The following is a 55,466-nucleotide window of genomic DNA, read 5'->3' on the forward strand; positions in this document are numbered from 1 at the left end:
CGGATCAACGTGCTGTTCGCCATGCTCCGCGACGGCACCTTCTACGAACCCCGAACCCCACGCCTCGCTTGACGAAAGACATAGAGGCACCCCCCCCCCAGGAGGAGCCCCACGCCATGCCAGTCAACCACCGGATGGACGGCCCCTCCACCTTCCCCTTCCCCTTCCCCACCATGGGCGGCTCCTGGGCCGAACACTTCGACCTGCTCACGACGTACTGACCACCGTCAGAAATGCACACAGCAAAGGAAGATCCCATGCCGAAGGACCCGGCACCCGCACCCGCATCCGCGCCGGCGGCCACGGACAAGTACGACGACCACGCGTACGACGACCACGACGAGTACGAGGACGATGACGACGGCTACGAGGAGAAGCCCGTCGTCGAGAACGCCGTCGAGGAGAACGGGTTCGGCACGATAGCCGTGCGGCTCGACATGAACGTCGGCGAGGTCACCGTCGAGGGAGAGTCGGTGCCCCGGATCGAACTGCTCCGCGCGGAGGGGACCGAGGCCGAGGACCACATCCCGATCGGCACCCGGGACGGCGGCCTGCTCACACTCACCGTGGACGGCGAGGAGGCCGTCATCGACCCCGCGAAGGGCCGGCTGACCCGCCACTCGTACCGGGTCGACGTCCGCCACGCGGACCACACCTGGCACCTGGTGCCCGACTCCATCCCGGGCAGCCGTCTGCTGCGGGACGAGGAGCACATCGGCGACTTCTCCTCCGACGGCGACGGACGCGTCCTCGCCGAGTGGCGCGAGGGCACCGAGCCGGAGGCCCTGGACGTGGCCCTCGGCTACGCGCTGGCCGCCGCCTTCGGCACGGGCGCCCAGCCCATGTGGATGCTCGCGGTGGAAGCGGCCGGCGAGATGCTCCCCGGCTGACCGCCCCACTTCCTGTCACCCCGCCCGGCACGGCTCCCGTGAACGCGCGAGGGCCCGGAGGTTCGACCGAACCTCCGGGCCCCACACACAACTGACTGCGCGTCAGTCCGTCTGCTTCCGCTTGGGCGGCCGCCACACCACCAGCGCACTGGTCTGCTGCACTTCCTGATACGGCACCAGATCACGCCGGTAGGACGCGTGCACCGCCGCCTCCCGCTGCTGCATCGCCACGGCGGCACCCTCGACGGCGGCCTGGAGTTCGGCCACCCTCGACTGCAGCGCGGCGACCTGGTTCTCCAGCTCGATGATGCGCTTGATGCCGGCCAGGTTGATGCCCTCGTCCTGCGACAACGCCTGCACCTGACGGAGCAGTTCGATGTCACGGGCCGAGTAGCGGCGCCCACGGCCGGCCGTGCGGTCCGGGGAGACCAGGCCGAGGCGGTCGTACTGGCGCAGTGTCTGCGGGTGCAGGCCGGAGAGCTGGGCCGCCACCGAGATGACGTAGACCGGGGTCTCCTCGGTCAGTTCATACGGATTGCGTCGACGGCCGTCCATCTCCATCAAGCTCCCTTCGCGGCCTGGAACAGCTCCGCCCGCGGATCCTCACCCGCGGTCGCCTCGCGATACGCCTCAAGCGCGTCACGAGCCTTCCCCGTCACGTCCTTCGGGACACTCACCTCGACGGTGACCAGCAGGTCTCCGCGGGTGCCGTCCTTGCGGACCGCGCCCTTGCCCCGCGCCCGCATGGTGCGGCCGTTGGGTGTGCCGGGCGGCAGTTTCAGGGTGACCGGCGGTCCGCCCAGGGTGGGAACCCTGACCTCGCCGCCGAGGGCCGCCTCCGTGAAGGTCACGGGGACGGTCACCGTGAGGTTGTCCTCCTTGCGGCCGAACACCGGGTGCGCGTCGACGTGCACGGTGACGTACAGGTCGCCGGACGGGCCGCCGCGCTCACCGGGCGCCCCCTTGCCGCGCAGCCGGATCCGCTGCCCGTCCGACACCCCGGCCGGGATGCGCACCTGCATCGTCCGGGACGACTTCGCCCGGCCGCTGCCCTTGCACTCCATGCACGGGTGCTCGGCGATCAGGCCGCGCCCCTTGCAGTCCGGGCACGGGTCGGTCAGCGAGAAGCCGCCGCCCGAACCCCGGGCCACCTGGCCGGTGCCGACGCAGGTCGGGCACACCCTCGGCGTGCCGTTCTTGTCGCCGGTGCCGGCGCAGGCCTTGCAGGGCGACTGCGAGGACATCCGCAGCGGGACCGTGGCCCCCTCGATCGCCTCGGTGAAGCTGAGGGTGACCTCGGTGTCGATGTCCTGGCCCCGGCGCGGCTGGGTACGGGTCGCGCCCGTGCCGCCCCGGTTGAACAGGCCCCCGAAGACGTCACCGAGTCCGCCGCCGAAGCCGCCGGCTCCCCCCTGGCCCTGGGCGCCGCCTCCGAAGAGGTCGCCCAGGTCGAAGTTGAAGGAACCGCCGCCCGCGCCGCCCGGCCCCGGACGGAAGCCGCCGTTGCCGAAGAGGGCGCGCGCCTCGTCGTACTCCTTGCGCTTCTTGGGGTCGCCGAGGACGTCGTTCGCCTCGGAGATCTCCTTGAAGCGCTCCTCCGCCCTGGCGTTGCCCTTGTTGGCGTCCGGGTGGTTCTCGCGGGCGAGCTTCCGGTACGCCTTCTTGATCTCGGCCTCGGTGGCGTCCTTGGGGACGCCGAGGACCTTGTAGAAGTCCTTCTCGATGAAGTCCTTGGTGCTCATCCTCGACGTCCCTCCTCTCTTGTCGTCAGGTCAACGTCAGCCCTCGTCCGGGCCACCGCTCTCCTTGTCGTCGGCGGCCGCGGCGCTCTCCTCGGACCCTTCGCCCTTGACCGCCTGCGCGCCCGGCTGGGGCTCGGCGACGGCCACCCGCGCGGGGCGGATGGTGCGCTCGCCGATGCGATACCCCGGCTGGAGGATCGCGACGCAGGTCGTCTCGGTGACGTCCGGCGCGTAGCTGTGCATCAGCGCCTCGTGGATCGTCGGGTCGAAGGGCTCGCCCTCCTTGCCGAACTGCTGCAGACCCATCTTCGCGGCGACGGTCTCCAGCGACTCCGCGACGGACTTGAATCCGCCGACGAGTTCGCCGTGCTCCCGCGCGCGGCCGATGTCGTCGAGCACGGGCAGGAGCTCGGTCAGGAGGTTCGCGATGGCGATCTCCTTGACCGTGATCCGGTCGCGCTCGACCCGGCGGCGATAGTTCTGGAACTCGGCCTGGAGCCGCTGGAGGTCCGCGGTGCGCTCTTCCAGTGCCTTGCGCACCTGGTCCAGCTGGGCCGTCAGACCGGCGATCTGTACTGATGCGTCCCCGGCCGGGGCCGCCCCCTCCTGGGGAGCGGCCGCCGACTCGGCGTCTTCAGGGGTGGCGCCGGAGGGGACGTCAGGCTTCTCGTCGAAGCCCGGGGTCTCCTCCGTCACGCGGCACCGTCCTTGCGCTCGTCGTCCACGATCTCGGCGTCGACGACGTCGTCGTCGGCTGCCTTGGCGCCACCGTCGGCGGCACCCTCGGGACCACCCGCGGCCTGACCGGCCTGGGCGTCGGCGTACATGGCCTGACCGACCTTCTGCGAGACGGCCGCGACCTTCTCGGTCGCGGTGCGGATCTCCGCGGTGTCCTCGCCCTTGAGCGCGGTCTTCAGCTCCTCGACGGCGGCCTCGACCTCGGTCTTGACCTCGCCGGGGACCTTGTCCTCGTTGTCCTTGAGGAACTTCTCCGTCTGGTAGACGAGCTGCTCGCCCTGGTTGCGGGTCTCGGCGGCCTCGCGGCGGCGGTGGTCCTCCTCCGCGTACTGCTCGGCCTCCTGGCGCATCCGGTCGACCTCGTCCTTCGGCAGCGAGGAGCCGCCGGTGACGGTCATCTTCTGCTCCTTGCCCGTGCCCAGGTCCTTCGCGGTCACGTGCATGATGCCGTTGGCGTCGATGTCGAAGGCGACCTCGATCTGCGGGACGCCACGCGGCGCCGGCGGCAGACCGGTCAGCTCGAACATCCCGAGCTTCTTGTTGTACGCCGCGATCTCGCGCTCGCCCTGGTAGACCTGGATCTGCACGGACGGCTGGTTGTCCTCGGCCGTCGTGAAGATCTCGGACCGCTTGGTCGGGATCGTGGTGTTGCGCTCGATGAGCTTGGTCATGATGCCGCCCTTGGTCTCGATACCGAGGGACAGCGGGGTCACGTCGAGGAGCAGGACGTCCTTGACCTCACCCTTGAGGACACCGGCCTGCAGGGCGGCGCCGATGGCGACGACCTCGTCCGGGTTGACGCCCTTGTTGGCGTCCTTGCCGCCGGTCAGCTCCTTGACGAGCTCGGCGACGGCGGGCATACGGGTCGAGCCACCGACGAGGACGACGTGGTCGATCTCGTTGATGGAGACGCCGGCGTCCTTCATGACGTTGAAGAACGGGGTCTTGCAGCGCTCCAGCAGGTCGGCCGTCAGCTGCTGGAACTGAGCCCGGGTGAGCTTCTCGTCCAGGTGCAGCGGGCCCTCGGCGGAGGCGGTGATGTAGGGCAGGTTGATCGAGGTCTCGGTGGAGGAGGACAGCTCGATCTTGGCCTTCTCGGCGGCCTCACGGAGGCGCTGGAGGGCCATCTTGTCCTTGCCCAGGTCCACGCCGTGGCCGGACTGGAACTGCTGGACCAGGTAGTCGACGACGCGCTGGTCCCAGTCGTCACCACCGAGGTGGTTGTCACCGTTGGTGGCCTTCACCTCGACGACGCCGTCGCCGATCTCCAGGAGGGACACGTCGAAGGTGCCGCCACCGAGGTCGAAGACGAGGATCGTCTGGTCGTCCTTGTCGAGGCCGTACGCGAGCGCGGCCGCGGTGGGCTCGTTGACGATACGCAGGACGTTCAGACCGGCGATCTCGCCGGCCTCCTTCGTCGCCTGGCGCTCGGAGTCGTTGAAGTACGCCGGGACGGTGATGACCGCGTCGGTCACCTTCTCGCCCAGGTAGGACTCGGCGTCCCGCTTCAGCTTCTGGAGGATGAACGCCGAGATCTGCTGCGGGTTGAAGGGCTTCCCGTCCAGCTCGATCTTCCAGTCGGTGCCCATGTGACGCTTCACCGAACGGATGGTCCGGTCCACGTTGGTCACCGCCTGGCGCTTGGCGACCTCGCCGACCAGCACCTCGCCGTTCTTCGCGAAGGCGACGACGGACGGCGTGGTCCTGGCACCCTCGGCGTTGGTGATGACGGTGGGCTCGCCGCCCTCCAGAACGCTGACGACGGAGTTAGTCGTGCCCAGGTCGATGCCGACCGCACGTGCCATGGTGAATTCCTCCAGCTGACTTGAGTGGAACGGACTCAAGTGTGCATGACGCCCCCCGCCCGGTCAACAGAGCTGAGTCGACCCCACTCAACTCTTATCCGTTCCTTACACGCAACTGACCCGTGACCTGCGTAGATGTGGCATGCGTCGCCGTCCCAAAGGGATCCCCCAAGGGAAAAGAGGGTTGACGCCGAGCCCCGTAGACCTTGATCCGAAGCAGTCCGAGTACGGCGATGAAGGCGGTCGCTCCCACCCAGTACACCCCGGACACGGCCATCCATCCCATGTGCACCAGGACGGCGACGAGCACCCCGGCGAAGGCCGCCACGCCGAGGAGGACCGTCACACCCGGCGGGGTGAGGCCGAGCCGGCGCATCCGGTGGGCGAGATGGTCGGGTCCGCCGCGCAGCAGCGGCCGTCCGGCCAGCCGGCGGGACAGCGCCACGAGGAGCAGGTCGGCGGTGGCGAGGGCGGTGAGCGCGTACAGCACGCCCGCACCCGACACCGGATCGCGTCCGGCCCGGCTCATCACGGCCGACGCCGCCAGCACGAACCCCACGAACAGGGACCCGCACGCCCCGAACCCGATCCGCGCGGGCGGCCAGTTGTGCATGAGGAACCCGGTCAGGGCGGCCGCCAGCACACTCAGCAGCACGGCCAGCGCGTCCATCACCTCGGCCGCCGCGAGCAGACCGACCCCGAAGGCGGTGACGACCCCGACGGTGCCGGCCAGCCCGTCCGCGTGGTCGAGCGACTTGAAGCCGAGGGTCACCAGAACGATGCAGCCGACGGCCGGCACCCCCAGCAGGAAGCCCGTCTCGCCGTACGGCACCACGCAGGCCGCCGCCACGGCCGTACCGCCGACCAGGAACCGCGCCTTCACCCGCCGTACGTCGGCGACCAGCCCGAGCAGGGCGACGGCGCCCGCGGCGATCAGCAGCCGTCTGATCTCCGGGCCCAGCGGGGCGATTCCCGCCCACTCCCAGCCGGCGACGACCAGGCAGGTCGTGAGGACGACACCCGCACCGCCCAGCAACGGCAGGGGCCGCTGCCGCCGACGGTCGATGACGCCGAGGCGCAGCGCGGGCAGCCGGAACAGCGCCGACAGGAAGGCGGCGATGAGGAGGGCGGCGGTGGCGGCGGCGATCCCGTACAACACGGAGCTAGGTTAGTGCCGTATATCCCATTTGGAGATGAATTACACGATCGGATCTTAAGGCAACCCTCAGCGACTCAGATCACTCCGCCCCTGGCTACAGTGCGACGGAGGATGCGGGTACTCTCAGAGGACTGCATTAAGTTACCGCTTAGTAATGTCGAGGATCCCCTCGCACCACCCCTCGCAGGCCCGAGGAGCCCCGAAATGCAACTCGCCGCGATCATCGTGTCGCTGGTGCTGACCGTGGTCGGCGTTGCGCTGCTCGCACGCGCCATCGGCCAGTTCGTCCGGTACTTCAAACTCGGCCAGCCGGTGCCGGCCGGCAGCCGGACCGACAACCCCTACGCGCGCAGCGTGACGCTGGTGCGGGAGTTCCTCGGCCACACCCGGATGAACCGGTGGGGCATCGTCGGCTTCGCGCACTGGTTCGTGGCCGTCGGCTTCCTGACGCTGCCGCCGACCATCATCACGGCGTACGGCCAGCTCTTCGAGGCCGACTGGACGCTGCCGGTCATCGGCGGCTTCCTGCCGTACGAGCTGTACATCGAGTTCATCGCCGCGATGACGACCATCGGCATCGTGATCCTGATGGCCATCCGCCTGCTGAGCCTGCCCTCGCGGGCGGGCCGCAAGTCGCGGTTCGCGGGCTCGAAGATGGGCCAGGCCTACTTCGTCGAGTACGTCATCTTCACCATCGGCCTCGCCATCTACGTGCTGCGCGGGCTTGAGGGCGCGCTGCACCACGTGGACCACTTCGAGGCCGCGTACTTCGCCTCGTACCCGCTGGTCCTCGCGTTCAAGGGCCTGAGCGTCGCCACGCTGCAGAACCTCGTCTACCTGTTCGCGATGATCAAGCTGAGCACGACGATGATCTGGATGATCACGGTCTCGCTCAACACCAACATGGGCGTGGCCTGGCACCGCTTCCTGGCCTTCCCGAACATCTGGTTCAAGCGCAACGCGACGGGCGAGACGGCCCTCGGCGCGCTCCAGCCCATGACGTCGGGCGGCAAGCCGATCGACTTCACCGACCCCGGTGACGACGACGTCTTCGGTGTCTCCCAGGTCGAGCAGTTCTCCTGGAAGGGCCTGCTGGACTTCTCCACCTGCACCGAGTGCGGCCGCTGCCAGTCGCAGTGCCCCGCCTGGAACACGGGCAAGCCCCTCTCCCCCAAGCTCCTGATCATGTCCCTGCGCGACCACGCGCACGCCAAGGCCCCGTATCTGCTGGCCGGCGGCGGCAAGACCATGGAGGGCGAGGAGAAGGCCTCCGAGGAGCAGCTCAAGGACGTCCCGGCGGCCGCCCTCGCGGAGGCCGAGCGTCCGCTGATCGGCACCGTGGAAGAGAACGGCGTCATCGACCCGGACGTCCTGTGGTCCTGCACCACCTGCGGCGCCTGTGTCGAGCAGTGCCCGGTCGACATCGAGCACATCGACCACATCGTCGACATGCGCCGCTACCAGGTGATGATCGAGTCCGCGTTCCCGTCCGAGGCGGGCACGATGCTCAAGAACCTGGAGAAGAAGGGCAACCCCTGGGGCCTGGCCAAGAAGCAGCGCCTGGAGTGGCTCAAGGAACTCGACTTCGAGGTCCCGGTCGTCGGCAAGGACATCGAGGACCTCACCGAGGTCGAGTACCTGTACTGGGTCGGCTGCGCCGGCGCCCTCGAAGACCGCGCCAAGAAGACCACCAAGGCCTTCGCCGAGCTGCTGCACATCGCGGGCGTCAAGTTCGCGATCATGGGCGGCGACGAGAAGTGCACCGGTGACTCCGCCCGCCGCCTGGGCAACGAGCCCCTCTTCCAGGAGCTCGGCATGGAGAACGTCATGGCACTGAACATGGCGTTCGGCGAGGAGATGGACGACGAGGGCAACGTCACGCCCGAGTCGAAGAAGCCCAAGTCGGCGAAGAAGATCGTCGCGACCTGCCCGCACTGCCTCAACACGATCGGCAACGAGTACCCGCAGATCGGCGGCGACTACGAGGTCATCCACCACACCCAGCTGCTCCAGCACCTGGTGGACGAGGGCAAGCTGGTCCCGGTGACCCCGGTCGAGGGCATCATCACCTACCACGACCCCTGCTACCTGGGCCGCCACAACAAGATCTACACGCCCCCGCGCGAGATCATCGCCAGCGTCCCGGGCATCCGCAACGAGGAGATGCACCGCCACAAGGAACGCGGCTTCTGCTGCGGCGCCGGCGGCGCGCGGATGTGGATGGAGGAGCGGATCGGCAAGCGCATCAACAACGAGCGCGTGGACGAGGCTCTTTCGACCAACCCCGACATCGTCTCCACCGCCTGCCCGTTCTGCCTCGTCATGCTGACCGACTCGGTCAACGGCAAGAAGAACGAAGGCAAGGCCAAGGAGTCCATCCAGGTCGTGGACGTCGCCCAGCTGCTGCTGGAGTCGGTCAAGACCCCGGTGGACCCGGAGGACACGGCCGAGACGGAGAGCGAGCCGGAGCCGGCCCCGGTGAAGTAACCGGCCCCGACAGCATTACGGCGCCCCCTGTTCCGTACGGGACAGGGGGCGCCGTGTTGCGGCAGGCTGTACGCAGGACTGATCGGAAAGGACCTACGGCGTGATCATCTTCGGCACCAAGGGCTACCTCTACCAGCTCGCGATACTCACGCTGGTGTGCGGCAGTTGCGGCAACCCCGCCGCGCACACGCTGCGCAAGCGCGTCACGAAGTTCACGTTGTTCTTCGTGCCGCTGTTCCCGGTCTCGACCAAGTACGCGACGCAGTGCACCTTCTGCGGCGCTGAGCAGAAGGTCACCGGGGAGCAGGCCGAGCAGCTGCAGGCGCAGGCCGCGGCCGGTGGGCACGGCGGTCAGCAGTCGTACGGGCAGCCGCAGCAGCCGTACCGGTCCTGACCGGGGCCTGCCCCCCGCGCGCTCGGCGGGAGGCTAGGGCTTCGGGTGCTTGGGGCCGTTCAGCGTGTCCGCCGCGTGCTTGGGGCCGGGCCGCGACGAGAACTGGCCGACAAGCTCGCGAAAGCAGACCAGGGCGGTGATCGGAGGAATCCCGACGATCACCATCGCCAGCAGGGAACCCGTCGACTGGCCGATGCACAGGGCCACCGCGGTGCCGGACGAGATGAACATGACCGCCCAGGACCGCCGGGCGGTCCGGCGCTGAACGGACGCCCGCAGGATGGACAGTCCCGCGAGCAGCCACGGCCCGTACACCGTCAGCGGCCACCAATGCGCCAGGTCCGGCGACACCACGAGCAGCGCGATGGCGCGCAGCTGATCGTACGAATACGAGATGGACCAGGTGAGCATCGTCACCGCACACAAGGTGATGAGTGTGACCAAGACCGAGACCGTGAGGATCCTCGGGTTTCCGGGGAGTCCGCGTGTGCCCGGCTGCGGCCGACGTCTGTGGACCGGGCGAGGCTGGGGCTTCGCGCGGACCGGCGAGGGCGGGGGTGGGGCAGGGTCCAGGCCCTGCGTCGTGCTCAGCATCTGGGCCAGTTCCTCGTCCAGGTCCCAGCCGCCCGTCGTCGACATCGGTGAGTCGGCGACCTGCCAGAGGTTCTGCATATCCAGCTGCTGAGTGTAATGAGGTTGATCGCCTAGCGCGTCATAGTCGGTCCTCATTTCTAAAACTTTTCCCCTTCCATCGACGCCCGGAGATATTCGTTCTCCACCCGGCTGATGGTTCTCAGGAAGTCCTCAAGCAGATCCGAGCAGTGGGTGATGCTTTCCGTAGTGGTCCGATCAGCTACCTGCAGGGAGCGGAGCTGATCAACCTCAACTGCGAGTCTTTCCTGCCAAGTCACGCCCACATCAACGAGTGCGACACGACGCAGGACATCTGGCATTCGGGGGAATATCCGTCAACGGTGATTATCAGGAATATCCAATGGCGGAGCTTCTCAGGTGAAATTCGTACGAGGTAAACATCACGGGATCAGGGAATCGGGGGATCAATAACCCGATCACCGCATCGGCCCGCTCACCGCGTCGGCCGGGCGGTCAGGGCCAGGATCGGGCCGATGGCCAGGAGCAGGGCGAGGGCCGCGTAGCCGTAGGTGAGGGTGGCCATGGACGCGACCGCGGCGACGAGCAGGGGGCCGCCCGCGTCGCCGAGTTCCCGGCCCAGTTCGGCGGAGCCCATCGTCTGGCCCAGGCGTTCCTCCGGGGTCGAGGTGGCCAGGGCGGCGAAGCCCAGGGGGGTGATCAGGCCGGTGCCCGTGCCGATCAGGGCCGCGGCGAGGAGAACGCCGGTCAGGCCGGGCAGCGTCGCGCAGGCCAGACCCGCCGCCGTGGTCAGCAGCCCGGCGGTGAGGCCGGTGCGGACGGTGAGGCGGCCGTCGTCCAGGGCCCGCCCGGCCCTCGGCTGTACGACGGCCGCGCAGGCCGCCAGCACCGAGACCGCGGCGCCGGTCGCCACCGTGCCGAGGCCGGCCGCGGCGCCCGACACCGGCAGGAAGCCGACACCGACGGAGAGGGCGGCGGTGGCCCCGGCCAGCGCGGCCGTGGGGCGCAGGAAGGACGGGTCGGCCAGGCGGCGGGCCAGGTCCAGCACCGTCTGGCGCTGCTTCGGAAGCGGGGGTACGTGCGGGACGGCGATCACGGCCCAGAGGGCGACCGCGACGCCCAGCACCGCCAGCACGACGAACAGCAGCCGCAGGCCCCCGGCCCACACCAGGACTCCGCCGAGCAGCGGGCCGAGGGTGTAGCCGATCGACTTGTAGAAGCCGTAACTGCCGAAGGCCCGCCCGTGTTTGGCGGCCGGGTTCAGGCGGGCGACCAGCGCGGACGCGGACGGCGAGAACGCGGAGGCGGCGGCGCCCTGACCGAGGCGGGCCGCCCAGAGCCAGCCGGGGCTGTCCGCGACGACGTAGGCGGCGGAGGCGAGCGCGAAGGCGACGAGGCCGCCGAGCAGCACCGGACGGGCGCCGATCCGGTCGGCGAGGGTGCCGAAGAGCGGCTTGAGGACGACCTCGGCGCCGTCGTACAGGGCGAGCAGGCCGCCGAGGACGAGCAGGGAGGTCACGGCGTCGTCGGAGTGCCCGCCGAGGTTCGCGGCGATGCCGTGGGCGCCGAAGGCGGTGGTGAACCCGGCGGCGTACAGGGGCCACATCTGGGCGGCGGGGGCGGCCTGCCGGGCCGACGTCGCGGTCATCGGCCGTCTCCCTCCTCCGGCGTCGGGTCCGGCGAGGTCCGGGGCTCCGGCACCTGATGCAGTGCGGCGAACACCCGCTCGGCGTAGTCCTCGCAGGCGGCCACGCACGCCTTGAGCCGCTCACCGGCCGCCGCGGCCTCGGGGGCGCCGAACACATCGCGTGCCGTCAGATCCCGGTGCCAGCGCCGCAGCCGCTCCAGCGACTGCTCCTCTTCCTCCAGTTCGGCCAGCGTGAACTTGGCGATACGGATCTCTTTTGCCAGCTCCTGCTCGAACTTGCCGCAGTCGGCCAGGAACTCGGCCCAGTCCGCGGACCGCGCCGCCGTGAACATCTCCCGCAGCCGCTGCCCGTCCTGCGCCCCGCGCCCGGTCGCCGCCAGCGACATCGCCTCGCCCCCGGCCCGCTCGGTCAGCTCCAGCGCCCGCGCGATCCCGTCGCCGAACACCGGCAGGTCCGGCACGGCCCACACGCCCTGCCCCAGCGACAGCGCGCCGAGCTTGCGCAGCTCACGCCAGACGGCGACCCGGTGCCGGGAGGGCTCGGCCGGGACCTTGACGACCAGGACCAGCCACCGGGCCTCGACGGCCTCGCTCCCGTTATCAGTCACATTCAGGAATGTAGCAGTTGTTACATCCGGACAGCTGTCACAGATGCGACCGCTGCCTTGTCCCTGTAGTCGTGGAATACATCCAGCGAACGGAGACAGTGATGAAGATCGTGGTCGTCGGCGGTACCGGGCTCATCGGCTCGCAGGTGATCGCGCTGCTGCGCGAGAGTGGCCACGAGGCCGTACCGGCCGCGCCCTCCACGGGCGTCGACACCCTCACCGGCGAGGGCCTGGCCGAAGTCCTCAAGGGCGCGGACGTGGTCGTGGACGTGTCGAACTCCCCCTCTTTCGACGCCGGACCAGCCCTGGACTTCTTCACGCGCTCGGCGCGCAACGTGATCGCGGCCGAGAAGGAGGCCGGTGTCCGCCACCACGTCACCCTCTCGATCGTCGGCGTCGACCAGGTGCCCGACTACGGCTACTACCTGGCCAAGGCCGCCCAGGAGCAGGCCGTCCGGGACGGTGGAGTGCCGTACAGCATCGTGCGGGCCACCCAGTTCTTCGAGTTCATCGCGCCGGTGATGGACATGGCCACCGAGGGTTCGCAGGTACGCCTGCCGTCCCTTCCGCTGCGCCCGATGGCCTCCGCCGACGTCGCCGCAGCGGTGGCCGAGGCCGCACAGGGCGAACCGTCGAACGGCGTACGCAACGTCGCCGGGCCCGAGATCCACGGCCTCGACCGGCTCGGCGAGATCACCCTGGCGGCGAAGCCGGACGGCCGTACGGTCGTCACCGACGAGTCGGCCAGCCTGTTCGCCGGCATGCCCGACGTCCTCACCGGCGACGACACCGTGCACGTCGCGGCCACCCGCTACGAGGACTGGCTCAAGCACTGAGGCAGATCTGAAGCAGAACCGCCCCATGGCGACCACGGCCTACGGGCGGCCGGTGAGCCGCTGTGCCGACCGCCCGTACGCCCGCAGCTTGTCCGGCGTCAGGATCCAGTGGAGCGCCTCGATGCCGTCCGGCCCCACGGTGGCGCTCACCAGGGCCACGGCCTCCCCGTCCTGGACGAGCAGCAGGCTGGGCAGGCCGTTGGCCTCGACGACGCTGTACCCGAAGCCGGGGAAGAACTTCTGGGCGAAGGCGCTGATCCGGGCCACCCGCCCGGCGCCCACGACCTCCAGCCGGGCCACGCCGCGCATGCCGTTGCCGTCGGCGTGGGCGACGACGTCGGCCGACAGGACGCTTTCGAGCGCGGCCACGTCACCGTGCTGCGCCGCCGCGACGAAGGCTTCGAGGAGCCGCCGGTGTTCCGCCGCGTCGACGCGGTCGCTGCGCTCGGCGGACAGCCGTTTGCGGGCCCGGCTGACGATCTGCCGGGTGTTGGCCTGGCTGAGCCGGAGCATGCCCGCGATGTCGTCGTACGGATAGTCGAAGGCCTCCCGCAGCACATACGCCGCCCGCTCCACGGGATTCAGCTTCTCCAGGACCAGCAGCACGGCCAGCTCCAGCGCCTCGCCACGCTCCGCGCCGACCTGCGGATCGATGCTGGTGTCCACGGGCTCGGGCAGCCAGGGCCCGACGTACGCCTCACGCCGTACCCGTGCCGACTTCGCCACGTTGACCGCGAGCCGGGTGGTGATCCTCGCCAGGAACGCCCCGGCGTCCAGCACCGCGCCCCGGTCGGCCCCCTGCCAGCGCACCCACACGTCCTGTACGACGTCCTCGGCCTCGAAGACGCTGCCCAGAATGCGGTAGGCGATGCCGAACAGCCGTGGCCGCAGCGTCTGGAACACGTCCGCCGCCTCGTCCAGCGAGGCACCGGTGAGGGGCTGTTGCTCGTCCATGGTGCGGTTGCCTCCGCGGGTCGGCCGACGCGCGGGCACGCCTCCCGGCGCGAGGCGGACCCGCTCGCCGGATCCTATGGCGGTCGCGATCCTGCGGCGATCGCGCCGGGAGGCTCATGACCCGGGGGTGGGTCCTGATGCGACGGGGGGTCAGTCCTGGCGGATGACGTCCGTGCCGGGGCCGCCCGAGAGGGTGTCGCGGCCGGGGCCGCCGTACAGCTTGTCGTTGCCGCTGTTGCCGTAGATCGTGTCGGCACCGCTGTTGCCGTACAGGACGTCGGCGCCGGGGCCGCCGTACAGGAAGTCGTCACCGGTGCCGCCGCGGACCGAGTCGTTGCCGTCGCCGCCGTTCAGGCGCTGCCGGCCCGCGCCGCCGTACAGCTTGTCGTTGCCCGTGCCGCCGTCCGCGTCGGCCTCGTCGCCGTTGGCGTAGATCGTGTCGGCGCCCTTCTGGCCGGTGGCTATGGCCCCCTCGTCCGTGTAGAGGGTGTCGTTGCCGTCCTGGCCGAAGGCCACCCCGGCCTTGCCCAGCCGGATGGTGTCGTCGCCCGGTCCGCCCGCGACGAAGTTGCCGTCGGCACCGCTGACCTGGGTCGACATGTCCTTGCCCGCGCCCAGGTCGATCGAGGCGTGGTAGTAGGTCTGGTCGGAGACGTTGTTGAGGGCGAGGGTGTCGTTGCCGTCGCCGAGGTTCATGAACAGCGTGCTGTACGGGTCCTGGCTGTCCAGACCCTTCTCCATGCAGGAGACCCTGGTGCGGTCCGCGCTGTCGGGGTACTTGCAGTCCTCCTTCATCTGGGCGATGTCGATCGGGACGACGTCGTCGATGACGTAGGTGAGGTACGGCAGGCCGTCGTTGCTGGACGTGATGGTGACGGTGGCCTTGTTGGTCTGGCCGGGCGCCGCGGTGTAGACGACGGACCGGCCGCCTTCGCCATCCGTCACGCGGGCCGCCGGTACCGCGGCACCGGCCACCGCGGGCAGCGCGATCGTCGCGGTCAGTCCGGTACCGAGGGCCAGGGTCAGGGCCGCCGCCGCGCTCAAGGCCTTGCGGCCGATGGTGAGAGAGGGCATTGCACAACCTCCTGTGGGGGCAAGTCTTTTGATCACCCCAGGTGACTCGCCACTCAGGCGGGGGGTTGTGTGCGGAGTTGTGCGGGGATGTGGCGTCGCCATCCGGGCGAAAGGGACGTCGCTGTCTCTGATCAGCGAAGATCAACCTGCCGTAGCGCGGTCGTACACCTGCCGGTCGGCCGTACTTCCACAGGAATTCACGGTGGGCCGAAACGACCGAAAGGGCTGAAAGGGCCGACCGGGCCGAGGGACCCGGGGGGGCGGGATCCGGGCCCGGTACCGTGGTGATCATGGCGGACTGGGCGATACGGCCGGCCTCGGCGTCGGACCTGGAGGCGGCGGCCGAACTGCGTGCCGTGGTGATGCGGCCGGATCTGGAGCGGCTCGGACGCTACGACGAGCAGCGGGTGCGGCAGCGGCTGCGGGACGCGTACGAGCCGGCCCACACCTGGGTGATCGAGGTCGGCGGCGCGTTCGCCGGCTGCGTGGCCCTGCGGCCGGCCGAGGACGCCCACTGGCTGGAGCACTTCTACCTCGATCCGCGCCTCCAGGGCGGCGGCACCGGTTCGGACGTCCTGCGCGAGCTGCTGGAGCGCTGCGACCGCGACGGCGTCCTCGTCCGGCTGAACGTGCTGCGAGGCAGTGCGGCCCGACGGCTGTACGAGCGGCACGGGTTCACCGTCGACACCGAGGATCCGGTGGACGTGTTCATGACCCGCCGCCCGCACACCGCCACCACCACAGCCAGCGCCAACGACTAGCCGCTGACCGTCGACCGCAGGCAGTCCTACGGCTTGCGCCCCACCCCGCCGAAGTCGTCCACCTCGGCCGGTGTCTGCTCACCGGCCTCGCTCGGGCGCCAGCGGGAGACGGAGACGAGGCCGGGCTCCAGCAGCTCCAGGCCGTCGAAGAACCGGGCGAGCTCCTGCGGGCTGCGGTTGATCCGGGGGTTGTCGCTCGCCTCGTTCCACTGCTCGATCATCTCGCGCATCTGCTGCGGGTTGAGCACCTCGGTGTCGTCGCAGAGCACGAGGTGGCTGCCGGAGGGCAGCGCGTCCATCAGGCGGCCGACGATGTCGTAGACGGTGTCGTCGGTGACGTGGGCGGTGATGCCGAGCAGGATCAGCGCGACCGGCTGGGTGAAGTCCAGGGTCTTGGCGGCCTGCTCCAGGATGGTCTCGGGGCGGCGCAGGTCGGCGTCGATGTAGTCGGTGACGCCTTCGGGGGTGCTGGTGAGCAGGGCCTCGGCGTGGGCCAGCACGACGGGGTCGTGGTCGACGTAGACGATCCTGGTCTCGGGGACGAGCCGCTGGGCGACCTCGTGGGTGTTGTTGGCGGTCGGCAGTCCGGTGCCGACGTCCAGGAACTGACGGATTCCGGCCTCGCGGACGAGGTACTCCACCGTCCGGACCAGGAACGCCCGCTGGGCCAGGGCGATGTCGAGGATCGCCGGGTTGGCGCCCGCGATCTGGTCGCCGACCTGCCGGTCTATCTCGTAGCAGTCCTTCCCGCCGAGCCAGTAGTTCCAGATCCGGGCGGAATGCGGCACGTTGCTGTTGATCAACGGGCGCTCAATTGGCATGGGAACTCCCCGAGTTGGCGGCCCGGCTGGCCGGATGTCACCGCATAACCTAGTCCCGCCGTCCGCGATTGCGTGCACAGGGCTGTCACCTCCTCTCGAACGCGTGCATCATTGCCCAGTTGTTGTCCCTGGTGCTGACGAGGTGAACGGTGCGCACGCGAAGAGCCGGGCTGTGTACGGCGGCCATGAGCACCGCCCTTCTGCTGGCGGCGGCCTGCGGCCCCACCCCGCACAAGGACGCCGAGTCGCCCGGGCACACCCCCGTCCGGATCGCCGACGCCCCCGCCCGGCTCCCCGTCCCGCAGGGGAAGGGCAGCAAGACCCCCGACGACTTCAACGGCGACGGCCACCGCGACCTCGTCCTCAACGACCTGGTCAAGGCCCAGGCGCACGCCGACGACGCGGGCATCGGCATCGTCTACGGCGGCGACCGCGGGCTCACCCCGGGCGCCCGGCAGCTGCTCAGCCCCCGGCGGCAGGCGGCCCCGACCAAGGGGCAGCAACCCGCGGTGTTCGACGCGGAGGCGACCTGCGACCTGGACGGCGACGGCTTCACGGACCTCGTCGTCTCCACCGACCCGCCCTACGACGGCCAGGGGCAGCCCCCGGTGCCGTTGCAGATCCTCTTCGGCTCGCCCAGGGGCCTGGCCGGCCAGGCGGTCAAGCTGGTGATCCCGCCGCGCGCCCGGGCCGGCAACGACTGGCCCGACCAGCCGGTGTGCGGCGACTTCGACGGCGACGACGCGCAGGACCTGGTCGTCCACGCCTCGGACGTCCAACTCTCCTTCCTGCAAGGCCCGTTCACCCGCAAGGGCGCCCCGAGGGCCGCGGGCGCCCCCGTGCCGGCCCCCGGCAACGTCCCCACCGGCCCGTCCGCCGACGTCAACGGCGACGGATACGACGACCTGGTGGTCCGTACGACGGAGGGCACCGGCAGGTCGGCGGTCGTCCTCGGCGGCCCGGCCGGGCCCACCCGCACCGGAGTCACCCTCCCCGCCGGCATCGACGTGGCCCTCGGCACCTTCGGCAAGGGCAAGGGCACCCTGGACGCGGCGATCGGCACCATGGGCGGCACCTCCCTGCGCTACGACCTCCCCGCGACCGCCGCACGCGGCACCCTCGACGCCCCCGGCTCGGTGCTCGACGCCGCCGACTTCGACGGCGACGGCCTCAGCGAACTCGTCTCCAGCGGCTCCCGGCTGCGCGTCTTCCGAGGCCGTACGGCGGGACTGGCGACGGCGGGCATGGTGACGGTGGAACCCCCCGCACACGGCACCACCCGCGTCGTGACCGTCGGCGACTTCGACGGGGACGGCCGGGCGGAGCTGGTCGTGCGGGCGTACGTCGGCGAGACGAAGGACACGGTGGCCGTGTACCCGGGCGTGAAGACGGGGCTGGTGGCGGCGGAGCCGTCGGTGACGTTCTCCAGCTCGGAGTTCCTGGTGCCGTAGGCGGCAGGCACCGCAGGGGCGTGTGCGTCAGTCGGCGACGCGCGCGCCGATCGCCCGGGCGCGGCGGCGGGCCTCGGGGCTGAGGCCCTTGCGGCGGGGCGAGGTGCGGTGGTCGTAGGCGGTGGGCTGGGCGAGGTAGCCGAGGCCGCGCAGGCCGGGCTTGGCCACGACGCAGGCGAAGCGCGGGTCGCCCGCGTACCGGAGTTCCTCGTCGTAGTCCTTCAGGGCCTCACGGCTCCAGGTCCGGAACAGCCCGGCAGACACCTTCAGCGACACCGTCTTCCCGGGGCTGTCGGGATCGGGCAGCACGAAGAGCGCGTCTTTGCCGGCGGTGATCCGGACCGCACCGGACTGCTGACGCCAGGGGTAGGCCCGGAGGATGCGCCACATCCGCCACCCCATGGCGAGTCGGCCGAGAGCCACGATCGCCATCGTCCCGATCGACAGCAGGACCAGCACCATGGGAACCACTGCCGCCACGGGCAGCAGGACAGTGACGTACAACGCACCCCACCACAGCGCCACCCAACTGAGAGCCCTGGCCAGGTGACGCGCCGTCCAGAGACGGAAAGCGCGTCGCGTGCCCGGTGTGTCCCACGCCGCTGGGCCGTCGAAGCCCTGCTTCTGCACATTCATGGTCATTCGCACATCCCGGTTCAGCCGAAGTCGGAGGCGATGTCACCCGCGACGCTGCCCGTACCGTCAGCCGTGTCCCCACGCGCGGCGCGCTCGATCTCCGGCATCGGGTCGTGGAAGGACACCGTGTACGCGATGCCCGCCATCATGTCGCGGTAGTGCCTGCGGGAACCCACGGCCGTGCTGCTCAGTGTCAGGACGCCGAGCTGCGTTCCCGAGGGGGCCGGGATGTAGAGGGTGCACTGGTAGAGGTCGTGGCCGGGCACGCCCTCCAGTGCGGGCACGGTGATCATGGTGTCGGAGATAGACGCCGGGCGCCCGCCGGGAAGCGTCAACAGCTCGACATTCTCGGCGGATTCGCGCAGCGACACCGCGCGCACCGCGGTGATCTTGGCCGGGGCCCAGTCGATGTCCTTGAGCGCCACCGTGAACACGGACGACGCGGAGGACCCGTCGTCCGCGAAGTGCATCCCGAGCGAGCAGGCGATGACACCTTCGTTCCGCATCTGCCTGGCCATGAACCGGACGTCCCGCAGGGCGCCCGTGTACCGGTCACGCTGGTCCTCGGGAGCAAGGCCGAGGATCAGCGCCAGCGCCTGTTCGAGGTACGTCTCCTGCTCCGAGCCCGGTTCGGGGTCGAGGGCGTCGATGGGAACGTTGAGGTAACCGGCCGGCAGCGCGTACCAGATCTTCGAGCTCGGATCCCTGGCCGAGTCGTCGATGACCAGACGCAGCGGCGGCTGCTCGGCGGCTTCCCGGGTCATCGCAGCACCCTCGCGACGTTGCCGATGACCGCGGCGGCTCCGGGGCCGTCGAACAGACCCGCGCGGGCCGCGTCGACCCCGGTGGCCGTGTTCTTCCCGGCGTCGCTCTTCAGGGCGTCGATGTTCTCGGCGGCCAGTCCGTAGCCGGCGGTGACGACACCCGCGACCCGGCGAGACGTAGTCCATGCCCACCCGGACCGCCTGGCTGCCGCCCGCCGCGTGCGCCACCAGGTCTCCGACAGGGTTGTAGGAACCCGCGGTCGCGATCCGGCCGGCGGCCTTGACGGTGTCGTCGGCGAACCGGCCGAGGAACTGCCCGGCGCTCACGGCTTCGGACGCGAATTTCGTCGACCGGATCGCACCGTTGAGGCCACGGCTCACGGCGCCCACTCCCGGCACCGCGCCCAGCGCGTCACCGACGAGCCCCACGGAGTTCTCCCAGAAGTCCGCGTCGAACTCACCCTTGGTGAACCCGTCCGCGAGCGAGGCCCGCACCTTGGGGTCGGCGAGCCGGGAACCCATCGTCGCCAGACTCAGCGCACCGGCCGCCAGCAGCATCGCGATCCCGAACGGCCCCGTGCACAGCAGCGCGAGCAGCCCCGCCACCGCCGCCAGCACACTGAGGATGTTCGTGAGGTTGTCCCCGATCCAGCTGAGCGCCTTGCTCAGCCACCCCGGCTCCTCGGGCGCCAGATCCTTCGTGGCGTCCTTCAGCTTCTTCGCGAGTTCGCGCGCGACGTCCTCGTGCGTCCCCTCCAGCTCCCGCGCCTTGCGCATCACCTCGTCGAGGGCGCCCTGCGCCTTGTTCACGGCGGTGACGGCGTCGTTGAGCCGGGCGTTGGCCGCGTTCAGCCGGGCCTGCGCGGACTCCAGCTCGGGGCCTTCCTCGAAGTTCTGCCCCGCGAGCTTGAGGTCGGGGTCCTGCTTGGCCGTCTCGTGCCGGGAGTTGGCGGTCTTGAGGTCGCCCTGGTGGTCGGCGGCCTCGGTGTCGTACTTGTGCGCCAGTTCCCTGCGGCTGGTCAGCCCGCCGTGCCAGGTGCCGAGGTGACCGGCGGCCTTGGTCAGCGAGGTGTGGGCGTCCTTCATGTACTTCGGCAGGTCGCCGTCGAGGGCCTCACGGAAGCCGACGGCGGCGTCGCCCTCCCAGAAGCTGGATTCACCGAGCAGCTTGTCGATCTTCTGATACGCGGTTTGCAGCGCGCTCGCCGAACTGACGAGCTGGGTGCGGAGTTTCTCGACCTCGCCGGGCTCTCCGGGTACAGGGTTCCAGCCGAGGTGGACATACGGGTTCTGTGCCATCGCGATCACTTCCCCGCAGCCGCGGCGCGCCTGAAGCTCTCCTCCAGGGAGGTCTCCACTTCGCGGTAGTTGTCCGTGTTCTTCTGGAGCCCCTCGGTGAGCTTGCCGATGCGTTCCTTGATCTGCTCGTTGCCGTACTTCCAGCGCTCCTGGAACTCGTCGCACGCCTCGTCCAGCTCAGGCGTACCGATCTGGTCGGCCCGCACGTGCTGGAGAGCGGTTCGCACCTGCTCAAGGCTGTCGTGGGCGCTGTCGAGGTCCTTGGTGAACGCGGTGAGCTGATCGATATCGGTCTTGAACTGGTCCCCCATGCAGGCCCTCCCCTTGGCGCCTTCGCAGCTTCGCGGCTTCGCGGTCGCATCGGCGAACGACCCCGGCGTTCGAAGGCCCGATCATGCCATGCAGGGGTGAATGCCCTGTGCCGAGGTTGCGAAGGTCCGCTTCGGCATCCGTTCGGGTTCGGTCACGTGGAACCACGAAGGGGCCGGGCACGCTCTGCCTTGTAGGCCCACTTGTAGGCCCATGAATGCGGGGGGTGTCATGAGCCAGGTGCTTTACGGCGAGCGGTCGTGGAATCCGCTGGCCCGGACCGTGGAACTGACCGAGGACCAGCTGCGGGGCGGCGGCAGGACCACGCCGCTGAGCGAGCTGAACCTCGGCGCCATGGCCGAGGCGTTCCAGCGCGGGTGCTGGCTGGGAGGCGGCGGGGCGGAGCGCCCGCTGCAGCTGCTGCCGCAGGGGAGCGGGGTCGTTCCCGTGACCCGCGTCACCGGCACCACCACTCCGGTGCGGGTGCGGCAGGCGGCCGAGTTCGCACACCGGCTGGGGGAGCTGGCCGTATGGCGGTGTGGTGGGCCCGGCCAGGTGGCGGCCCTGGCGGCCCGGGCCCAGGCCGAGGGCGTACCGCTGTGGATCGCCCGGCGGGTCGCGCCGGGACCGGCCGGGCCGATCGCCGTCGCGGTGGACCGGCGCCTGGTACGCGTGGACGTCTGGGGGCCGCACGCTCCCGTCGTGCGGATCCGGGCGCCGTACGGCTTCCGCCGCGACAACCTCGACCCTGCCAAGGGCCTGCGGCTGACGATCGGCGACGTCACCGCGGAACTCGAACTCAGGAAGAAGCTGCGCAAGTCGAGGAGTTCCGTGGAGGTACGGCTCCCGGGGCAGCACTGGGTGCTGCGGCGGGAGAACGCGGCGAGCTCGTGGCTGCTGCGTGACGAACGCCCCGTCGCCCTGCTGGAGCGGCCCCCGCGGCGACAGGTGCTTGAGCCGGGCGCGGTGCTGCTGCCGCTGTCCCCTGTGCGGTACGAGAGCCCCGACCCGCTGGATGCCGTCATGGCGCAGGTCTTCGCCGTCGCCTTCGGGCTCGGGGACACGACGGGCTTCGCCCGGTTCCGGTCGCAGCGGCGCCGGTCGGACGGGGGCGAGCCGATCGCCATCGACGAGTGGTGGGACCGCGCCTGGTTCAGCAACCTCGGAAACAGCGGCGCCGACAACGAATCCGGCGGCGGAGGCGACGGCTGGGGCGGGGACGGCGGCGACGGCGGCGACAGTGGCGGTGGAGGCGACGGCGGGGGCGGAGACGGTGGTGGAGGTGGCGGCGGCGACTGAGCCGGGACGCGCCGCTCGCCAACCCGGGTGCGCGGCGCCGCTCTTCGAGCGACTGGTCGACTCAAGAAGGTCCTGAAGTCACGTACAACCCTTGCACCCCTCCAGGGGTCTCCTGATCGCCGACCGCCCTGTGAAGCCGAGGACAACTCCCGGCGAACACGGGCAGACCGGCACCCCACCGACTGCGGATGCCCCGCCAGGCATCCCCCGCATGCCGCAGGAGACCCCGCATGCACAAGCACCACCCCCTGCGCCTCGCTCTCGCGACGGCGACCACCGCCGCGCTGACGGGCGGTCTGCTCACCTTCGCGGCGGCCACGCCGGCGACGGCCGCGACCGGACAGTACGCGGCCGACTTCAACGGCGACGGCTACAAGGACGCCGTCGCCGCGGCCACCCAGGCCAGGGTCGGCGGGATGTGGTGGGCGGGTGCCGTCGGCATCGCGTACGGCTCGTCGAGCGGCGTCGGCCGTACCGCGTCCGTCAGCCAGAACACCACCGGTGTGCCCGGTGCGGCCGAGGACTACGACGCCTTCGGCGAGGCCGTGGCGGTGGGCGACCTCAACAAGGACGGCTACAGCGACCTGGTGGTCGGCGCACCGTACGAGTCGGTCGGCGACGACGAGCAGGCCGGTGCCGTGGTGATCGTCTGGGGCTCGTCGACCGGCCTGAAGGGCGCGACCACGGTCAAGGACCCGGCGCCCACCAAGCACGACCGCTGGGGACAGGCCCTGGCCGTGGGCGACTTCACCGGTGACGGAAAGCCCGACCTCGCGGTGGGCGCCACCGGCACCACCCAGTGGATCATCAAGGGCGGCTTCACCAAGTCCGGCACGACGGGCGCGAAGATCACCTACACGACGACCTGGACCGGCAGCGGCGGTGTGCGCCGACTCGTGTCCGGCAAGGTCGACACCGACGCCAAGGCCGATCTCGTCATCGGCGGCCGCACCAGGCTCTCCTCCGAGAACGACCTCGACCACAACTACCTCTACTTCGGCACGACGTCGGCCCCGACCAAGCAGCGGCAACTCCCGTACGGCACCCAGCTCACCGTCGCCGACCTGAACAAGGACGGCTACGGCGACGTCGTCACCGGCTGGACCCAGACCGCGACCGGCGGCACGATGGCGGGCAACGGCCCGGCGACCGTGTCGTACCTGACCTCCTCCGGAGTCTCCTCCACACTCCAGCTGCCGTGGCCCGGCATCCCGTCCGTCGGCGACATCAACGGCGATGGTCACAAGGACCTGGCGCTCGGCGACCCCGACGACTCCACCGAGGCCGGGGTCGCCGGAGCCGTCCACCTGCACTACGGCGCCGCCGCGGGCCCGACCGCGGACGCCGCCGTGACCCTCACCCAGAACTCCGCCGGTGTGCCCGGCTCCGCCGAGACGAACGACTTCTTCGGCGAGAGCACCCTGCTCACCGACCTGAACAAGGACGGCAAGGCCGACCTGCTGACCGCCGCGAACGGCGAGAACGGCTTCGACGGCCTCGTCACCCTCCTGAAGGGCTCGGCCTCGGGCATCACGACGTCCGGCGCGAAGACGTACGGCCCGACCGCCTTCGGCATCTCCACCGGCGACGACCCCCGACTCGGCATGATCATGGCCGGCTGACCCAAGGAGCCACCTCCCTCCGATGCACAGACACACCTCCGCGGCCCTGGCCGCCACCCTCCTCACCGCGGGCCTGACCCCGCTCGCCCTGAGTGCCCCGGCTTCCGCCGCGGTCGCCAAGCACTACGACGACTTCAACGGCGACGGCTACCGGGACCTGGCCTACGGCCACTACTACAGCGGCATCTCCGGCGCCGACGGCTGGAAGGGCGGCGCCGTCAACGTCGTCTACGGCAAGGCCGGCGGCCTCGACACCACGCGCACCCAGGTCGTCCACCAGGACAGTCCGGGCGTCCCCGGCACCGGCGAGGAGGACGACACCTTCGGCGAGTCGATCACCAGCGCCGACCTCAACAAGGACGGCTACGCGGACCTGATCGTCGGCAACTCGATGGAGACGGTCGGCAGCACGCGGTACCGCGGCTCGGTCACCATCGTCTGGGGTTCCAGGTCCGGCCTGTCCGGCGGCACCAACGTGGCCCCGAAGTCCGGCGCCGGCAGCTACTTCGGCCGCGACCTCGCCACCGGCGACTTCAACGGCGACGGCTCGCCGGACCTCTCGGTCATCGGCGGCGGGGAGGCCTGGCTGTACCGCGGCCCCTTCACCAAGTCCGGCACCACCGGCAGCGTCAGCAAGATCGACAAGGCGGGCCAGGGCTGGTACTCGTCCGGCCTCGCGGCCGGCAAGGTCAACGGCGACGGCAAGACCGACCTGGTGGTGCTCGGCGAGCAGTTCATCGACAACAAGCCGACCCCGCGCGTCTGGTTCCTCAAGGGCGCCTCGGGCGGCCTGACTTCGGGTGCCTCCAAGACGTACAGCAGCGCTCCCTGGACCGCGGCGATCGGCGACTTCGACAAGAACGGCTACGGCGACATCGCCGTCGGCCTGCCCGACAACAACGACGGCAAGGGCATCGTCAGCGTCTGGCGCGGCACGTCCTCCGGCCCGAGCGGCTCGATGACGTACAACCAGGCCAGCTCGGGCGTCTCCGGCAGCCCGGAGGCGAACGACAACTTCGGCTACGCCGTCGCGGCCGGCGACACCGACGGAGACGGTTACGCGGACCTGGCGGTCGGCGTGCCCCAGGAGGACGTGAACGGCCTGGCGGACCAGGGCGGCGTCCATGTGTTCCGGGGCGGCTCCGGCGGGCTGAGCGGTTCGCGGTCGTCGTGGATCCCGCAGACGGTGCAGGGTCGTCCGGCCGACTCGTACGAGTCCTTCGGCTCCGCGCTGCGCGTGCGCGACGTGACCGGCGACGGCAAGGCGGACCTGGCCATCGGCGGGGCGAACGTCAGCGTGCTGCTGCGCGGCGCGAGCGGCGGGCCGACGGCGAGCGGGGTGACGGAACTGCCGGAGATGGGCGGGTCGTTCAGCGACTGAGGTGACGAGCGACTGAGGCGACGTATGGGGGCGGCACCACGGTTCTCAAAGATTTAACGAACTCACGTACAACCCTTACGCCCCATCTCAGGTCTCCTGATCGCGGACCGCCGAGTGAACCCGAGGACAACTCCCGGCGAACACGAGGCGGTCCGCACCCCCAATGACTGCGGATGCCCGCCAGGCATCCCCGCATGCAGCAGGAGAACCCGCATGCAGAGGCACCACCTGCGACTCGCCCTCGCGACGGCCACCGCGGCCGCGCTGACGGGCGGTCTGCTCACCTTCACCGCGTCGACGGCGACCGCCGCCGACTCCACCGACGTCCCGCACGCCGACTTCAACGGCGACGGCATCGGCGACGTGGCCTTCTCGGCCCAGGACGCCTACGTCGGCGGCAAGAAGGGAGCCGGCCAGATCGTCGCGCTCTACGGCACCGGCAGCGGCGTGTCCTCCGCCAAGCGCAGCACCGTCAGCCAGAACACCACCGGCAGCCCGGGTACCGCCGAGGCCGGCGACTGGTTCGGCGCGGAGACCGCGTACGCCGACTTCAACGGCGACGGCTTCGACGACATCGCCGTCAGCGCCCCGGGCGAGGACGTCGGCAGCGACGTCGACGGCGGCGGACTGGCCATCCTGTGGGGCTCGGCCGCCGGCATCACCGGCAACGGCGTGACCATCGCCGACCCGACCCCCTCCGCGCACGACTTCTGGGGCAAGAACCTCGCCGCCGGCGACTTCGACGGTGACGGCAAGGCCGACCTGGCCGTCGGCAACAGCACCGCCACCATCCACGTCTTCAAGGGCGGCTTCAACGCCTCCGGCGTCGCGGGCGGCCGCTACACCATCAAGCCGCCGATCATGGGCAGCGACGCCAGGGGCCCGCTGAACCTGACCGCGGGCGACATCAACGGCGGCGAGACCGACCTGGTGGTCGACGGCTTCGAGACCCAGACCGGCAACGGCTGGAACCGCAACTACTTCATCCCCGGCGGCCCGGGCGGCCTGAGCACCGCGGGCGCCAAGACCCTCAAGCCCGGAATGATCACCGCGATCGGCGACATCGACAACGACGGCTGGGGCGACGTCGTCAGCGGCGCCTACTGGAACCCCACCACCAGCAACGGCACCGCGATCCCGGACTCCGGCAAGGGCGGCAAGATCTGGGTCACCCACGGCTCGGACGACGGCCCCCTCACCTCGTACGCCACCGGCATCACCCAGGACACCGGCAACGTCCCCGGCACCGCCGAGGGCAACGACTTCTTCGGCTACGAGCTCGACCTCGGCGACATCAACGGCGACGGCTACCTCGACCTCGCCATCGGCGTCGCCGGCGAGAACATCGGCAGCGCCGTGGACACCGGCGCGGTCACGATCCTCTACGGCAGCGCGACCGGCCTGAACACCGCCTCGGGCGCCCAGTCCTTCGCCCAGAGCACCCCGGGTGTCCCGGGCGACGACGAGAACGACGACCAGCTCGGCATGGACGTCAAGCTCGACGACGTCACCGGCGACGGCCGGGCCGACCTCGTCGCGGGCTCGGGCGAGAACGACGGCAACGGCGCGGTCCTCTACCTGCCGTCCGACGGCACGAAGATCACCACGACCGGCTCCCGCACCGTCTCGCCGAGCACCTCCGGCGTCTCGACGACAGGCGCCCCGTACTTCGGCTCCAACTTCGCCGACTGAGCCGCCGCAAGACTCACACCACTACCTGTCGTACGACCTCACCCCCGTCGTACGACTCCCCGGCCGGGCCCGTTCCCCCCGTCCCCACGGGCCCGGCCCCCCCTCTCTCCGCCCTCCCAGGAGCACCCGACCTTGCGCAAGCGCACCCTCCTCCTCGCCGCCACCCTCACCACCGGCCTCCTCACCGCCCTCCCGGCGACCACCGCCTCCGCCGCTCCCGCCGCCCCCTCCGGGCTGTCCGGTGACTTCAACGGCGACGGCTACCGCGACGTCGTCCTCGGCGCGCCCCTCGCCAAGGTCGCGGGCAGGAGCGGCGCCGGTTATGTCGCGGTCGTCTACGGCACCGCGAGCGGCCTGGACACCGGCAAGCGGCAGATCATCGGCCAGGACACGGCCGGGATCCCCGGCGTCCCGGAGTCCGGCGACCACTTCGGCGACCGTCTCACCACCGGGGACCTGGACGGCGACGGCTACACGGACATCGTCGTCGGTGTGCACGGCGAGCGGATCGGCTCGACCGACGACTTCGGCGTGCTGACGATCCTGTGGGGCGGGGCGAGCGGCATCGCGAGCGGGACCGACGTCAAGTCGCCGCTCCCGCAGGGCCTGTCCGAGCTCGGCTGGTCCGTCGCCGCCGCCGACTTCAACGGCGACGGCGCCACCGACCTGGCCGCCGCGAGCGTCTCCTCTCCCGCGCTGAACATCTGGAACGGCCCCTTCTCCCGGGCCGGCGAGGTCCTGGAGGTCAAGTCCATCGACACCCAGGACGAGACCGGCGTCAGCACCGACAAGCTCGTCGCGGGCGACGTCACCGGCGACGGCATCGCGGAGCTGCTGGTCCTGGGCCAGGAGGAGATCAGCGGCGGCGGCCACCGCACCCGCGGCGTGCTGTACAAGGGCTACCCGTCCGGCCCCTGGAGGGACAGCAAGCTCGCGGGCGGCTACGACGCGGTCATCGCCGACGTCGACAAGGACGGCTACGGCGACATCGTCACCGGCAACTTCATGGAGAAGTCGGCCGACGAGCCGAACGGCGGCCCCGGCGGCGCGATCACCGTGACCTACGGCGCCGCGGACGGCCTGAGCACCCGTACCCCGGTCCGGATCACCCAGGACACCACGGGCGTGCCGGGCGCCGCGGAGAAGAACGACGCGTTCGGCTGGAGCCTCGCCGCAGGTGACACCGACGGCGACGGCTACGCCGACATCGCGGTCGGCGTGGCGAACGAGGACCTGAGCGGGAAGCGGGACGCCGGCTCGGTCGTCGTCCTGCGCGGCTCGGCCTCCGGCCTGACCGGCCGGGACGCCAGGTCCTTCTCGCAGGACACCGCCGGTGTGCCGGGCGCCGCCGAGTCGTACGACTACTTCGGCCACGCGGTCTTCCTCACCGACGTGAACAAGGACGGCCGCGCGGAGCTGATCACGTCCGCCCGCGGCGAGAACGACGGCGCCGGCTCGGCCTGGACCCTGCGCGGCACGTTCGCGGGCACCACGGCCACCGGCGCCAGAACCTTCGCCGGCCCGACGCTGGGCGGCCCCGCGGGCCTGGCGTACTTCGGCGACGTACTGACGGGCTGACCAGGCCGGCGAGGACGTCAAGGTTCCCGCCGTACGGCATTTCCCTGACCGGCTCCCTGAGCCGCCCCCTGGCTTCCCTTAGGGGATGTCACAGCTCGGCCGCAAAGCCGGGCCCTGACCGCAGGGCCGGACACGCGATTCTCCGGGACCAGGTACGTTCGAAGACGTGGCTGGATTCAGGATCGGACGGGGCGGCCGGAACAACGGCACCCCGCAAACGCGCCCCCAACAACCTCCGTACGGGCAGCAGGCACCCCAGGGACCGTCGTACGGCTATCCCCCGCCGCCGCAGCAACAGCACGGCGGCCAGGGCGGCGGCAGAGGCGGCTGGCCGCAGGCGAACGGCGGTGGCGGCCAAGGCGGTTACGGCTCCGGCGGTCATGGCGGCCACGGCGGTCATGGCGGTCATGGCGGTCATGGGGAGCCGGAGTACTTCGGCGACGGCGGCTATCCGCAGGACCCGCACGCGCCGCACGACCCGTACGCGGCGAACAACCCGGGCCACACCCAGGCGTTCTCGGTCGGCGATGACCCCTACAACCAGGGCGACACCTACCGCGCGGGCACGGCCCCGGCCGGCCCGATCGGCCCCCGCCTGCACTGGAAGGCCCTGCTGCGGGGGATCGTCTTCTCCCCCACCCAGACCTTCCTCCAGATGCGGGACTACACGATGTGGGGCCCGGCCCTGATCGTGTCGTTCCTCTACGGCCTGCTGGCCGTCTTCGGCTTCGACACCGCCCGCGAGGACGCGATCAACGCGACCCTGTCCAACGCGGTCCCGATCGTCCTGACGACGGCGGTGGCGATGGTGATCTCCGCCTTCGTCCTGGGCGTGGTCACCCACACCCTGGCCCGCCAGCTGGGCGGCGACGGCGCCTGGCAGCCCACGGTCGGCCTCTCCATGCTGATCATGTCCCTCACCGACGCCCCCCGCCTGGTCTTCGCCATGTTCGCCGGCGGCGACGCGACCTTCGTCCAGGCCCTCGGCTGGGCCACGTGGGTGGCAGCGGGCGCCCTCCTCACCCTGATGGTCTCCAAGTCCCACGACCTCCCCTGGCCGAAGGCCCTGGGCGCGAGCGCGATCCAGCTGGTCGCACTGCTGTCGATCGTGAAGCTGGGCACCTTCTAGGCACACGGGACCACGGAAAGGCCCCCGGCGCAGTCGGCCGGGGGCCTTTCCTCATGCTTGTGAGCGTTTATTCTCGCCTGTCGCCTGTCGCCTGTCGCCTGTCGCCTGTCCGTCAGGCGTCGAGAACCTGCCCGGCCCGCCGAACGACGGGCGGCTCCACACTCCACGGGAAATTGATCCACTCATCGGTGCGCTTCCACACGTACTCGCACTTCACGAGGGAGTGGGACTTCTCATAGATCACGGCGGACCGCACCTCGGCGACATGGTCGAGGCAGAAGTCATGGACCAGCTTGAGCGTCTTGCCGGTGTCGGCGACGTCGTCGGCGATCAGCACCTTCTTGTCGGTGAAGTCGATCGCGTTGGGGACGGGAGCGAGCATGACGGGCATCGCAAGGGTCGTCCCCACCCCCGTATAGAACTCCACATTGACCAGGTGCAGGTTCTTGCAGTCGAGCGCGTAGGCGAGCCCACCGGCGACGAAGACCCCACCCCGGGCGATGCTGAGCACGATGTCCGGCTCGAACCCGTCGTCGGCGATGGTCTGCGCGAGCTCACGGATGGCGGTACCGAACAGCTCGTAGGTCAGATTCTCGCGTGCTTGGCTCTCGCTCATACCTGGGTCCGATGGAAGTTCTGGAAGGACCGGGAGGCGGTGGGCCCGCGCTGCCCCTGGTACCGGGATCCGTACCGCTCGCTGCCGTACGGGAACTCGGCCGGCGAGGTGAGGCGGAACATGCAGAGCTGGCCGATCTTCATGCCGGGCCAGAGCTTGATGGGGAGCGTGGCGAGGTTGGACAGCTCAAGGGTGACGTGCCCGCTGAACCCCGGGTCGATGAACCCGGCGGTGGAGTGGGTGACGAGCCCGAGCCGCCCGAGCGAGGACTTCCCCTCAAGCCGGGAGGCAAGATCGTCGGGCAGGGAGATGACCTCGTACGTCGACGCGAGCACGAACTCCCCGGGATGCAGGATGAACGGCTCGTCGCCCTCCGGCTCGACGAGCCGCGTCAGATCCGCCTGCTCGATCGAGGGGTCGATGTGCGGGTACCGGTGGTTCTCGAACACCCGGAAGTACCGGTCCAGCCGTACGTCGATGCTGGACGGCTGCACCATGGTCTGGTCGTAGGGATCGATCCGTACCCGCCCGGCGTCGATCTCGGCCCGGATGTCCTTGTCTGAGAGAAGCACGTCCCGAGGATACGCAAGGCGCGCGGAACGACGACAATCGCGCCGCCCGCGCGCCAGGCTGTCACTGCTGGTACCGCGTGTGCTTCCGCTCCGCTACCGCTTCTCCAGCTGCACCGGCACCACACTGCGGAGCCGGGCACAACGGGGACACCGGACGAGCCGGCCGGGGCCGAGTCGCTCGGCCTGCTGCATCGGGAACGAAGCGGTGCTGAACACGTGCCCATCGGCACAACGGACGACGGTGCGCTCCATCAAGTCCAAGAGTCCCTTCCCCAAGAGCCGCGTCTGGCTGCTGCCTGCCTGACGACGAGAGGCCACATTACGGGATCAAAGGGACGGCCCTCCAGGCGGCACTCCGACCCCGCGCGGACCCTCTCCCACCCCTCCACCGTACGCCCCAACTCCGGCCCCCCGCACCAGGATCCCACTCCTGAAACGCCCTCAGGCCCCTCGGCATCAGCGCCCGGGGCCGGACATGAGGTACAGTGACGAAGCGATCGGACACCGCCTCCGGATCATCACGGAGCGGGCGTCTTACGCGGGTGTAGTTTAATGGTAGAACATCAGCTTCCCAAGCTGAGAGCGCGAGTTCGATTCTCGTCACCCGCTCCATGTGAAACCCCAGGTCAGCGGCCTGGGGTTTGTCGTGTCTGGGCCATTTTGAGGGCTCCATGCCCGCTGAGTGCCCTAAGTCGAGGTGAAATGGCCACCTCAGGGGCATTCACGCCGATCCGCGTCGGGCGGGTTGTGCTCAGGCGGGCCGGGTGGAGGCCCGTAGTTCGATCTCGTATCCGCCCTGTGGGGTCGGTTCGGTGGTGAGGGTGCCGTCGAGCAGTTCGGCGCGTTCTCTCAGGCCGATCAGGCCATGCCGGGCGCTGGGCAGGGCGACGGACGGGCGGGTGGGGGCTGTGTTGGTGACAGTGACGCCGAAGTGCTGCGCGTCGTGCCACAGGCGTACCTCAGCGCGGGCGCCGGGGGCGTGCTTGCGGACGTTCGTGAGGGCTTCTTGGACCGTGCGGTAGACGGTGCGTTGGGCGGTTGTGCTGATGCCGGGCGGGAGCTCGCCGGTCAGGGTGGTCTCAATGCCGCTGTTGGCGATCAGTTGCTGGAGGTCGGCGAGGGTGGGCTGGGGGGTGAGTTCGGTTTCCTTGCCGCCGGAGGCGCGCAGCAGGGTGACCATGTGGCGGAGTTCGTCGAGGGTGTTCACGCTCAGGGTGCGGATGGTGCGGGCGGCGTCGCGGGTGTCGGGCTCCTTGGCGGCGACCTGCAGGGCTCCGGCCTGTACGGCGATGAGGCTGACCTGGTGGGAGACGACGTCGTGCATCTCGCGGGCCAGTTGGGCGCGTTCGCGGGCGAGGACGGTCTGGGCGTACAGGGCGCGTTCGTGTTCGCGGACCACTTTGACCTCGACGAGTTGGCGGGCCACGTCGCGTCTGGCCTGCACGAGCTGGCCGCACAGGATCGGGGCGAAGGCCATGGCCAGCGTGTAGACGAACTCGATGAGCGTCCAGGTCCGGTCGCCGGAAAACGTGTCGCCGGAAAACGTGTCGGACAGGGGCCAGGCGAGGGTGGTCGCCGCGGCGTTCAGCAGGGCGCAGACGGCCAGCTGGGGGCGGTTGCGGGTGCGCGCGGCCAGTGTGTACAGGGCGGTGATCGGCGCGACTGCCACGTCCATGAACAGGGTCATGGGCAGTGTCAGCAGGAAGACGGCCAGTGGAAAGCGCCTGCGCAGGAGCAGTCCGGCGCAGCCGAGGGCGGCGAAGGCCCACATGTACGTCGTCGCCTCGCCGTAAAGGTTGATCCAGGCGTCGAGCGCGGCGAGCACGACGAGGCCCGCGTCGACCGCCCAGGGCGACACCCGCCGCCGCAGCGCCTGACCCGTGCCCATCATCCGTTGCTCCGTGCCGTGTTGGCGCCGTCGTCGCTGAGCAGTCCGGCCCGCTCCGCGAGGAGCGCCGCCTGGACGCGGCTGGAGACCCTCAGCTTGGTCAGGATCGAGCTGACGTGGTCCTTGACGGTGCCCGCGCTCAGGTGGATGCGGGTGCCGATGTCGGCGTTGGACAGTCCTTCCGCGATCAGGACGAGGACGTCACGTTCGCGGTCGGTGAGCAGGTTCACGCGCGCCACGTCCGCGTCCTGGGGCGAGTCCGCCCCCGAATGGCTGCGCAGCAGAACCCGCGAGGCTTTCGGGGACATCACCACCCCGCCCGCGGCCAGAGTGCGTACGAGCTGGGCGAGTTGCTCGGGCTCGGTGTCCTTGAGCAAGAAGCCCGCGGCTCCCGAGCGCAGCGCGGTCAGGATGTACTCGTCGGTGTCGAAGGTGGTCAGCATGGCCACCGTCGGCGGCTCGGGCAGCGTCTGGATCTCCCTCAGGACGGTCAGGCCGTCCACGTCCGGCATACGGATGTCGAGGAGCACGACGTCCGGGTGCTCGCGCCGGATCACGTCGGCGGCCTGCGCTCCTTGCGCGGTCGCCACGACCTGGATGCCGTCGGAGGCGTTCAGGATCAGCTCGAACCCGGACCGCACCAGGGCCTCGTCGTCCACCACCACTACCCGGATCACCGGCGTTCCGCCTCACACTCGTCACACTGTCTGCTCTGCCCGGCTTCTCGGCGACCCGTAGGCCCCTGCACCCCGCATCGGGGCGTCCACGTTCTCGTACGGTGATCGCCTGCTGCCGACAGTACGTCCGGCCAGGTGCGCGGCGGTGCGGCCGCTGGAGACTCCCGCCACCCGGCAGGCCGGTTCCAGCCGGTCGGGGGGAGCGCTCCGGCCCGTCGGCGGGCGGGTGGGCGAGGTCCGGCGGATGGTGTCGGCGGTTCTCGTCCGGTGGGATCGGTCCGTGGGCCCGACCGGGTCTGCGGGCCGCAGTCGATCTCCGTACCGTCAGAGGATCACCCAGCCATGCCCCGCCTGTACCTGCGTCAGCCTGTCCGTGCTCTGCGCCGCTGTGCGGCGCAGCCCCATGTGCTGTTCGGGGGCGTGTACGGGGCGGTACTGGCCAGCTCCTTGGTGGCCGCCCTGACGGAACAGGGTGAGACGACGCCCGCCGACCGGTTCAGCAGCGCCCAGTGGCTCCTGATCACGGCCGCCGCATCGGCCTTGGCGCACGGTTACGCACATCTGATCGCCCTGCGCGGCGACCGGACCCATCACGGTGTGCGCGCCGCGGTGCGGCTGTTGCTGTCCGAGTGGCCGTTGGTGGTGGCGACGGTGCCGACGGTGGTCCTGCTGCTCGGCGCGGGCTGGGGGTGGTGGCCCTCGGCGGGCATCGAGTACGTGGCCTTCGCCGTGAACGTGGTGCTGCTGTTCGCCTGGGGCCTGCTCGCGGCCCGCGCTGCCGGTCGCACGTGGGGCTCCGCCTTGAAGATCGGCACGGTGGACGCGTTGCTCGGGCTCGCGGTCGTGGTGGCCAACGCCCTCATCAAGTAGGGCAGTTGGCCGATCATCCTCGGCTTCTACGGGGTCTACTTCCTGCTCGCCCTGCCCCTGGTCCGCCTGCGCGCCAAGACCCTCGCGATCATCGCGGCCGCGTTCGCCATCGTCACACCGCAGCTGGCGTTCGCCCTGACCTCGCTGCTGACCCCGTCGGTCCAGCAGAGCATCAACACCTACGACCCGCTCCGCCACCTCAGCGAGGTAGGCGTGCTCGATCTGCTGCTCACCGGCTTCTACCCGGCGCTCACCTGGATGTCGTTCGTGATCGCGGGCATGGCGCTGGGCCGCCTCGACCTGTCCTCCGGCACTGTCCAGCGGCGCCTGGCCGCGTTCGGTGCCGCCCTCACCGCGACCGCGTACGGCATGTCCTTGCTGCTGGCCGGCCCCGGCGCGTTGCGGAGCCTCGCGGAAGGCGGGTCGTCGTCCGGCGGCTCCGGGTCGGCGTCCTTCGGCAGCATGCCGTCGTCCGGCGGCTCCGGGTCGATGCCGCTCGACGGCGGGTCGTTCCCCGATATGCCGGCGTCGTCGCTCCTGGCGGCCGGGCCGCACAGCGGCACCACGTTCGACATCATCGGCAGCCTGGGAGTCGCGATCCTCGTGATCGTGGGCGCGACCGTGCTGATGGACCGCCTGCCCCGACTGCGCCGCCTGGCGAAACCGGTCATCGCCGTGGGCACCATGTCCCTGACCGCCTACGTCGGCCACTTCGTCGCACAGTCCATGCTGTCCGTGGGCGCCGGGACCAGCACCCAGCAGTCATGGGTGCCCCTGATCATGTTCGTCCTCGGGGCGATCGTGTTCGCCACCCTCTGGTCCCGCTTCTTCCGCCGCGGCCCCCTGGAGTACCTCCTCAACACCGCAACCAAGCCCGCCAAGTACATCCGTTGAGGTCCAGCCGGGGTGGGACGCCTGCACGGCCCACCCCGGCCTGGACGGCCTGCCCGGCCCGCAAGGGGATCGCCCTTGCGGGCTTCGGCCGTGGTCCCGGCCGACCGCTGGCAGCTCCGCCTGTCGCCGACCGGCCGTCCATGGGCAAGGTCCGGGCGACTGCGGGACATGCGTGGGCATGATGCCCGGCGCGGCCCGGGGCAACGGCTGGTGCGGGTCAGGAGACGGTGGCCGCCGGTGCGGCTGAGACCACGACGGCCACCCAGGCAGGTGTGGAGACTCGCGGCGTCGCACCGGGCAACGCCGGGGAAACCCATCCGGTCGTGGACACCCCCTCCTCGACCACGTCCACGACGATGTCGCGGACAGCCGCGACATCGATGTGGTCCAACTCGTCCGAGAGCTCCAAGTTCAAAAGGCGCCCGCCATCGGGCGCGATGTGGTGGCCGAGCTGCCGCTCCCCGAGCAGGGGAAGAACCTCCCGCAGCTGCTCTTGGTCCAGCAATCGCTGCACGCGGACTTCGTCGTGTCCGGCGTCCGGGAGGTGCTCCAGCGGCACCTCCTCCGCTTTGCGCGCACGCCACCACTCGGTGCTCGGGTTGATCATGACTCGGCGCACGTACGCGCCGGCCCGCGCCTCGTCACGAATGCAGGCCGGGCGCCGGGGGGGGGGGGGCCGGGGGGCGGCCCCCCGGGCCCGGGCGCGGCCGCCCCGCCCCCCCCCCCCCCCCGCCCCCCCCACCCGGGGGGGGTGGGTTTGATATGCCCGGGGCGCCGGCCCGCCCGCCCCCGCCCCGGCACCGGACGGCGGGCCCCCCGCGGGGGGGGGCCGGGGGGCGGCCTGCAAGAGGTCCTCGGCGTCGCAGGCCCGTCTCACCCGCCGGGGCGTCCCGCCGAGGTCAGGAGCTGCATCGCCGCGAGCTGCGCGTACAGCTCGTCCTCGGCCACCAGCTCCTCGTGGGTGCCGACCGCGCGGACCTTGCCCGCGTCCATGACGATGATGCGGTCGGCGTCCGTGACGGTCGACAGGCGATGGGCCACCACCAGCACGGTGGTCTCGCGTGCGGTCTCGGCGATGACCTCCCGCAGTGCCAGCTCGTTGACGGCGTCGAGCTGCGAGGTCGCCTCGTCCAGGAGCAGCAGCCGGGGCCTGCGCACCAGCGCGCGGGCGATCGCGATGCGCTGGCGCTCGCCGCCGGACAGTTTCGTGCCGCGGTGCCCGACCGGGGTGTCCAGGCCGTGCGGGAGACGCTCGACGAGGGCGTCGAGCCTGGTCCGGGTGAGGACCTCGCGTATCTCGTCGTCGGTCGCGCCGGGCGCGGCGAAGACCAGGTTCTCCCGCAGCGTGCCGGCCAGCACCGGCGCGTCCTGCTCGACGTATCCGATGACGGACCGCAGCCCGGACAGCGGCCACTTGGTCACGTCCTTGCCGTCGACCAGGACACGGCCGCCGGTCGCTTCGTAGAACCGCTCGACGAGCGCGAAGACCGTCGACTTGCCCGCGCCCGAGGGGCCGACGAACGCCGTCATCCCGCCGCCCGGCACCTCGAAGTCCATCCGCTGGTGGATGTCCGGCGACCCGGTCCCGTAGCGGAAGGACACCTCCTCGAAGCGAACCGACGCCGGACGTGGCCGCACCGCCTTGGTCGCCGCGAGCTGCACTGACCGGTGCCGGTCCTGCGGCTCCGTCGCCAGGCGGTCCACCTGCGCGATCCGGGCGATCGCGGCCGCGCCCTCCTGGTAGTGGGACGCTGCCTCGACCAGCTTGTACACCGGCTCCATCAGGTAGAAGAGGTACAGCAGGAACGCGATGAGCGTGGACACGGGCATGTCCCCGGACGCCACCCGAGCCCCGCCGACGGCGAGTACCGCGAGGAACGCCAGCTCGACGGCAAGGTTGTCGGCCGAACCCAGCACGGCCTCCCACTTCGCGCTGCGCACGCCGTGGCGCCACGCCCTGCGTGCCGCCGCCTCGACGCGAGCGGTCTCCCGCTCCTCGGCGCCGGACGCCTTCACCGTGCGGAACGCGCCGAAGACCCGCTCCAGGCCCGTGGACATCTCCCCGACAGCCGCCTGCGCACGCTCGGCGGCCTGCCCGATCTTCGGCATCACCAGCACGGCAGCCACACCGACGACCGCGACGACTCCGAGCGTGACGCCCAGCAGGACGGCATCGAGGAACGCCATCACCACGACCGCCGCGACCAGTGTCACCGCCCCCGTCGCCGCGGAGACCACCGCTTGGGTGCTGACCGCCCGCAGCAGCGTGGTGTCGGAGGTCACCCGGGACATCAGATCGCCCGGCTGCATCCGGTCCAGGTCCGTGAGGCGCAGTCGCAGCAACCGTCCGATGAGGCTGCGGCGGGCGGCGAGCACCACCGACTCCGCCGTCCGTTCCAGCGCATAGGCACCGAACGCCTCGGCCACCATGCTCAGCAGGACCAGAACGGTCATGGCCAGCAGAATGGTGCCGATCGTGCCACCGGACGAGAGCCGGTCGACCAGCGTCTTCGTGGCCAGCGGCTGCAGCAGCCCGCCGGCGGCCCCTGCCAGCGCCAACAGCAGACCGAGCGCGACGGCCCACCGGTGCGGACGGACGTACCGGTACAGCGCCTTGAGCGTCTCGCGGGCGCGCAAGGACTCGGCACCCGTCGCCTCCGGGGCGGATGCGGTGTTCACAGGATTCCTTTCCTATGTGTTCGGCCGCGCACCGCGTCAACGGTTGCGGGCATCGGTCCGCCGGGGGCCTGGGGCGCGGAGATCAGGCGTACGACGGCCAGTGAGAGGCCGCCCGCGAGGCGAAGAGGTGCACCCCTGCTTCGTAGAACTCAGGACGGACGACGAACAGGACACCGGCGCCCGCCATCAGCGTCAGGCAGAGAAGTTCCAGCAACCGGCCTCTGCCAGGCTCGACGGCGGTCTCGGGCTCCTTGTCACGAACGTGCTGTGTCATGCCTCCAGGCTGGACGCCCGGCCGCTCCGCGCACATCCGGCGACTGTCGGGTCCGCCCCCGCCGAGTGGCTGGAGAAGACCGGCCTGGGGTATGAGGGGCACATCAACCCTGCTTGGCGACGACCCGTGAGTCCGGCTCGTCGGTCCCCTGGGTGCCAGGGCCGCCGACAGCCGACGAGGGCGGGCCGGTCAAAGACCGGGCGATGACCACCGAACCGCCACCGTGGAGCAGAACGCTGCCGAGCACAGTCAGGGTCATGGCGTACAGGGCGGTGTCGGCGTACCGCCCGTCCGGCAGAGCGTTGAACGCGAGCAGGCCGAACACGATGGAGGTGGTGCCGCGTGGTCCGAGCGCGCCGACCATGAGCCGTTCTCGCCAGGTGAACTTCGAGCCGAGGAAGGCGAGCATGATCGGAAGGATGCGCACGACGGTGAGCGCGGCGACGCAGAGCACGATGGCGGGCCAGTCGACGCCCTCGCCCAGGGCGAGTACCACGGCGTTGCCGAAGAAGAACCACATGCACATCGTCATCATCGAGTTGGTGTCCTCGATGAGCTGGAAGCCCGAGGCGTGGGGAGCCGAGGCGCCCCGTCGGCGGACCCGCGCCTGCCTGACGTAGCGGAAGGCGATCCCGCACACGAACGAGGCCACGAAGCCGTTGCCGTCCATCGCCGTGGTCACGGTGTAGGCGAGCAGCGGTGTGACCAGCACGACGATGCGCCGGGACTGCTCCGTCATCCATGCTCGGGTTATTGCACGTCCACGAAGTCGCCCGTCGCCTTGACGGCCGGGGTGGTGGAGGTGCCTGCGAAGTTCCAGCGCCAGTAGCCGTCTTCGGACGCGGGGACCGTGGTCGTCAGGTTGCCGGTGCTGGAGGTGTACACGGTCTTGACGGTCGCATAGGTCGTGGTGCCGGCCTTGCGGAACTGGAGCTTGACCGGCTGGTTGGTGTAGCCCCGGTGATCGAGATTGTCCCAGTCGGCCCGGGTGAGCTTGCCGGTGACGGTGAGGGTCTTGCCCTGGGCGATCGGTTCCGGGCCTGCGTCCACGGTGAGTTTGGAGTGCCGCTGCAGACGGGTCGTGGTGTAGCTCGCCGAGTGGGTCCAGCTGTCGTCATTGGCCACCCCCTGCACGCTGACCTTCCAGGTGCCTGCGTGGGCGTTGGTGAGGGCGGTGCCGCCGTATCTCCAGTCCGGTTCGAGGGAGATCGTCTGCGAGCAGGTGGAGGTGGTGGCACTCGACGTGACGCAGTCCGCATGGGAGTAGTACTGGTTCGACACGATGCGGTCGTCGTAGGTCTCGTAGGGGTTCGCACCATCCGGTCCACGCCACAGGACGAAGTCCGCGTCCTGGATGCCCGACGGGTGGGTGAAGGTTCCTGAAACCGTGATCGTCTTGGCGTAGAGATCGACCACGATGTTCTTGCCACCGTCGAAAGAGACGTTGCTGATCTGGACGTCGGTCTGAGTCTCGTCCCCGTAGGCACCTGGGGCGGCGAAGCCGGCCAGCACGGCGACGGCACCCCCGGCCAGAACACGACGCTTCACCGAACGCCGATGACGTGTTGCACGCGCGGCCACCCTCGTCCCCCCAGTTCGTTCCCGTGACTTGGGCACAGCCGTCACACGGGCCGCCCGCAGTACCCAGCGCACATGCGCGCTCAAACGTCACATGCGGTACGGACGGGCGGCCGTCGAGGGCACCCCGACGCCGACGGAGACGAACAAGGCCGGAAGGACCGAGAAGGTCCAAGGCAGGCCGAGCGCCCGGGCCAAGCCGTCGAAGCACCCCTCCACCCGGCCCTGGACTCAAAACTCCTGGCAGCGGCGTGATCTTGGTGAACAGCCATTGCTGCCAGGAGCTTCACCGTCCGTACCGCCTGCGTCCGCCCGACGCCCCAACCACCGTCAGGTCGGCAGGGAGTCGCCGACAGGCGGTCGGACTTCAGGTCAGAGGGAGGCGCTGACGCCGACGTGGTTGTACTGGCCGGCTCCGGCCAGAACCTCGTTCTTGACGGCGTCGAGCTGGGCCAGGACATCCGCGCTGCTGACGGCCGTGGGGCCGACGACGAGGCCGGCGTGCGGGTTCAGGCCGCCGGCGATGTCATCGAGCGCGGCGTCGGAGATCTCGACGGTCTGAACCTGGGGAGCGGAGTTCATGAGGAAACTTCCCTTCGTATGGATGATCCACTAGGGGGGCGGGCCCCGCTGGGGACAGAGAGCGGGCCTCGGCCACAGGAGGCGTGCGACACCCGTTTCCCCCGTCGCTTCCCAAGCTGAGAGCGCGAGTTCGATTCTCGTCATGGACAACGGCGGCGCGATGGCGGCGCGATGGCGGATGATGCCGCTATACGCATACGCATCGACGCCTTCGACCTGCCCGGCCTCAGCCCGGCGACGCACCGTCCGCGACCTGGACCCTTCAGTGCACCGCGAGCGCATCGCCGACCGGGACCGAGGTCAAAGGCACCTACGTGCAGAACCGTCTGGGCCGACGGTTCGTCTATCTGTCGTGGGGCACGGTCGACGAGTCGGACACCTTCACTATGTTCCGCCGCGCCAGACTCATGCTCGATGTCATCCCCGCAGACGTGCTCTCTGCCGCCGCACGCGACGGTCTGCTGGTCGGACGCCTCGGTCTGACCGACGCACAGGGCGGGCCCCTGTGCGCACGAGTCGAGCCCCCGCACATCACCTGGACCGCCGCACACGCCGGCTAGGAGCGGTTGCATACCGTCCCGCGCCGGCACCGCTTGACCGCGGCGGCCGGCATGGCCCAGCTGTACGGCATCCTGCGCGCACTGGCCTGGGACCACACCGGACCGCCCGGCGCCGTCGTCGACCGCCTCGACGACGGCATGCCCGCCATCACCACCGTCCCCATGGCCACCCTCGTCCTCGCCCGGGTCGAAGGCCACCCGCACACCGGACCATGGACCCGGCGGTGGACCAGCGCCGGACATCCGCCGCCCCTCCTCCTGACCCCCGGCGGACCCGCGCAATACCTCGAAGCCGGACAGGGACTGGTCCTCGGCGCCCCCAGGGCACCGACGCACGCCGGCCGAACGCCACGCAGTCCCTGCCGCCGGGTTCGACCCTGCTGCTCTACACCGACGGCCTGATCGAGATCCCCGGCAGCGACCTCGACACCGGCCTGGACCGGCTGCGCCGCCACGCCCTCACGCTCGCCCACGCGCCGCTGGACACGCTGTGCCGGCGACGGCTCGCCCGTATGCCGCCCGGCAGCACCGACGACGTGGCTCTGCTCGCCGTGCGTCTGCCGGCCCGGCGACTGAGCGAATTCACTCGCGGCCCGGGGATGACGGGCACCGTCCGCTCCGCTGGGCACAGGCGTACGGTGGACCTACCCGGAGCAGGTCACGCCGGGCTCGCAGGTTTCCTCCCGTCGGTCCGCCCGTCGGACGGAGAACCGTGGGCGACTCCCGCCGCCTTCCCTCGCGACCACCGCTACGGCGCGGCCTCGCCGAGACCACGGAGGTGGCTCCATGCGCTCGACGCACCCCCGCATCCACGACGCCGAGAGCGCCCCGGACACACCCGAAGTACCGCCGGCCTCCGCTTACGCGGACGAAGACCCACCCGTGGGCGAGCTCGCCGAGGTCCGCATCATCGCGGCGAACCCCGACATCGCCCAGCGGGTGGCACAACTCCTGCGCCAAGGCTTCCGCTGCGACGAACCGCGCAGCTACCCCGCGGGCGCGGACGGACGCGGCACCCTGCTCCACCTGACGGTCGACACCGCGCACCCCTCCGTCACACCGGCATCGGCATCGGCACCGTCCTGGCTGACCAGCAGCCGTTCCCAGGCGCAACGAGCCCACACGGACGAGCCGGGCTGACCCGGCGGACACTGCGGTACGTCGTACGACTGCCATCGCCGTTCGGCCGAGGCATCGGAGCCGACGGGTCTCCCTGCGGCTACCAGCCCGCTCCCGCTCCGCGTGTTCCGACCGACCGCCGCCGGTCGTCCGGCCCCGACGGCGGCCACCCGATGCCCCCTTGGCGGCCGCTCCCCCCTTCTCGGGCGCGCGATCGGGAGCCGGGTGCCCCACATCGGACCCACGACGGCAGGCGGGATGTCACCGCGCGGGTCTCCCGACGAGGGGAGGTGAAGGTGACCGAAGCAGGCTGCCGGAGGGCGAGGAGAGCCAGGGCCAACTGTCTTGCGGTGGCGGCGAATCGGTCCTTGCCCGGTATGCCGGGGAGCAGGCGGCCCATGGGCTGCCGAAACGGTGGACGTTCCGGCAAACTCCTGCGCACGGCCGGACGGCGTCAGCCTAGGCCCTCTTCCCGTGGGGTGGGAACCCCGAGGGAAGCCGGCTTTCCGCCATCCCACGGACGCGCGTCCGTGGACCGCTCCGGGCACGCCGGGGCGGAGTAGCGTGGCGGACACCGGGAGTTCCCCGTACGCCCGCGGCCCGTCGGCGTCGTTCCTGGCGCACCATGGCACCGGTCCGTCGCACGGCGGCCCGGGGACAGGACCGCGACATGGCATCGCGCGCCGATGAACATGCGGCCCCCGAGCAGAAACACTCCTATCCGCCCTTGCCCACCCGGCTCGCCCTGCGCCCGCCGACCTTTCCGCCCGGCCCCGTGTGCGGTGCCTGGTGGCCCCGTTCCCGCGACCTGATGAGCGAACTGCCCATACTCACCGACGCGTTCGACGCAAGGCGGGGGAGGGCGCCCGGTTTCGCCGTGCGCCGCGGCACCTGGCCGGAGGCGCCGTGCGACCTGTCTGCCGCCGGTCAGACAGTGAAGGCCGCGTGGTTCGCGTCCGGGTTCGACCCCTACACGATCCGGCTCTACTCCTACGGCATCGGCCACTGGGACCTGCTGGTCGTCCCGCCCGGGACCGAGGCGGCCACGGCCGCACGGCTGATGACGGCAGCGGCCGACCCCGCGCTCCACCTCACCGCAAGTGCGCTCGTCGCGGCCGAACAGCGTCGGCACGACCAGGACGGCGCCGGGTGGGAGCGGGAGCAGATGGAGCAGTGGGAAGGCGAGGGCGGTGCACCGCAGCACCACTCAGCCGGCCTTTCCTTCTTCCACAACTGTTACGGTCCGTGACCCCTCTATTGCGCTGCGCCCGGTAGGGTGAAATGACCGAGGGCCCGCCGCATACCGGTGACCGAACCGGTTTCGCTCCCGGCGCACGACGACACCGGGCGGCTCGACGCCCGGGACAGGTGCCGCATCATGACAGGCCCCGCTGCCCGCCCTCGACGCCCGCGATCCGGACGCGGCCCCGTCTGACGCCTGCCGCAGGTCAGCCATCGCGTCTGCCGCCGCCCGCGTCCCGGCACCCGAGTGCCCGGCCGGGCCGACCCGTCGGCCACCGCGATCCACCTCCTCGAACACCTCAGCCGGGTGCAGGCCGTGAACCACGGCCCGCCTCGGCCCGCCGCACCGCCGGTCGTGACCGGCCCGCGCCCGCCCGCGCAACAAGCCCATCCAAGGAATTTCATGATCACCACGGTCCCACCCGTACCGCCGCCCTCCCATCCCCTCCTCCGGCTGCACCTTGCGCCCGACAGCACCCTGCCCCGCCGCCTCGACGGCGCGTGGTGGCCCCGCTCCTACGATCTCCTGGCGGAGCTTCCCCTCTTGCTCGCCGCGCTGCCGCGCGCCTGGGGGCACATCGCCAGTGTCACGGTGAACTCAGCGGACTGGTCCGCAGCACCGGGCCGGATGTTCGTCTGCAACCAGGTCGTACGGCTGCGCAGCGCCGTCGCACCGCACGCGCCGAACACCGTCGTCCTGCTCGCCCCCGGCCACGGCCGCTGGGACCTGCTGGTCGTGCCGCCCGACACCATCGAGGAGGAGGCCGGGCCGCTCATGACCGCGGCAGTGGACGACCGCGCCCGAGACCGGCAGGAGTAGCTTGGACACCAGGAAGGCAAAGACGCAGGACGCCCTCCTCCGGGCAGCCGCTCGGCCACCGCCGACACCGGCAGCCGACGGCTCGCCCCACCCGGAAAGGCAGATGAGCGCGATGCCGGACTCCCCCACCCCGCATCCGGAAGGGCTCCTGGCGGACGGCGTACACGAGTCGGTGCGCCCCGGAACGGCTCTCCTGCGGCTCACCACCACCCACGACCGCCAGGGCATACTCGACGGTGCTTGGTGGCCCCGTTCGAGGCACCTCGCCACCGAACTGCCCGGCCTGATCGGCGCACTGACCGAGCGCCTCGGGCCGGTCACCCGGATCGGCCTGGACTCCGGGGCCTGGGACGAGATGCCGACACGGATGACCGTCGACGACCGGGTCGTGCACATCGACGCCTTCTCCACGGGCGACGACACCGCGCTCGTGACCCGAGGAGACCAGGACTACTTCTCCCTGCTCGTGGTTCCGCCGGACACGCCTCCCGAGGCGGCGCGGGCCGCGATGGCCGAAGCGGTCCGTGCCGACAACCCCAAGCAGGCCGTGCAGATCCTGATCGACACCAGCACGGGCCAGGCCCGCCCCACCCAACCGGGGATTGTCGACGACCATCGACGGGAAGGCCGGTGACCGAAACGCCGATCGGTCAGGATCACCGGTGAGTCAAGCAGCAGAAAGTCCTGAGAAAGCCGCGCCCCAGACGTGTGTGCTCGGCCAGGCAGGGGACTTGGTGTACAGGACCGGTTCAGCAACGTTCCCCTGGGGACCGGAGAGCGACCTCGCGGGGCTTGATGTTGTGCCCCCGCGACGTCACGGTAGCGCGGCCACACCCCGGAGAATGCCCGCCGCCTTCAGCGGAGCACCAGCAGGCGGCGCGGAGCGAACCGGGACGCCCCGCGATCCTCGGCCGGGAGACAGCGCCAGCCCCAGGCCAGCAGTGCCCGGTAGGTGTCCAGGTCACGGCGGTCGACCAGGGTGACGCCGAGCGCGCCGATGTGGTCGCCGAGCAGCCGCTTCTGCAGGCGCCGGGCGAGGTTCCACTCGCGGGTCAGGTCATGGGTGCGCACCCGGCTCGCCACGAGGACGTCGGCGACCGCGAAGAGCTTTCCCGAGGCGGCGACGCGGAACAGGTTCTCCGGGAGATACTCGTCTAGGCCCTGCCACCAGGGGCCGGCGCCGCGCACGGGGAAGCCGTAGGCACATGCCGTGAGGTCGGTGGCGCCCGAGGGGCGTACGGCCTCCGCGACGAGCAGCTCGAACCCCGGCCGCCGCATATGACCCGCGAGCCGCTGCCGGAAGGCACCGGCCCCGGCCTGGTCCGACGGGTCCGAGATCCCCGGGTCGCCCGGCTCGCTCGACGAGGTGTGGGCGTACAACTCACCGAGCTCCCACATCCGGTCGTCGACCTGGCGCCGGGTCAGCGGCCGGGGAGCGTGGGCTGCTTGGGAGGGTGGTCGAGCGATCGGCGCACCGGACGATCTTCAACCAGTGGTGACGGCCGCTGGCTTAGCCCTGGGCATCACCGTCACCGGTGGCTGGCAACAAGCGTCGCGGTTCTTGGATGTCTTTCCCGGCAGGTAGTGAACGGCCCCAACTCCCAGGAGCGTCCTGGCCAGGAGCCCAGGCTGTCGCAGCCGGAGCCCACCGGCTCGACCTGCTCTACGACGTGGCCGACCACGCCCCGGGCCGCAGCGCGGGCGGCTCCGTTCGTCTGCTGGTTCACGGTCGTGGCCCTGGCCGCCACCATCAGGGCCTTCGCCTTCGGGTTGCCCCGCAGGCGCGGGGCAACCCACCGGCACGCTGCCGTGCGACGCGGGCGTGGCACGGACCACGCCCGCATCGGGCTGACAGCCACTGCCTATGTGCCGGGCAGGACCTCGATGAGGGCGCCCCTGCGGTCCAGGTCGAGGACGTAGTCCATGTCCCGCGCCAGCGCCACGGGGTCCGCGTGGGCGAGGACGACGCGGCCGTACGACGTGATCAGGTCGGTTGTCTTCTCGATAAGGTCCCCCGGCGCCTGCTCGCAGGTGTCGAAGAGGTAGCTCTCAAGCTCCCGGCAGGACTCCCGGACGCGGTTCGCCGCGACCACGCCGCCCGCCGGGGCGGAGAGGAAGCACTCGACGACGCCCCGCCGCAGGGAGGGCCGCACCCGGGTCCGGCGCTCGAATTCCACCGGCGCCACGCGCGACGCGAGGGTCAGGTCGATCATGGAGTGCGAGGATGACTCCTCGACCAGCCTTGGGCCCAGCCCGCCGTGCATGCGGGCACCCGTCTCGATGAGGACCGGGCCGTCTTCGGTGAGGATGAGCTCGCTGTGGGCGGGACCGTTTTCGATGCCCAGCGCCGCGAGCACATGCTCGACGTAGGCCACGATGTCGGGGTGGTCGCCGACGTCCACCGACGACATCGCGCGGTAGACGGGGTTCCCGTCGACCGTCTCCTTCGTGTAGCGGAACATGTTGACGACGAAGGCCGAGCCGTCGAGGGACACCGAGTCGACGACGAACTCCGGGCCCACGAGCCGCTCCTGGACCAGGACCTCCGTGATGAGCTCACCGGCGAGGTCGTTCCGGCCGAACAGCTTCTCGCAGGCGGCCCGCACCTCGTCCAGGGACGAGCAGAAGAAGACGCCGTCTGTGGCGAAGGACTTCACCGGCTTCACGACGTACTCGGCCAGTCCGCTCCTGGCACACCACGCCACGGCGGACTCGGTGTCCTCGGCGAGGTGGTGCGGGATGTACCGGGCGCCCGCATCGCGCAGCCGGCCCTGCATCAGGAACTTGTCACGCCGGGCCTCGGAGGGCCCGGTGTTCGGGCGCATCCCCCAGTGGGCGGCCAGCAGGTCGTACGCCTCCACGCCCGGCTCGGACCCGCAGATGAGGTGGTCCGGTCGACCGCCGCACAGGGCCTCGACCGCTTGGGCCGTCGTGAGGACGTCCGCGTAGCGCAGCTCCGCGACGAAGTCCTCGGCCGGGTAGGTCGCGACGAGCGCCGCCGGCAGGGTCTGCGACGTCAGCACGGCGACGGAGTCCAGGCCGTACAGCTCCTTCGCACGACGGGCCAGGGCCGAACCGCTGGAGTACGGGTCGACGATCACGAGCTTCCCCGTGCCACCAGCGCTCCGGATCGCGGAATCAGGCATTCTCCAGCACCTTCTCTTCGCTCTCGGCGCGGGGCACGGGCTCGTTGCTGCGGACCATGGTCATCGCGAGCGACCCGACGAGGGCGCAGGCGGCCGAGACCCACAGGGCCGTCTGCCACTGCCCGGCGTCGAGCAGGTCTCCGTAGACGGCGGCCGCGACCGCTCCGCCCAGGTAGAACGAGGACTGCCGCATGCCGATCGACACCATCTGGCGGGCCGGCGCGAAGCCAGACATGGCGACCGTGTCCAGGAGCGGCATCAGGCAGTAGTTGAACAGCAGCCGCAGCAGGTAGAGCACGATGAAGACAGCCAGCGGGACGGTCAGCGACTGGAGCAGCAGGCCGAGGACGGCCAGCACCCCGAAGAACGCGGCGCTCGGGCGCAGCGAGAAGCGCTTGACCAGGACCGGCGCGAAGATGGCGCCGAAGATGCTGACGATCTTGTCGGTGCCCAGGATGAGCGAGATGTCGCTCACCGGGATGTCGTAGATCTGCTGGAAGAGGACGTTGGCGAACCGGAAGAACAGCGCGATCGACGCGCCGAGGAACCCGGCCGCCAGGAAGAGGGCCACGAAGTTGCGCTTCTCGACGGGTGCGCGGCTCTCCTCCTGCGAGGCCGCCGCGGCCGTCTTCGCGACCGTCCGCGCCGACGGGAGGCGCAGGACGAGCATCAGGCCGGCAGCCAGGAAGGACAGCAGCAGGAAGAAGCGGTACTTCTCCAGGTCGCTGGTGTGCAGCCAGCCGCTGACCACCGACACCAGGGCGGAGCCGATGACTCCGGCGCCCAGGTAGGAGATGAAGAACGCGCTGAACAGGCGGGTACGGGCGGCTTGCGGGACCTGTGCGCCGGCGATCGCGTTGCCCACCGAGAGCAGGCCGAGCATGCCGGCGAGGATCAGACTCAGGACGACGGACGCCGAGGCGACCGAGGCCACGAACGGCAGACCGGCGAACGGAACGGTGTAGAGCACCGACGCCCCGATGAGCAGGGCCCGCTGCGACATGAACCGGCCGAGGAAGAGGAGCGGGACGACCGCGACCGCCATGGCACCGGTGGCGATGGCGTAGATCACGCCCGCGTCGCCCTCGTTGATGCCACGCTCGGCGAGGTAGAAGTTGAACACCACGTCGAAGATGGTGTTGGCGAGCCCCATGAAGAAGGACGCGGCCAGGTAGAAGTAGATGGGCCGCGGGACCGAGGCCAGTTTGCTAAACAAGGGGGGCACGTCCCTGGGCCGAGTCGGTCGATTCAAGTACATGTCCGGAGTGGTGCTCGATCAGTGCCGCCCCGTGGCTCCACGGGCCGTAGCCGTCCCGGGTGGCCAGGTGCCCGCCGCCGGGGATGATCTCGACGCTGCTGCCCCAGGTTTCGGCCAGACCGAGACCTCGCTCCAGCTGCAGGAACGGGTCGTTGTCGGAGACCACGAGGTGGGTCTTCAACGGCAGCCTGCCGGTGGGCAGCGGTGCCTGCGGGCGGATGACCGGCAGCGTGTCGGCCGCCTCGACATCGGCCGGGGCGACCAGGAGCGCCCCGACGACCCGGCTGTCCCAGCACGTCGCCGCCCACTGCGCGACGGTCACCGATCCGCAGCTGTGGCCGATGAGGAAGACCTCCCCGTCGATGCCGCGCACCGTCTCGTCGAGCCTGGCGACCCAGCGGTCGCGGTCGACGGTCGCCCAGTCGTCCTGGACCACGCGGGAGAACCCCGCGTAGGTGTTCTCCAGATGCGTCTGCCAGTGGTCCGGGCCTGAACCGGTATACCCCGGTACGGTCAAGTAGTGCACGCAATTACCTTTCGAGCCCGAGGTCCTGGAGGGGAACGCTGAGGCCGAAATGGAGCCCGAGCAGTTCTTGGAGCCGTGCGCCGTCGTCGACGGGGGTGGTGGTGCTACCGCCGTCCGACACGATCGTGAGGTGGCCGTCGCGGACGCTCACCCTGCCGGTGGGGGTGGGGATGCTCGCCACCTTGTGCTGGTTGAGCAGGCTGTTGGGCGACGCCGTCGTGTAGAAGTGCGCCATGTCCAGATCGGCCGGCTCGACCGGGGCGTCGACGAACCGGTAGATGTCCTGCCACTCGGCCGCGTTGACGGCGTGTTCGTGGATCGACACCGTCCAGACCGGAGCACCGGAGCCGTGGTCGAGGCGGACCCGGGTGGAGAGGGCGGGGTGGGTCAGCTGTGCCCCGTCCGCCAGCCGGACCGGCCCTCTCGGGCCGCGGGCCCCGTATCCGATGTCGAAGAGCCAGCGCTCGGCGTCCAGCGTCACGATGAAAATCTGGTGGGTCGCCGGGCCCTTGGGGCTGACGCTGCCGCCCAGCCGGAGCTCGTAGTCGAATCCGCACGCGTCGAACAGCGACTGCATCATCCGCCCCGTTTCGAAGCAGATGCCGCCGCGGCGACGGTCCACGATCGTTTCGTGGAGCGCCTCCTCGCTGAGGCCCCGCTCCGCGTTGCCGTGCATGCTGAAGTTCTCGAACGGGACGTTGTACAGGTGCGCTTCGTGGAGTTGCCGAAGGCAGTCGAACGTCGGCTCCAGCGGCGTGCGGAGTCCGATCCGTTCGGCGTAGTCGGCGATGAGCTGGTTCACAGGGGTCTTTCTGGTCATGGTCGTGGGGGGACGGTTGCCGATGTCAGACGTTGAGGACGAGCCGCGTACCGATCGACTTGCTCACGCACGGGAGCATGTAGCTGGATGCGGCCTTCTCCTCGTCGGTGAGCACCTCGTCGCGGTGGTCGATCCGGCCGGTGTGGACCTCGACCTCGCAGGTCCCGCAGATGCCCTGCCGACAGGAGGACGGGACGCCCACGCCGTTCCGGTTCAGCGCGTCGAGCAGCGGCTGATGCTGGGCGGCTTCGAAGGTGATGCCGGTCTTGACACATTCCACTTCGACGGAGGAGGGCATGTCACCGGCGGCTCCGGTCGACGAGCCGTCGGTGATCAGCCGCCGTGAGCCCGGGGCACGCTCGACGGCGTCTCGCACCGCCGCGACCATCCCGGCCGGTCCGCACACGCCGACGGTGCCGCCGACGGGGATGCCGGCGACGGCTCCGTCCCAGTCCGGGCGGCCCTGGCTACTGGTGTCGATGGTGACGACACTGCCGTTCTGCTCCCGCGCCAGCTCCTGGATGCGCTCAAGGAAGGGGAACTCCTCCGCGCCCCGGTCGACGTAGACGAGCCGCCAGTCGCGCAGCCGGCCGCCGGACAGGACGGCGAGGATCGGGTTGATCCCCACGCCGCCGGCCACGAAGTCGGTGAAGGGGGTGGCGTCCTCGGCGGTGAAGTGCCCGCCCGGGGCGGACACCCTGACGGGTGCTCCGACGTGCAGGCGGGGCGAGAGGTGGTCGCGCCGGCCGCCCCGGTCACGGTTGCGGACGGCCAGCTCGTAACCCTCGTCGCCGAACGCCAGGATCGTGTAGGTCTTGTAGCGCGGTCCCACGCGCAGGGTGAGGTGCTGGCCGGGCACAGCGGCCGGCAGCGGCTCGCCCCCGGGCGCACCGGTGAGCCAGTACTGCGTGACGGTCGGCGTCAGAGCGCGCGCAGCCTGGACGGTCGCGGGACGGCCGGTTTCGGTCCTCATGCGATCAGCCCCGATTCCTGGAACGCCTCAAGCGTGGCGGTGTGCTCCAGTGCCCCCGCCTCGACGAAGTACTGGAGGGTGGGCCCGGCGCCGCGGCGCACGTCGTCCACCACCTTGTCGCGCGTGTAACAGTCGCTCATGATCTGTTCCACCTCGTGGCGGGCCAGGCCGGACGCCCGCAGCCCCAGGGCCGCGCTCGCGTAGTCCGGCTCCAGGAACGCGAAGATCAGCCGCGGGATGTACGGGCCCGCCAGCTCACGCTCCTTCCGCGTCATCGCCGGCCACAGGAACCGGAGCAGCGTCGAGAAGTAGGAGTGGTGCTTGGCCTCGTCGACCGCGTGGTCGGCCACCATCTCGCGGACACCCTCGGGAAGCCGCTTGTCCTGGGGCAGTTCGTCGAGAATCGAGGAGATCAGCGTCTCGCTGACGATGGCGAACAGCAGCTCGTCCAGGCCACGGATCTGGCTCGGCAGCTCCTCGTGGATCCGCGCGAGCTCGGCGGTGAAGGTCGGGGTGTCCGGGAGGGCTGGGGCGATCCGTGTACGGGTGCGGACCTCGCGCAGGATCTCGTACGTGAACTGCGCGTGCCAAGCCTCGTCCGTCACGATCTTGAAAGCGTCCAGCAGCATGTGCTCGGGCAGGTCCAGTCCGGACATACCGCGGCTGATGTGCCCGGTGACGGGGATGACCGCGCTCTGCTCCAGGTCGATCGTGAACTTGAGGTATTCGTAGAGGCGGTGGACCAGGACGGTCTCACGGATACGGGGCTCGGCCTGCTTGAGGATCGGGTGCGAGAGGGCGGGGACGAGCTCCGGGCTGAAGAAGAGTTCGCCGTCGCCTTCCAGCGTTCGCATCGGGCTGTTTCGGACTGTGGCGACCCGTTCCCAGGTACGGAATCGGCTGCGGTATTCGGCTTCGACACAAGCCTGGTCGAGGTGATTTTGATGCCGGCGGGCGAGAACGGTCCGGTTCGCCGTTCTCGCGAATTGCAGTGCCATGCTTTGAACCTTCATGTGACTGCTCAGGTCTTCGTGTGACCTGTATGTGGTGGTGTCGTTGGCTGGAGGATGCCCATCGACACAAGTGCCCGTCAAGCGGCAGAAGTTTGCCGCTGTACGGAGTTTTCCGGTTCGCCAGCATTGAAGAAACACCGAAACGGACAAATGGCAGCGACCGGCAAATATTTGCCGGTCACCGGTCGAAGAGAGCGCGCAAGCGGCAATAGTTTGCCGCTTGCGGTCGCACGGAGGTGTGTAGAGTGTGCGCTATTCCGCTGAACTGCCGTTCTGTTGGGCGGGGATGCGGACGCGCCAGGGCAGGGCGCGATTCTGCGGCATCAGCATGACGCAGCGCATTCCGTGCTGGTAGGCCGGGAGAAGCACCTGAGAGGTGACGGTGATCTGTTCGGGTGAGATGTGGGGGAGGCTCAGCCTGTACCGGTGGCCCTGGCGGAAGGCGATGACCTTCGGTCCCTGCGCCCAGAGTTGACGGCATGTCGGATCCTGCAGAATGCGCTGGACGAGGCAGTCGAGCGACGCCTTGTCCGAGCCCGTGGCCAGGGCGAACCGGAGCATCGCCAGGTAGATCTCCGCATGCTGCCGCCAGTCCAGCATCTGCTCGCGGGCCTCTTGGTCGGTCAACGCCCAGTGCATGAGGTTGGCACCCGGTTTACGCACCCAGGGAAACCAGTCGGCCATCAGAGTGTTGTAGCCCAGGATGTTCCAGCTACCGTCCGTGAGATAGGCGGGGAACTGGGTCTGCCCCGTGACCAGTCGCAGGAGCGCGAGCTGGTCCTCGGCCGCACCCTCGTCATCCGCGAGCGCGATGCCGGCGCCGTCGAGTGCGCGGCTGTACAGGACCATGCGCTCGTCGGGACCCAGTACCAATACCCTGGAAAGTCGAGCCAATATGTCACTGGAGAGCGATACGGAATCCCCCGACTCCAGACTTCGATACCACCGCTCGCTCACGCCCATGAGTTCGGCGACTTCCTTCTGCGGAATTGCCTTTTCACGTCGCAGCTTTACGCCTGCGTCAACTCTCCAGACACGGAGAAGCTGCGGCAACTCCGTGGCCTGAAGGGTAGGGCCGTACGGCAAAGCGCGATTATGAACGCCACTTGTCCCCATCATTAACTCTCCCCCGTGATGGTGCGATATCAACTTATGGTATGCAGTCGCAGTGTACAGCGTGACGCGCGTCTCAGGGCCTTGCGCGGACACCCACAAGGCCGCTTTCATGCAATCAACTGCCTATCACCCACTGGCGGTTGAGAGCCTGGAACAGGAAAGCGGAATCCCTATGCACCAGCCGACCCCACCCCACGGCCGGCCAGTCGAAGTGACCCGAGCAACAAAGCGGCGGGTCGTGATTACCGGTTTGGGGGCGATCACCCCCCTCGGCGTCGGCGTTCCGGACCTGTGGCACGGCCTCCTCGAAGGACGAAGCGGCGTGCGGCACCTGGCGGGTGCGGAGTTCGCCGGTCAGCCCGTACGCATCGCCGGGACGGTGCCGGAAGACCCCGCCGAGCTGCTGCCCAGGCCCCAGGCACGACGGATGAGCCGCGCCTCCCAGTTCGCGGTGATCGCCGCCCGCGAGGCATGGCGAGACGCGGGTTTCGACGCGACCGGGACCGTCGAAAGCGGCATCGACCCGAGCCGGGTCGGCGTGTCCATCGGCACCATCATCGGCGGCGCCCCCGTGCTGGTCGACGGTGACCGCCGGCTGCGCGACAAGGGCCCGCGGGGCGTTTCCCCGCTCACCGCCCCGATGACCGTGCCGTCCCAGCCCGCCGCACAGATCTCCCTCGACCTGCGGATAACCGGCGAGGCCCGCACCGTCGTCAGCGCCTGCGCCTCGGGCACCGAAGCCATCGGGCAGGCCATCGACCGCATCCGCCAGGGACACCTCGACATGGTCCTGGCAGGCGGAACGGAGGCCGCCATCACCCCGTCGGTGATGGCCTCCTTCGCCGCCATGCGTGCCCTGTCCACCCGCAACGACGAGCCCCAGCGGGCCTCCCGCCCCTTCGCCAAGGACCGCGACGGCTTCGTCCACGGGGAGGGCGCCGGGCTGCTCGTCCTGGAGGCCGAGGAGCACGCCCTGGCGCGCGGTGCCCGCATCTACTGCGAGGCGGCGGGCTGGGGCCTGTCCGCGGACGCCCACCACCTCGTCGCACCCGACCCCTCGGGCGACGGGATCGTCCTCGCGCTGCGCCGTGCGCTCGCCGACGCCGGATCCGTACCGGGCGACGTCGTCCACATCAACGCGCACGCCACCGCCACCGTGGACGGGGACCTCGCCGAGGCCACGGCGTTGCGCCGGCTCCTGGACGAGCGGGCCGCGGAGGCCCCGGCCGTGCCCGTGACGGCCGTGAAGGGCAACCTGGGCCATCTCCAGGGGGCCGCGGGCGCGGTGGCGGCCGTGGTCGCCGCCCTCACCCTCGACCACGGGCACATCCCGCCCACCATCGGATGCGACGACCTCGACGATGCCTGCGACCTGGACGTGGTCACGTACGTGCCGCGCTCCCTGCCGGCCGCCGGCGACGTCGTCCTGGTCAACTCCTTCGGCTTCGGCGGCCACAACGCGGTCCTCGCCCTGCGCCGCAACCGCACGGACCGCGCAAACCGCCTGGACCGCGCGAAAGAAGGCAAGGCCGGATGACCGACAGCGCTCCCGCTCCCACCCCCCAGGACCTGGTCCGCGCCTTCCACCGGGCCTTCGGTCTCGGCATCGGATCCACCCCGGCCAACGTCAAGCCGGGACTGGCCCGGCACCGCCAAGTCCTCCTGGAGGAGGAAGTGGCCGAGCTCGCCGAGGCGACGGAGTCCGGCCGTCTGGCGGACATCGCGCACGAGCCGGCCGACGTGGTCTACATCGCGTACGGGACCGCCGCCGTGCACGGGATCGACCTCGACGCCGTCCTGGCCGAGGTTCATCGTGCCAACATGTCCAAGCTCGGCCCGGACGGCCGCCCTTCGTACCGGGAGGACGGCAAGGTACTCAAGGGCCCGTCGTACCGTCCGCCGCAGGTCGCCGGCATCCTGCGTGAGCAGTCCTGACCGCTGCCTGACCTGACCGTTCGCCAACCGTGACTGCCGGGTCGCACTTGACGAGCCCGGTGACGAAGCACAGGGCGAACGCCGGCCCCAGCCAGCGGCCGATCGAGGTCGCCGTGCGGGCGTCGTGCAACCTGCCCCTGAACACCGGCGGAAGAACACCCGGTTTCATGCTCCGATCCCACTCGGCGCCTGTCCGTTCCGGAATGTCCGAGCGCCTTACGGAACAGTGACGGCCATCGTCGCCCGGAGAACTGCTTACGAGAGTCTGACGCGCCCCCCGTTCCCCACTCGCCCCACTGCCGCCACCGGCCACGCTTCTCCCGTCCCCGACGAACACGCGGACACACGAACGCCACAAGGAGCGAAGGAGCGGGACATGAGTATGTACGGCGATGGAAGTGAGCCCCGTCCGAGCCGCCGGGTAGCCGGAGGACGTCGCGGTCACCGGGCGAAGTCCAGGACGCGGCGGATCGTGATCGGCGGCAGTGCCCTCGCCACCGCCGCGGCGGCCACCGTGGCCGTGTCCCTGGCCTCTGCGAGCCAGTACGGGACGGCCGGAGCGGAAACCGGCCGTGCCGTCTTCGTGCAGGGCAACGAGCTGAGCGGCAACACCATCCAC

54 protein-coding genes, 1 tRNA gene and 5 pseudogenes (1 of these 60 running past the window's edge) are annotated in these 55,466 nt (G+C 70.3%); 26 read left to right on the forward strand and 34 right to left on the reverse strand.

Annotation, left to right across the window (positions count from 1 at the left end; all coding sequences use genetic code 11):
- Positions 1-125: 125 nt before the first annotated feature.
- Together ACFWYS_RS25235 and ACFWYS_RS25240 are read left to right on the forward strand one after the other, a co-directional pair.
- Positions 126-212 (forward strand): annotated as a pseudogene (locus tag ACFWYS_RS25235) (antibiotic acetyltransferase); the annotation flags it as partial.
- Positions 213-257: 45 nt separating this feature from the next.
- Positions 258-890 carry a hypothetical protein gene (locus ACFWYS_RS25240; RefSeq protein ID WP_384773131.1) on the forward strand — a complete coding sequence of 211 codons (633 nt, stop codon included), beginning with the start codon at positions 258-260 and terminating at the stop codon, positions 888-890.
- 102 nt (positions 891-992) lie between these two features.
- Here the strand turns inward: ACFWYS_RS25240 and ACFWYS_RS25245 are convergent, their stop codons facing one another.
- From ACFWYS_RS25245 to ACFWYS_RS25265, 5 genes are all read right to left on the reverse strand, one after another.
- Positions 993-1,445 carry a heat shock protein transcriptional repressor HspR gene (locus ACFWYS_RS25245; protein WP_384773134.1) on the reverse strand — a complete coding sequence of 151 codons (453 nt, stop codon included), beginning with the start codon at positions 1,443-1,445 and terminating at the stop codon, positions 993-995.
- A 5-nt stretch (positions 1,446-1,450) separates the two neighbouring features.
- Positions 1,451-2,632 carry a molecular chaperone DnaJ gene (gene dnaJ, locus ACFWYS_RS25250; RefSeq protein WP_384773137.1) on the reverse strand — a complete coding sequence of 394 codons (1,182 nt, stop codon included), beginning with the start codon at positions 2,630-2,632 and terminating at the stop codon, positions 1,451-1,453.
- Positions 2,633-2,668: 36 nt separating this feature from the next.
- The gene (gene grpE, locus ACFWYS_RS25255; RefSeq protein ID WP_384773140.1) at positions 2,669-3,328 is read right to left on the reverse strand and encodes a nucleotide exchange factor GrpE; all 660 of its coding nucleotides are present in this window, start codon (positions 3,326-3,328) and stop codon (positions 2,669-2,671) included.
- Positions 3,325-5,175, reverse strand: coding sequence for a molecular chaperone DnaK (gene dnaK, locus ACFWYS_RS25260; RefSeq protein WP_272114565.1), 1,851 nt, complete (start codon positions 5,173-5,175; stop codon positions 3,325-3,327). The genes grpE and dnaK overlap by 4 nt, the downstream gene beginning before the upstream one ends.
- 94 nt (positions 5,176-5,269) lie before the next feature.
- On the reverse strand, positions 5,270-6,334 hold the full coding sequence (locus ACFWYS_RS25265) for an MraY family glycosyltransferase (protein ID WP_384773143.1): 1,065 nt from the start codon (positions 6,332-6,334) through the stop codon (positions 5,270-5,272).
- A gap of 204 nt (positions 6,335-6,538) precedes the next feature.
- Here ACFWYS_RS25265 and ACFWYS_RS25270 point away from each other — a divergent pair, with 204 nt between their 5' ends.
- Positions 6,539-8,821 (forward strand): heterodisulfide reductase-related iron-sulfur binding cluster, encoded by a 2,283-nt coding sequence (locus ACFWYS_RS25270; protein ID WP_384773146.1) that lies wholly within the window; start codon positions 6,539-6,541, stop codon positions 8,819-8,821.
- 100 nt (positions 8,822-8,921) lie between these two features.
- Positions 8,922-9,215: a zinc-ribbon domain-containing protein gene (locus tag ACFWYS_RS25275; protein WP_384773148.1), complete on the forward strand. Its 294-nt coding sequence runs from the start codon at positions 8,922-8,924 to the stop codon at positions 9,213-9,215.
- Between the two features lie 33 nt (positions 9,216-9,248).
- Here ACFWYS_RS25275 and ACFWYS_RS25280 read toward each other — a convergent pair whose 3' ends face one another.
- From ACFWYS_RS25280 to ACFWYS_RS25295, 4 genes are all read right to left on the reverse strand, one after another.
- Positions 9,249-9,887, reverse strand: a complete 639-nt coding sequence (locus ACFWYS_RS25280) for a DUF2637 domain-containing protein (protein ID WP_384773150.1) — start codon at positions 9,885-9,887, stop codon at positions 9,249-9,251.
- A gap of 59 nt (positions 9,888-9,946) precedes the next feature.
- The gene (locus ACFWYS_RS25285) at positions 9,947-10,168 is read right to left on the reverse strand and encodes a hypothetical protein (protein ID WP_384773153.1); all 222 of its coding nucleotides are present in this window, start codon (positions 10,166-10,168) and stop codon (positions 9,947-9,949) included.
- 134 nt (positions 10,169-10,302) lie between these two features.
- Positions 10,303-11,475 carry an MFS transporter gene (locus ACFWYS_RS25290; RefSeq protein WP_384773156.1) on the reverse strand — a complete coding sequence of 391 codons (1,173 nt, stop codon included), beginning with the start codon at positions 11,473-11,475 and terminating at the stop codon, positions 10,303-10,305.
- Positions 11,472-12,083 carry a Chromate resistance protein ChrB gene (locus tag ACFWYS_RS25295; protein WP_384773159.1) on the reverse strand — a complete coding sequence of 204 codons (612 nt, stop codon included), beginning with the start codon at positions 12,081-12,083 and terminating at the stop codon, positions 11,472-11,474. The genes ACFWYS_RS25290 and ACFWYS_RS25295 overlap by 4 nt, the downstream gene beginning before the upstream one ends.
- A 101-nt stretch (positions 12,084-12,184) precedes the next feature.
- Here ACFWYS_RS25295 and ACFWYS_RS25300 point away from each other — a divergent pair, with 101 nt between their 5' ends.
- A complete protein-coding gene (locus ACFWYS_RS25300) occupies positions 12,185-12,919 on the forward strand; it encodes an SDR family oxidoreductase (protein WP_384773161.1) in 735 nt (244 codons plus the stop codon).
- 39 nt (positions 12,920-12,958) lie between these two features.
- Here ACFWYS_RS25300 and sigJ read toward each other — a convergent pair whose 3' ends face one another.
- Positions 12,959-13,873 carry an RNA polymerase sigma factor SigJ gene (gene sigJ / locus ACFWYS_RS25305; RefSeq protein WP_384773164.1) on the reverse strand — a complete coding sequence of 305 codons (915 nt, stop codon included), beginning with the start codon at positions 13,871-13,873 and terminating at the stop codon, positions 12,959-12,961.
- 150 nt (positions 13,874-14,023) lie between these two features.
- Positions 14,024-14,947 (reverse strand): calcium-binding protein, encoded by a 924-nt coding sequence (locus ACFWYS_RS25310; protein ID WP_384773165.1) that lies wholly within the window; start codon positions 14,945-14,947, stop codon positions 14,024-14,026.
- 290 nt (positions 14,948-15,237) lie between these two features.
- On the opposite strand from ACFWYS_RS25310, the gene ACFWYS_RS25315 reads away from it, so the two are divergent.
- The gene (locus ACFWYS_RS25315; RefSeq protein WP_384773168.1) at positions 15,238-15,708 is read left to right on the forward strand and encodes a GNAT family N-acetyltransferase; all 471 of its coding nucleotides are present in this window, start codon (positions 15,238-15,240) and stop codon (positions 15,706-15,708) included.
- Between the two features lie 26 nt (positions 15,709-15,734).
- On the opposite strand, the gene ACFWYS_RS25320 is transcribed toward ACFWYS_RS25315, so the two are convergent.
- A complete protein-coding gene (locus tag ACFWYS_RS25320) occupies positions 15,735-16,529 on the reverse strand; it encodes an SAM-dependent methyltransferase (protein ID WP_384773171.1) in 795 nt (264 codons plus the stop codon).
- Between the two features lie 185 nt (positions 16,530-16,714).
- Here ACFWYS_RS25320 and ACFWYS_RS25325 point away from each other — a divergent pair, with 185 nt between their 5' ends.
- Positions 16,715-17,980 (forward strand): FG-GAP repeat domain-containing protein, encoded by a 1,266-nt coding sequence (locus tag ACFWYS_RS25325; RefSeq protein WP_384773173.1) that lies wholly within the window; start codon positions 16,715-16,717, stop codon positions 17,978-17,980.
- Positions 17,981-18,007: 27 nt separating this feature from the next.
- On the opposite strand, the gene ACFWYS_RS25330 is transcribed toward ACFWYS_RS25325, so the two are convergent.
- Genes ACFWYS_RS25330 through ACFWYS_RS25340 form a run of 3 tightly spaced genes read right to left on the reverse strand, consistent with a single transcriptional unit; the run spans position 18,008 to position 20,990 of the window.
- Positions 18,008-18,622: a hypothetical protein gene (locus ACFWYS_RS25330; RefSeq protein WP_384773175.1), complete on the reverse strand. Its 615-nt coding sequence runs from the start codon at positions 18,620-18,622 to the stop codon at positions 18,008-18,010.
- A 14-nt stretch (positions 18,623-18,636) separates the two neighbouring features.
- Entirely contained in the window at positions 18,637-20,679 is a 2,043-nt protein-coding gene (locus ACFWYS_RS25335) for a hypothetical protein (protein ID WP_384773177.1), read from the reverse strand.
- Positions 20,680-20,684: 5 nt separating this feature from the next.
- Complete coding sequence (locus ACFWYS_RS25340; protein WP_384773180.1) at positions 20,685-20,990, reverse strand: hypothetical protein; 306 nt, start codon at positions 20,988-20,990, stop codon at positions 20,685-20,687.
- Between the two features lie 229 nt (positions 20,991-21,219).
- Here ACFWYS_RS25340 and ACFWYS_RS25345 point away from each other — a divergent pair, with 229 nt between their 5' ends.
- The 6 genes from ACFWYS_RS25345 (at position 21,220) to ACFWYS_RS25370 (ending at position 29,689) form a co-directional block, all read left to right on the forward strand.
- Entirely contained in the window at positions 21,220-22,287 is a 1,068-nt protein-coding gene (locus tag ACFWYS_RS25345) for a hypothetical protein (RefSeq protein ID WP_384773182.1), read from the forward strand.
- Between the two features lie 230 nt (positions 22,288-22,517).
- Complete coding sequence (locus ACFWYS_RS25350; protein ID WP_384773185.1) at positions 22,518-23,909, forward strand: FG-GAP repeat protein; 1,392 nt, start codon at positions 22,518-22,520, stop codon at positions 23,907-23,909.
- A gap of 22 nt (positions 23,910-23,931) precedes the next feature.
- Entirely contained in the window at positions 23,932-25,290 is a 1,359-nt protein-coding gene (locus ACFWYS_RS25355) for an FG-GAP and VCBS repeat-containing protein (protein ID WP_384773187.1), read from the forward strand.
- Between the two features lie 213 nt (positions 25,291-25,503).
- The gene (locus ACFWYS_RS25360; RefSeq protein WP_384773190.1) at positions 25,504-26,982 is read left to right on the forward strand and encodes a VCBS repeat-containing protein; all 1,479 of its coding nucleotides are present in this window, start codon (positions 25,504-25,506) and stop codon (positions 26,980-26,982) included.
- A gap of 132 nt (positions 26,983-27,114) precedes the next feature.
- A complete protein-coding gene (locus tag ACFWYS_RS25365) occupies positions 27,115-28,560 on the forward strand; it encodes an FG-GAP-like repeat-containing protein (protein WP_384773193.1) in 1,446 nt (481 codons plus the stop codon).
- Between the two features lie 166 nt (positions 28,561-28,726).
- A complete protein-coding gene (locus ACFWYS_RS25370; RefSeq protein ID WP_384773195.1) occupies positions 28,727-29,689 on the forward strand; it encodes a Yip1 family protein in 963 nt (320 codons plus the stop codon).
- A gap of 112 nt (positions 29,690-29,801) precedes the next feature.
- On the opposite strand, the gene ACFWYS_RS25375 is transcribed toward ACFWYS_RS25370, so the two are convergent.
- Positions 29,802-30,305, reverse strand: coding sequence for a phosphoribosyltransferase (locus ACFWYS_RS25375; protein WP_384773198.1), 504 nt, complete (start codon positions 30,303-30,305; stop codon positions 29,802-29,804).
- On the reverse strand, positions 30,302-30,877 hold the full coding sequence (dcd, locus tag ACFWYS_RS25380) for a dCTP deaminase (protein ID WP_030951181.1): 576 nt from the start codon (positions 30,875-30,877) through the stop codon (positions 30,302-30,304). The genes ACFWYS_RS25375 and dcd overlap by 4 nt, the downstream gene beginning before the upstream one ends.
- A gap of 538 nt (positions 30,878-31,415) precedes the next feature.
- Here dcd and ACFWYS_RS25385 point away from each other — a divergent pair.
- Positions 31,416-31,489, forward strand: a tRNA-Gly gene (locus ACFWYS_RS25385).
- A 139-nt stretch (positions 31,490-31,628) separates the two neighbouring features.
- Here the strand turns inward: ACFWYS_RS25385 and ACFWYS_RS25390 are convergent.
- Complete coding sequence (locus ACFWYS_RS25390) at positions 31,629-32,765, reverse strand: sensor histidine kinase (RefSeq protein ID WP_384773498.1); 1,137 nt, start codon at positions 32,763-32,765, stop codon at positions 31,629-31,631.
- Positions 32,765-33,430 carry a response regulator gene (locus ACFWYS_RS25395; protein ID WP_384773501.1) on the reverse strand — a complete coding sequence of 222 codons (666 nt, stop codon included), beginning with the start codon at positions 33,428-33,430 and terminating at the stop codon, positions 32,765-32,767. Before ACFWYS_RS25395 ends, ACFWYS_RS25390 begins: the two co-directional genes overlap by 1 nt.
- Before the next feature lie 354 nt (positions 33,431-33,784).
- On the opposite strand from ACFWYS_RS25395, the gene ACFWYS_RS25400 reads away from it, so the two are divergent.
- Both ACFWYS_RS25400 and ACFWYS_RS25405 read left to right on the forward strand, forming a co-directional pair.
- The gene (locus tag ACFWYS_RS25400; RefSeq protein WP_384773201.1) at positions 33,785-34,312 is read left to right on the forward strand and encodes a hypothetical protein; all 528 of its coding nucleotides are present in this window, start codon (positions 33,785-33,787) and stop codon (positions 34,310-34,312) included.
- A gap of 12 nt (positions 34,313-34,324) precedes the next feature.
- Positions 34,325-35,206 (forward strand): annotated as a pseudogene (locus ACFWYS_RS25405) (DUF418 domain-containing protein); the annotation flags it as partial.
- A gap of 217 nt (positions 35,207-35,423) precedes the next feature.
- Here the strand turns inward: ACFWYS_RS25405 and ACFWYS_RS25410 are convergent.
- From ACFWYS_RS25410 to ACFWYS_RS25435, 6 genes are all read right to left on the reverse strand, one after another.
- Positions 35,424-35,813 carry a hypothetical protein gene (locus tag ACFWYS_RS25410; protein ID WP_384773204.1) on the reverse strand — a complete coding sequence of 130 codons (390 nt, stop codon included), beginning with the start codon at positions 35,811-35,813 and terminating at the stop codon, positions 35,424-35,426.
- Positions 35,814-36,079: 266 nt separating this feature from the next.
- Positions 36,080-37,885, reverse strand: a complete 1,806-nt coding sequence (locus ACFWYS_RS25415; RefSeq protein ID WP_384773206.1) for an ABC transporter ATP-binding protein — start codon at positions 37,883-37,885, stop codon at positions 36,080-36,082.
- Positions 37,886-37,967: 82 nt separating this feature from the next.
- The gene (locus ACFWYS_RS25420; protein WP_384773209.1) at positions 37,968-38,159 is read right to left on the reverse strand and encodes a hypothetical protein; all 192 of its coding nucleotides are present in this window, start codon (positions 38,157-38,159) and stop codon (positions 37,968-37,970) included.
- 103 nt (positions 38,160-38,262) lie between these two features.
- Complete coding sequence (locus tag ACFWYS_RS25425; protein ID WP_384773212.1) at positions 38,263-38,898, reverse strand: cation:proton antiporter; 636 nt, start codon at positions 38,896-38,898, stop codon at positions 38,263-38,265.
- Positions 38,899-38,909: 11 nt separating this feature from the next.
- Positions 38,910-39,707 (reverse strand): calcium-binding protein, encoded by a 798-nt coding sequence (locus ACFWYS_RS25430; RefSeq protein ID WP_384773214.1) that lies wholly within the window; start codon positions 39,705-39,707, stop codon positions 38,910-38,912.
- A gap of 402 nt (positions 39,708-40,109) precedes the next feature.
- Positions 40,110-40,319 (reverse strand): hypothetical protein, encoded by a 210-nt coding sequence (locus ACFWYS_RS25435; protein ID WP_384773217.1) that lies wholly within the window; start codon positions 40,317-40,319, stop codon positions 40,110-40,112.
- Positions 40,320-40,522: 203 nt separating this feature from the next.
- Between ACFWYS_RS25435 and ACFWYS_RS25440 the strand changes: the two are divergent.
- From ACFWYS_RS25440 to ACFWYS_RS25470, 7 genes and pseudogenes are all read left to right on the forward strand, one after another.
- Positions 40,523-40,879 (forward strand): annotated as a pseudogene (locus ACFWYS_RS25440) (DUF5990 family protein); the annotation flags it as partial.
- A gap of 51 nt (positions 40,880-40,930) precedes the next feature.
- Positions 40,931-41,281 (forward strand): SpoIIE family protein phosphatase, encoded by a 351-nt coding sequence (locus ACFWYS_RS25445; RefSeq protein ID WP_384773220.1) that lies wholly within the window; start codon positions 40,931-40,933, stop codon positions 41,279-41,281.
- A pseudogene (locus ACFWYS_RS25450) lies at positions 41,260-41,379 on the forward strand (hypothetical protein); the annotation flags it as partial. The gene ACFWYS_RS25445 and the pseudogene ACFWYS_RS25450, both read left to right, overlap by 22 nt.
- A gap of 286 nt (positions 41,380-41,665) precedes the next feature.
- A complete protein-coding gene (locus ACFWYS_RS25455) occupies positions 41,666-42,019 on the forward strand; it encodes a hypothetical protein (RefSeq protein ID WP_384773223.1) in 354 nt (117 codons plus the stop codon).
- Positions 42,020-42,668: 649 nt separating this feature from the next.
- Entirely contained in the window at positions 42,669-43,247 is a 579-nt protein-coding gene (locus ACFWYS_RS25460; RefSeq protein WP_384773226.1) for a DUF5994 family protein, read from the forward strand.
- A 396-nt stretch (positions 43,248-43,643) separates the two neighbouring features.
- Positions 43,644-44,060: a DUF5994 family protein gene (locus ACFWYS_RS25465; protein ID WP_384773227.1), complete on the forward strand. Its 417-nt coding sequence runs from the start codon at positions 43,644-43,646 to the stop codon at positions 44,058-44,060.
- 112 nt (positions 44,061-44,172) lie between these two features.
- Positions 44,173-44,694, forward strand: coding sequence for a DUF5994 family protein (locus ACFWYS_RS25470; RefSeq protein ID WP_384773504.1), 522 nt, complete (start codon positions 44,173-44,175; stop codon positions 44,692-44,694).
- Positions 44,695-44,915: 221 nt separating this feature from the next.
- On the opposite strand, the gene ACFWYS_RS25475 is transcribed toward ACFWYS_RS25470, so the two are convergent.
- From ACFWYS_RS25475 to ACFWYS_RS25510, 8 genes are all read right to left on the reverse strand, one after another.
- Positions 44,916-45,458, reverse strand: a complete 543-nt coding sequence (locus ACFWYS_RS25475) for a hypothetical protein (RefSeq protein ID WP_384773230.1) — start codon at positions 45,456-45,458, stop codon at positions 44,916-44,918.
- Between the two features lie 464 nt (positions 45,459-45,922).
- On the reverse strand, positions 45,923-47,206 hold the full coding sequence (locus tag ACFWYS_RS25480) for an ATP-grasp domain-containing protein (RefSeq protein WP_384773232.1): 1,284 nt from the start codon (positions 47,204-47,206) through the stop codon (positions 45,923-45,925).
- Positions 47,199-48,422 carry an MFS transporter gene (locus tag ACFWYS_RS25485; protein WP_384773235.1) on the reverse strand — a complete coding sequence of 408 codons (1,224 nt, stop codon included), beginning with the start codon at positions 48,420-48,422 and terminating at the stop codon, positions 47,199-47,201. The genes ACFWYS_RS25480 and ACFWYS_RS25485 overlap by 8 nt, the downstream gene beginning before the upstream one ends.
- Positions 48,415-48,990 carry an RBBP9/YdeN family alpha/beta hydrolase gene (locus tag ACFWYS_RS25490; RefSeq protein ID WP_384773238.1) on the reverse strand — a complete coding sequence of 192 codons (576 nt, stop codon included), beginning with the start codon at positions 48,988-48,990 and terminating at the stop codon, positions 48,415-48,417. Before ACFWYS_RS25490 ends, ACFWYS_RS25485 begins: the two co-directional genes overlap by 8 nt.
- Before the next feature lie 4 nt (positions 48,991-48,994).
- A complete protein-coding gene (locus ACFWYS_RS25495) occupies positions 48,995-49,810 on the reverse strand; it encodes an arylamine N-acetyltransferase (protein WP_384773240.1) in 816 nt (271 codons plus the stop codon).
- Between the two features lie 25 nt (positions 49,811-49,835).
- On the reverse strand, positions 49,836-50,783 hold the full coding sequence (locus tag ACFWYS_RS25500; protein WP_384773243.1) for a 2Fe-2S iron-sulfur cluster-binding protein: 948 nt from the start codon (positions 50,781-50,783) through the stop codon (positions 49,836-49,838).
- On the reverse strand, positions 50,780-51,637 hold the full coding sequence (locus ACFWYS_RS25505) for a diiron oxygenase (protein WP_384773246.1): 858 nt from the start codon (positions 51,635-51,637) through the stop codon (positions 50,780-50,782). Before ACFWYS_RS25505 ends, ACFWYS_RS25500 begins: the two co-directional genes overlap by 4 nt.
- Before the next feature lie 411 nt (positions 51,638-52,048).
- Entirely contained in the window at positions 52,049-52,849 is an 801-nt protein-coding gene (locus tag ACFWYS_RS25510) for a helix-turn-helix domain-containing protein (protein ID WP_384773249.1), read from the reverse strand.
- A 301-nt stretch (positions 52,850-53,150) separates the two neighbouring features.
- On the opposite strand from ACFWYS_RS25510, the gene ACFWYS_RS25515 reads away from it, so the two are divergent.
- Entirely contained in the window at positions 53,151-54,449 is a 1,299-nt protein-coding gene (locus tag ACFWYS_RS25515) for a beta-ketoacyl-[acyl-carrier-protein] synthase family protein (protein WP_384773251.1), read from the forward strand.
- On the forward strand, positions 54,446-54,847 hold the full coding sequence (locus ACFWYS_RS25520) for a hypothetical protein (RefSeq protein WP_384773254.1): 402 nt from the start codon (positions 54,446-54,448) through the stop codon (positions 54,845-54,847). Before ACFWYS_RS25515 ends, ACFWYS_RS25520 begins: the two co-directional genes overlap by 4 nt.
- Before the next feature lie 49 nt (positions 54,848-54,896).
- Here ACFWYS_RS25520 and ACFWYS_RS25525 read toward each other — a convergent pair.
- Positions 54,897-55,016: pseudogene (locus ACFWYS_RS25525) on the reverse strand (molybdopterin-binding protein); the annotation flags it as partial.
- Positions 55,017-55,319: 303 nt separating this feature from the next.
- Between ACFWYS_RS25525 and ACFWYS_RS25530 the strand changes: the two are divergent.
- Positions 55,320-55,466: the start of a lactonase family protein gene (locus ACFWYS_RS25530; RefSeq protein ID WP_384773257.1), read on the forward strand. It continues 1,014 nt past the right edge of the window; 147 of the gene's 1,161 nt are visible here — the first part of the coding sequence; it begins with the start codon at positions 55,320-55,322; the stop codon falls past the right edge of the window.

It is taken from the genome of Streptomyces sp. NPDC059010 (genome assembly GCF_042740355.1).
GTDB lineage: Bacteria > Actinomycetota > Actinomycetes > Streptomycetales > Streptomycetaceae > Streptomyces.

Excerpts from the sequence above, each read along its gene's own strand:
- ACFWYS_RS25330 (WP_384773175.1), bottom strand. The coding sequence starts at position 18,622 with ATGACCATGAATGTGCAGAAGCAGGGCTTCGACGGCCCAGCGGCGTGG.
- ACFWYS_RS25475 (WP_384773230.1), bottom strand. The coding sequence starts at position 45,458 with ATGTGGGAGCTCGGTGAGTTGTACGCCCACACCTCGTCGAGCGAGCCG.
- ACFWYS_RS25465 (WP_384773227.1), top strand. The coding sequence starts at position 43,644 with ATGATCACCACGGTCCCACCCGTACCGCCGCCCTCCCATCCCCTCCTC.
- ACFWYS_RS25455 (WP_384773223.1), top strand. The coding sequence starts at position 41,666 with ATGCGCTCGACGCACCCCCGCATCCACGACGCCGAGAGCGCCCCGGAC.
- dnaJ (WP_384773137.1), bottom strand. The coding sequence starts at position 2,632 with ATGAGCACCAAGGACTTCATCGAGAAGGACTTCTACAAGGTCCTCGGC.
- ACFWYS_RS25290 (WP_384773156.1), bottom strand. The coding sequence starts at position 11,475 with ATGACCGCGACGTCGGCCCGGCAGGCCGCCCCCGCCGCCCAGATGTGG.
- ACFWYS_RS25420 (WP_384773209.1), bottom strand. The coding sequence starts at position 38,159 with ATGACACAGCACGTTCGTGACAAGGAGCCCGAGACCGCCGTCGAGCCT.
- ACFWYS_RS25315 (WP_384773168.1), top strand. The coding sequence starts at position 15,238 with ATGGCGGACTGGGCGATACGGCCGGCCTCGGCGTCGGACCTGGAGGCG.
- ACFWYS_RS25520 (WP_384773254.1), top strand. The coding sequence starts at position 54,446 with ATGACCGACAGCGCTCCCGCTCCCACCCCCCAGGACCTGGTCCGCGCC.
- ACFWYS_RS25245 (WP_384773134.1), bottom strand. The coding sequence starts at position 1,445 with ATGGACGGCCGTCGACGCAATCCGTATGAACTGACCGAGGAGACCCCG.
- ACFWYS_RS25435 (WP_384773217.1), bottom strand. The coding sequence starts at position 40,319 with ATGAACTCCGCTCCCCAGGTTCAGACCGTCGAGATCTCCGACGCCGCG.
- ACFWYS_RS25285 (WP_384773153.1), bottom strand. The coding sequence starts at position 10,168 with ATGCCAGATGTCCTGCGTCGTGTCGCACTCGTTGATGTGGGCGTGACT.
- sigJ (WP_384773164.1), bottom strand. The coding sequence starts at position 13,873 with ATGGACGAGCAACAGCCCCTCACCGGTGCCTCGCTGGACGAGGCGGCG.
- ACFWYS_RS25345 (WP_384773182.1), top strand. The coding sequence starts at position 21,220 with ATGAGCCAGGTGCTTTACGGCGAGCGGTCGTGGAATCCGCTGGCCCGG.
- ACFWYS_RS25310 (WP_384773165.1), bottom strand. The coding sequence starts at position 14,947 with ATGCCCTCTCTCACCATCGGCCGCAAGGCCTTGAGCGCGGCGGCGGCC.
- ACFWYS_RS25390 (WP_384773498.1), bottom strand. The coding sequence starts at position 32,765 with ATGGGCACGGGTCAGGCGCTGCGGCGGCGGGTGTCGCCCTGGGCGGTC.
- ACFWYS_RS25445 (WP_384773220.1), top strand. The coding sequence starts at position 40,931 with ATGGCCCAGCTGTACGGCATCCTGCGCGCACTGGCCTGGGACCACACC.
- ACFWYS_RS25470 (WP_384773504.1), top strand. The coding sequence starts at position 44,173 with ATGCCGGACTCCCCCACCCCGCATCCGGAAGGGCTCCTGGCGGACGGC.
- ACFWYS_RS25460 (WP_384773226.1), top strand. The coding sequence starts at position 42,669 with ATGGCATCGCGCGCCGATGAACATGCGGCCCCCGAGCAGAAACACTCC.
- ACFWYS_RS25350 (WP_384773185.1), top strand. The coding sequence starts at position 22,518 with ATGCACAAGCACCACCCCCTGCGCCTCGCTCTCGCGACGGCGACCACC.
- ACFWYS_RS25425 (WP_384773212.1), bottom strand. The coding sequence starts at position 38,898 with ATGACGGAGCAGTCCCGGCGCATCGTCGTGCTGGTCACACCGCTGCTC.
- ACFWYS_RS25495 (WP_384773240.1), bottom strand. The coding sequence starts at position 49,810 with ATGACCAGAAAGACCCCTGTGAACCAGCTCATCGCCGACTACGCCGAA.
- ACFWYS_RS25280 (WP_384773150.1), bottom strand. The coding sequence starts at position 9,887 with ATGCAGAACCTCTGGCAGGTCGCCGACTCACCGATGTCGACGACGGGC.
- ACFWYS_RS25335 (WP_384773177.1), bottom strand. The coding sequence starts at position 20,679 with ATGGCACAGAACCCGTATGTCCACCTCGGCTGGAACCCTGTACCCGGA.
- ACFWYS_RS25300 (WP_384773161.1), top strand. The coding sequence starts at position 12,185 with ATGAAGATCGTGGTCGTCGGCGGTACCGGGCTCATCGGCTCGCAGGTG.
- ACFWYS_RS25360 (WP_384773190.1), top strand. The coding sequence starts at position 25,504 with ATGCAGAGGCACCACCTGCGACTCGCCCTCGCGACGGCCACCGCGGCC.
- ACFWYS_RS25340 (WP_384773180.1), bottom strand. The coding sequence starts at position 20,990 with ATGGGGGACCAGTTCAAGACCGATATCGATCAGCTCACCGCGTTCACC.
- ACFWYS_RS25240 (WP_384773131.1), top strand. The coding sequence starts at position 258 with ATGCCGAAGGACCCGGCACCCGCACCCGCATCCGCGCCGGCGGCCACG.
- ACFWYS_RS25320 (WP_384773171.1), bottom strand. The coding sequence starts at position 16,529 with ATGCCAATTGAGCGCCCGTTGATCAACAGCAACGTGCCGCATTCCGCC.
- ACFWYS_RS25500 (WP_384773243.1), bottom strand. The coding sequence starts at position 50,783 with ATGAGGACCGAAACCGGCCGTCCCGCGACCGTCCAGGCTGCGCGCGCT.
- dnaK (WP_272114565.1), bottom strand. The coding sequence starts at position 5,175 with ATGGCACGTGCGGTCGGCATCGACCTGGGCACGACTAACTCCGTCGTC.
- ACFWYS_RS25410 (WP_384773204.1), bottom strand. The coding sequence starts at position 35,813 with ATGATCAACCCGAGCACCGAGTGGTGGCGTGCGCGCAAAGCGGAGGAG.
- ACFWYS_RS25355 (WP_384773187.1), top strand. The coding sequence starts at position 23,932 with ATGCACAGACACACCTCCGCGGCCCTGGCCGCCACCCTCCTCACCGCG.
- ACFWYS_RS25505 (WP_384773246.1), bottom strand. The coding sequence starts at position 51,637 with ATGCGAACGCTGGAAGGCGACGGCGAACTCTTCTTCAGCCCGGAGCTC.
- ACFWYS_RS25400 (WP_384773201.1), top strand. The coding sequence starts at position 33,785 with ATGCCCCGCCTGTACCTGCGTCAGCCTGTCCGTGCTCTGCGCCGCTGT.
- ACFWYS_RS25270 (WP_384773146.1), top strand. The coding sequence starts at position 6,539 with ATGCAACTCGCCGCGATCATCGTGTCGCTGGTGCTGACCGTGGTCGGC.
- ACFWYS_RS25325 (WP_384773173.1), top strand. The coding sequence starts at position 16,715 with ATGAGCACCGCCCTTCTGCTGGCGGCGGCCTGCGGCCCCACCCCGCAC.
- ACFWYS_RS25480 (WP_384773232.1), bottom strand. The coding sequence starts at position 47,206 with ATGCCTGATTCCGCGATCCGGAGCGCTGGTGGCACGGGGAAGCTCGTG.
- ACFWYS_RS25375 (WP_384773198.1), bottom strand. The coding sequence starts at position 30,305 with ATGAGCGAGAGCCAAGCACGCGAGAATCTGACCTACGAGCTGTTCGGT.